We start from the raw sequence: 40,521 nt of genomic DNA, 5'->3' as shown, positions 1-40,521 counted from the left end.
GTGGTCCAGATGAAGAAGGTCGACGGCAAGTTCCGGATGACGGAGATCTACTACGATCCGGCAGGGCGTCATGCAGCCTAACCGGCGCGCACTCTTCGCCTTCGGCATTCCGGTTGCGCTCGTCGTCGCGTTCCTGATGGCCTCTGTCATCGCCTGGATATATCTCGGGCTTCCCAGCGCCAAGTTCGACCCGCTCAAGATGCCGGCGTTTTTCTGGTACTACCGGCACGATCCAGTCGTGCTGAAGGCTTTCGGCGCCGGTATGGGGATCGGGCTCTTCCTGGCGGCGATCACGATCTGGTGGTTCGCCAAACTCAAACCGCCCCTGCATGGCGCGGCGCGCTTCGCTCGGGAGAGCGAGATCCGTCGCGCCGGCTTCCGTGCCGCGAACGGCATCGTCTTGGGTAAGAAAGGCGGCAAATTCCTCACGTTCGGGGGGAGCGAACATTGCATCGTCGAGGCCCCTACCCGTTCCGGCAAGGGCGTCGGCATCGTCATTCCCAACCTGCTGTCATGGCAGGAATCCGTCGTCGTCCTCGACGTAAAGCGCGAAAATTGGGATGCAACGGCCGGCTTTCGCGAGAAGCACGGCCAAGCCGTCTACCTGTTCAATCCGACCGAGCCGGACGGCCGAACCGCCCGCTACAATCCGCTCGGCTACATCGACCGCATCGATCCCGACGAGGTAATCATCGAGCTGCAGAAGATCGCGACGATGCTGTTCGTCGCGCCCGAACGCGGCGAGCCGTTCTGGACGGACTCGGCACGGACCGCCTTTGTCGGGGTGGGTGCCTATCTCGCGGTTTCCGATCGGCCGTTCACCATCGGCTCGATCTACCGCTTGATGACGACGGGCGACACGCGCGGGTTCTTCCGCAGCGTTCTCGAGGAGCGGCACGATTTGTCGCAAGGCTGCCGCAACGCCCTCGCCGACTTCACGTCCGGCGCCGACAATACCTTCGCAGGCATCGTGCAGACCGTCACCTCCAAGCTGAGCCTATGGCTCAATCCACGGGTCGACGCGGCGACGGAGACGAGCGATTTCGATCTACGCGAGCTGCGCACCACTCCTATGTCGGTCTATCTTGGTGTATCGCCCGACGAGTTGGATCGCGTCGCGCCGCTCTACAATTTGCTGTTTCAACAGTTGATCGACCTCAACGTGCGCGAGCTGCCGGGTACACAAACGCCGCTACAGGTTCTCGTCATCCTCGACGAGTTTGCACGCATCGGCCGCGCGCAGACGATCGCCAGCGCCTTCTCCTACGTTGCTGGCTACGGCATCCGCCTTTTGCCGGTGATCCAGTCCAGATCGCAGCTCCGCGCGGTTTATGGCGAGCATGTCGCCAACGAGATCGTCGCCAATTGCGGCATAGAAGTCGCCTTCACGCCCAAGGAGCTGCGGGTTGCAAATGAGCTATCCGAGCGGATCGGATATGTCGGTCAGGAATCCGTCACGAAGTCGCTGACCATTCACGGCATCCTCGCCAACCGCTCCAAGTCCATGTCCGATCAGCGCCGCGCTCTCCTGCTGCCGCAAGAGCTGATGCAATTCCCCGATACCGAACTGCTTCTGCTGAGGGGCGGCATCCCCCCCATTCATGGCGACAAGATTCGGTATTTCGAAGATGCCCTATTCCGTAGCCGGCTGGCGCAGGCACCGGTGGTGGCCCCGATCCCGCAGCGGATCGATGACTTTGAGGAGCTGCCGGCTTGCGTTGAGCCGACGTTCGACCAGCTCACTGACCCCGATCCGATGTCATTCGCGATGGATAGCGTCGTCATTCAGGATTTCCCCGACATGCTCATTGACGTGTCGACCGAGCAACGGGGCGACGAACTTGTAGGTATGATCGAACAGGAGCGGTGACATGGATCAAAAGACCGACACTGCCGGCGTTGAGGCCGATCGGCGCCGTCGAACGATGGAGGTGCCGTCCGATCTGGAATCGCGGTTCCTGCGGGTCGGCGACAAGCTCTACCGGAGCCCACACGACAAAGAGCCGATGGCGACGATCACTCCCGATCGCATAAAGGCCAAGGATAGGGAGTCGCTGCCCGATCTGATCCGTCTCGCCAAAGAGAATGGGTGGACGTCGCTTCGGATCGATGGCGACGAAGAATTTAAGCGGGCAGCGTATCTCGCGGCTACGGCGCAGGGGCTCAAGATCGACGGGTATCAGCCGGACGCCAAGACGAAGGCTGCTGCCGAACGTGAACAGGCTCGCCAACCTGGCGCGATGCCGACGAAGGCGCAGGCCGCTCGCACTGCGAACCAGGTTCGCGACGCTAAGGAGCAGCCCGACCCCGGACACGATCTAGCCGAGCGATTTCGTCGACAGACGGATGTGCAAAATGCCAAAGACCCCGAGTTGCGTAAGGCGCAAAGCCACGTTGCACTGGCGATGGTGGTGGCGGCCGATCGCTTCCCGGGTGAGCATACCAAGCAGCGTGAGTTCGTCGCAGAGCGCAAAGAGGAGGTCGCCGCCCGGATCGATCGGGGCGAGCGGATCGCCGGCGTAGAGGTCAAGCAGAAGCAGGATCAGCAGGTCCGCGATATGACCCAGGAAGTGATTTACGAGAAGTCGCGCTCGATCGGGGGCCGGTGATAGCGGGTGTGCCACGTGGCACACATTCCCGTTTACCCGGCTCTAAATGGCAGTTTTAAGAAAGCGAAATCAGAAACAGGGTTTGGAAAGCCGAACCTGCGGGCGACCGCCAGTGCGATCGGAAGGGGCAGCCGCCGGCTACAGGTTCGTTTTGGGGAAGGCAGGAGTAACCGCTTGCGACCAACTCACGCCATACACCAGCAAAGGCGTGAAGGGCGGCTTTCTGCGTAACCTGCCACTCACGCCGCGCAGAGCCAACGCTTGGCGTTGCGACCCATCCCGGCCAACCCCCTGCTGAGTCAAAGGGGGCGGGACCTGCCGTGGCGGAAAACACCCGTTTGTCGCGCATCTGCGATGGCGATAGGGTTTTCCGTCATCCCTGGTGCCTAGCGACGACTTTTGGGACAAAGCCGTCGTAGCAAGCTCAGCCACATTGAGTCGATCTACGGGAAAGGCTGTCTTGCACTCGGCGCCTCTTGCGCGACGGCATGGCGATCGCTCCCCCCGTCTAGAAAGGGATAGGCTATCGAAAGAGTCTGGGTGACATCGTCCAGCCAAACGATCAATTTCGCTATTGATTTCATCATGGTAGGCCGCTTGCATGACCGCATCCGATCGCGCCGAACAGAATCTAATCCTCCGCTGTCCGGAGCCGCTCAATGCGGAAACGCCTCCGGATAAACTGATCACGTCCTTCCTGACGCCGCAGGCGAATTTCTACATCCGCAGTCACGGACCTACGCCGGAGCTGGCCGACGATCATCGTATAGCGCTGGACGGCTTGGTCGACCGCCCGCGCTCCTACACGGTCGCCGAACTTCAAACGGCATTTGCGACCCGGACAGTGACCGCGACCATGCAGTGCGCCGGCAATCGTCGGGCACATCTTCAAGACGTGGAAAAGACTTCGGGCGATCCCTGGGACGTGGGCGCGATCGGCAATGCGGCTTGGACCGGCGTCGCACTGTGCGACGTACTCGCCGCGGCCGGCATCCAAGATGGCGCGTCGTTCGTCGGCACTACGGGGGCCGACGACGTGGATGTCGATGGTGAGACGGCGCCGTTCGGTGCCTCGATCTCGATCGCCAAGGCGCTAGAGCCGGACGTGCTCATCGCCTGGGGCATGAACGGCGAGGTGCTGGCCCCCGAACATGGCGCACCGCTGCGGCTCGTCGTGCCGGGCTATGCGGGCGTTCGTAGCGCCAAGTGGCTGACGCGCATCGAGGTGCGCGATCGCCCGTCCGATGCGCCGATCCAGGCCAAGGACTACAAGCTCTTTCCGGCGTCGGTAGCGAAGGAGGACGCGGATTGGGACCGGGGCCTGACGATCGAGGAGATGCCGCTCAACGCTGCGATCTGCGCCCCCGTGGACGGCGCGCATATCGGCGCCGGCGCATGCGAAATCGCGGGCTATGCGGTCGCCTTCGGCCGAGCGGTCTCGCGCGTCGAGGTCTCCGTCAATGACGGCACCGACTGGCTGCAGGCGGAACTGACCAGCCAACCGGATTCACCCTGGAGCTGGACGCAGTGGCACGTCACGGTCGATCTCTCGCCCGGGCTCCACGTCCTGGTCGTGCGCGCCGTCGACGGTGCCGGGCAGATGCAGCCCGAACGGCCCGAAGCGATCTGGAACTTCGCCGGCTATCTCTCGACGGCTTGGCATCGCATCACCGTCACCGCCGGCTGATGGACGCGCCGCACGACGCCGATCGGGCCCATGCGAAGCTGGCGGAGAGCGCGAGCACGCTGAAGGACAGCGCAGTCCAGCAGGTGGACAGCGCTGATCGTCGCACGGAGCTTGCCGCAGACCGCACAATCCTCGCCGGTGAACGCACCTATGCCGCCTGGGTGCGTACCGGACTGGCGGCGCTCGCTTCCGGGATCGGCGCGCGCGCGCTGCTCAAGGACGTCGTGTTCCCGTGGCTGGCGACGGCGACCGGGACCATGCTGATCCTGTTCAGCGCCTTTTGCTTTGTCGCCGCGGTGTGGCGCGAGATGGGTGCCGGCGCCCCGCCGCCACGACCCGACATCAAGCGCCTGCCAGCGGCGTGGCTCCTGGTAATGAACGGGTTTCTTATGCTCGTGTCGCTGGCCGCGCTCGTCGGCATCTGGACGGCGCGCTCGTAGCGCAGCAGCGCTAACCACGCTACGGGCCGATCAGACCCGGCAGCGCATCGGCGGCTTTCGTGCGGTATCGCCCCTTGTGACGCAGCCCGAAAACGACGCGCGGGTCGAAACCGATCGGTCCCGCATGTAGCGTACCCGGGTCGGTCCATATAACGGGCTCAGATAGACCCTGGCGACTGACAGGTCCGAGCATTTGCCCGACCAACATGCCCATTGACGGTTGGGGCCAACGTCTCATACATCGACCTCGGCAATGGATTTCTGCCGGGCAATTTGGCCGAACCGCTCTGACATGAGCTGATGATTCCTACTTGGCGCCGTCAGGCAGCAAGGAGGAATTGTGCGCGCTACCTTTCGCAATCTGGTCGACACGCTGAACGTTGCGGCATTTGTGCGCGATCGTCACGACCATGCGATCTCTGTCCTGCGCTGGGCGCTGATCCTGCTGCCCATGGCGGCACTCGTCGGGACGCTATGTGCGGCGTTCCTGTTGAGCCTCGATACCGTTACGCGACTGCGGTTCGCATCGCCCTGGCTGCTCTATCTGCTGCCGGTGGGCGGGTTCGTGGTCGGATTGCTCTACCATCTCACCGGGCGCTCGGTGGAGGGCGGCAACAACCTGATCGTCGAGCAGATCCACGAGCCGGGCGGCGGTGTGCCGCTGCGGATGGCGCCGCTCATCTTCTTCGGCACAGTGGTGACGCATCTTTTCGGTGGCTCGGCCGGACGTGAAGGCACCGCCGTCCAATTAGGCGGAAGCCTTGCCAGCGGTTTCGGCCGCGCGCTCCACCTCGATGCGGGCGGCACGCGCATCCTGTTGAAGACGGGGATCGCAGCCGGGTTCGGCGCGGTCTTCGGCACGCCGATCGCAGGAGCGGTCTTCGCGCTCGAAGTGCTGGCGATCGGCCGCGTTGAATATTCCGCGCTGGTGCCTTGCCTTGTTGCAGCGCTGGTCGGCGATTGGACGTGCCTCGCCTGGGGTATCCATCACGGTGTCTACCCGATCGGTGCGTTGATACCCGTCGATGCGCTGCTCGTGACGAAGGCAGGTGTTGCGGGGATCATATTCGGACTGGTCGGTCTGGCCTTCGCCGAAGCCAACCACGTGGTCGGGGGATGGCTCAAGCGGATCGTTCCCTATGGTCCACTACGTCCAGTGATCGGCGGGGCCGTCGTTATCGCGCTCGTCTTCCTGTTCGGCACGCGCGACTATCTGGGCCTGGGTGTCCTGGCAGCGGGGCCCGACAGCCTTACCATCGCCAGCTTCTTCGGACCGGACACGCATCCGTGGAGTTGGGCGATCAAGCTGCTGTTTACCGTCGTCACGCTCGGCGCGGGTTTCAAAGGCGGTGAAGTCACGCCGTTGTTCTTCATCGGCGCAGCGCTCGGTAACGCGCTGGCGCCTTTCTTGGGCGTGCCGACGGGCCTGTTCGCCGCGATCGGCTTTGTCGCGGTGTTTGCCGGGGCCGCCAATACCCCGCTCGCCTGCACCTTCATGGGAATCGAACTGTTCGGCGCCGCCTATGCGGTGCCGATCGCCGTCGCCTGTTTCGTGGCCTATCTCTGCTCGGGCCACAACGGCATCTACCTGTCGCAGCGCGTTGCGATACCCAAGGTGCCGGCAGACGGTCTGGCGCCCGATGCGACACTGCGCGAGACACGTACACGCCGCACAGCACTTCGCGCGCAAAACCGCGTGTCGTGAGTTGATGGCTTAACCTGATCCTCCCGATACGTCGGGCGCAGCCTTCGGATCGGGGTCCTGTGCCTTGCCCTTCGCGGCGCCCGGCTGCTTCGTGCTCATGGCAGTCAGATAGGCGACGATCGCCGGTACGTCGGCTGCGGCGACGGGTGCCTTGTAGACCTCGCGCATCTTGGTGACCTCCGCGGTCCACTGGTCGCCAGAGAGTGGTGGCTGGTTCAGCGCCATGCTCGCCGAATGACACGACGTGCAGTTGGCATTGATGACATCGGCATGCGGGCCGGCGGGATATTGACCTTCGTCGGTCGGAAGATCGACCGAGGTGGACGCCAGCGAAAAGCCGCGCGCCGAGACGCTTGGCGGCGGTGGTGCAGTCGGGGCCGCAGGCGGCGGGGCGACGCGGCTGTTCGGGGCACCGATCGCGAGCAGAAGAACGACGGTCGCGCCGACGAACCCGAACGACAGCGTGCCGATGGAAGGCGTTTTCATGCGGTGCGCTCCTCAGCCGACGACGATGTTGGTGGTTTCGATGTTGCCGCGCATGAACCCGCCCGGATTCCAGATCGGCGTCATCGGCTGCGCGATGCCGGCGGTGTTCCAGCAGCGCGACATCAGCTTTGTTGGGCCCGCATGCGTGAGCGGAACCTGCGCATCCCAGCGGCGGAAACTGTATTTGCCGTGATCGGGGCCGAGCGTCGTCTTGTACCAGGTCTTGCCGTTGTCGGTCGACACATCGACCTTGGCGACGCCGCAATCGCCCCCCATCGCAATACCGCCCAGCGGGATCGAGCGATCGAACGCGATCACCTGCCCCTCGTCGAGGCTCGTGACCCAGCTGCGCGGGATCATCTTGTTGATGGGGACGGTCGGAAAATCCTTCTGGCCAGGCCGCACGTTCGCGCCGGGCGTGGCGGGCACCTTGTACGCCTTGGCCATCCAGTAACCGTCGTCGGGCGCGGCAAGCACCTCGATGTCGTTCAGCATCTTGACCCAGTAGGTCGAATACCAGCCGGGTACGATCAGCCGGACCGGGAAGCCGTTGAGGAGCGGCATCTGTTTGCCGTTCATCCCGAAGGCGAGCATCACCTCGCCGTCGCGCGCATGGTCGATCGACAGCGACTTGGCGAAATCCGGTCCGCCCGCGACCACCGGCTGGTCGAGCGCACCGAACCGCACCGCGACCGCGCCCGGCTTCACGCCGGCGATATCGAGCACATCCCGCAGCCGCACGCCGAGCCATTTGGCGTTGCCCATCGCCCCGTGACGCCACTGCGCACCCGCCACCGGAGGCTGGAACAACGCCCGCGAATTGCCCGAGCATTGGTTGATTGCCGCCAACTCGACGCGCGGCAGCTTCAGCAGTTGCGCGAGCGAGATCGACAGCGGACGCGTGACCGCGCCGTACACCTTGATCCGGAACGCCTCGACATCGATCGCGGTCGGAATGTCGGCCCAGTGCCAGCGGACGAAGAACTGGTCGTTCGGCGTGAAGACGTCGCCATTGAACACGCTCATCGGCGTTTCCAGCAACGGCGGGTGGATACGCTGGAGGATCATGTTGCCCTTGCCGGGGAACGCGTTGGTCATGGGCCGTTCCGATGGGCCACCTGGCAGATGCAGATCGACCATGCTCTGCGCCAGCGCGGGTGCGGCGATCAGCGCGCCGCTACCGATCGCGGCTTCTGAGAGAAAGCGACGGCGGTTCGTCGCCTGCGCCAATTTCATATCCAGGCTGTCCACCAGCATTCTCCCTTCGATGTCATGCTTTTATGCGCGACCCGTCCGCCGGTCTGCCCGGTACGGGTCGATCGGATGCGACGGTTCGATCCGACAGGACGATCAGTTCGGCCCATCAATTGGCTTGGGCGATGCAGGGCGACACGAACAGGTTCCCGCGCCAGCCGCCCGCGACCGTCTTGGCGCCGACCAGCAGCCACATTGCTGCGAGCGCCACTGTGAGGACAGTGCCGACGATCCCGAAAAAGCCGAGCTGAAGCGTCGTGCCGAGCTTGAAGGTGGCGACCGTGTAGACGCCAAGCGGGAAGGTATAGCCCCACCAGCCGAGGTTGAACGGAATGCCCGCGCGCCAGTAGCGGATCGTGATCAGCGTCGCGAGCGCCAGCCACCACAGACCGAAACCCCAGAGCAGCAGCCCGGCAATCGTGCCAATCCCCTGCGCTACCGCGCCGATCTGCCCCAGGCCGTTGGCGGCGAGGATCGCGGGCGCGTTGCTGCCGAGCACCAGCATCCCAAGCGCGCCGGTGCCAATCGGACCGAGCGCGAGCCAGCTCGAGGCGGCCATGCTCTCGTGCGGCAGCTTGTGCAGTGCCATCCGCAGGATCAGGATCGCGAGGATGCCGAACGCGACCGGCACTGAATAAGCCCAGAGCACATACGACGTTGCGAGCACGACGAACTGGTGATGCGCGTCCGCCAGATGCGGGGCGAGCAGGCCGCCGCTCGCACCTGCGACCTCCGCCGCGACCACCGGCAGCAGCCACACCGCGGTCATGCCGTCGAGCGAATGTTCGTGCCGCGTGAACATGAGGTAGGGGATCGCCACACCGCAGGCGAGCGACATCGCGACGTCGATCCACCACAATGTCTCGGCGATCGGGATCACGCCCGCGCCGAACTGCGGCAGGCCGAATGCAAGACATCCGTTGATGATCGTCGCCAGCCCCATCGGGATCGTGCCGATGAACATCGACACGGTGTTGTGCCCGAAGATCCGCCGCGCCTCGTGTCCGAACATCGTCCAGCGCGCGGTGTAGAGCCCGGCGAACAGCGTGAAGAGCGCGATGTTGAAGTACCACAGCGCCTCGCCGACCGGGTGCAGCGATGCGCCGACGCCCGGCACCTGCGGCAAGGCGAGCGCGAGAATGCCGGTGCCCATCGTAGCGGCGAACCAGTTGGGGGTGAACTGCCGGATCATCTCGCGCGGGGAGTCGAGCCGGCTGAGGGGCTTCAGGCCATCGAGAACGGGTTTCAGATCGGCGGTCACTTGCCAGTCTCCTTGATGAGATCGGTCAGCGCATCGGCCGCCCGCGTTCGATACCGCTCTTTATGGCGCAGCGCGTAGAACGGACGCCGCGGCAGACCGAGCGGTAGATCGTGCAACGTGCCGGCCGCGATTGCAGGTGCGACGACATGCTGCGACAGCACCGCGACGCCCGCCCCGGCCTCGACCGCGCTACGTACCGCCTCGTTCGATGGTAGCATCAGCGCCACGGTGAGGTCCGACGGATCGACGCCGCGCTGGCGCAGCACCTCCTCGAACGACGAGCGCGTGCCCGATCCCTGCTCGCGGACGATCCAGCGTGCGGCGCGGATCCAGTCCTCGTCGATCGTGTCGGCTGCGCGGTCGCTTACCAGCACCATGCGGTCGTTCGCGACCGTCCAATGCGCGAGCGCGGGCTCGTCGATCACACCCTCGACGAAGCCGAGCTCGACCGCACCGTCGAGCACGCGCGCCGCGGCCCCCTCGGTGTTGTCGATCGCCAGTTCGATTGAGATCGCGGGGTAGCGCGCATGGAACGCGGCCAGCTGGCGGGGCAGCCAATAGCCCGCGATCGTCTGGCTTGCGACTAGCCGCAGAGTGCCGCGCTCCAGTCCTGCATATTCGGCCAGTGCAAGTTCCGCGCTGGCGGCACGGCCAAGCACTGCGCGTGCGTCGACCAGAAACATGCGGCCCGCTTCGGACAGTTCGATCCCACGGCCGACCCGGTGGAACAGCGGCACGCCGTGCCGGGCTTCCAGCGCGGCGATGGCAGCGCTTGCAGCTGACTGCGTCACATTGAGCGCTTCGGCCGCGCGCGTCATGTGCTCGCGCTCAGCGACACCGACGAAAATCCTGAGTTGTTCCAGGGTCATGCCCGATCTCCTTGCCCCAATGATAGGGAAAGGAGATCAATCGCACCAACCAAAGATTACGGTCATTCCAATCAGATATACCGATCGGTCAGTTCAGAATGTCGATAACCGCCTCACGTTCATCGACCAGTTCGGCAATCGTGCGATCAAGCATCGTTCGCTGGAATGGATCGAGGATCAGTCCTTCGATACGCGCATACCCACCGCTTTTGCAGTGCACCGGCACGCCGCACACCAGCCCTTGCGGGATACCGTAGGAGCCATCTGACACCACGCCCATCGACACCCAATTGTCGCCTGCGCCGTGCACCCAATCGCGCAGATGGTCGATCGCCGCATTTGCTGCCGACGCTGCCGAGGACGCACCCCGTGCTTCGATGATCGCGGTTCCGCGCTGCGCAACGGTGGGGATCAGGGTCTCGCGGTACCAGGCCTCGTTTCCGATACGGTCGGCAAGCTTTTGGCCATCGAGTTCGGCATTCCCCCAGTCGGCAAACATCGTCGGCGAATGGTTTCCCCAGACGACGAGCTTTGTAATCGCATCGACACCGACACCCGCCTTGGCCGCAAGCTGTCCCTGCGCGCGGTTGTGATCGAGGCGGATCATCGACGTGATGTTTTCGGCAGGGAAACCCGGTGCGCTTTGCGCAATGATCCAGGCATTTGTGTTGGCGGGATTACCGACGACCAGGATCTTGGCGTCGCGTTTGGCCACTGCGTCCAGCGCTGCGCCCTGCGTCTTGAAGATCGCTGCGTTGGCAGCGAGCAAATCACGGCGCTCCATGCCCTTCGAGCGGGGACGAGACCCGACCAGCATGGCCGCATCGATGTCCTTGAAAGCCACCATCGGATCATCAGTAATGATCACATCTGCCAGCAGCGGGAACGCGCAATCCTCCAGTTCCATGACCACGCCGCGTACTGCGTCCAGCGCCTGCGGCACGTCGAGCAGTTGAAGGATAACGGGCTGGTCCGGTCCGAACACGTCACCCTGCGCGACCCGGAAGAGCAGCGAATAGCAAATTTGTCCTGCGGCACCGCTGATCGCGATCCTGACGGGGGGCTTGGTCATTTTGGAAAGGGCTTTCGTTGGGAGATTACAGACGGTGTGAGACCGATCAACGCGCCGCCAGGGCAAGCGCCGCATCGCGCCCGGATGGCACCAGATTGGCGAGACCTTTTCCTGATCTTACGGCACCAGGAACGTAGATCAGGCTCTGCGCATCCGTACTGATCGGGATCGTCGACACGGTGGTGTACGTCAGCGTGTCGATCCCAGCGACCTTGTTGGTTCCGGCCAGGCTGGCATAGATCCTCGTACCATCGCCCGACGGCCAAACCGCACTCGGAGCCGCTTGTAGCGGGACGGTTGCCACAGCCTCCAGGCTGTCGGTTCTATAGACCTTGATTGCAGGTTGATCGCCGCCAACGCTGACATAGGCAAAGGAATCGTCTGCGCGCTGGGCGAAGTTGACCGCGCCCGTTGCTGGACCAGTGTTTATCACTTCGCGTACCGCAAACGGCGGTTTGGCAGCAAAGACCGTGGTCGTGCCGCTCTCGCGGCGTGTTGCCCAGATCTGTTTGCCATCTGGCGAGACCGCGATTGCTCCCGCACCTGCACCGTTGCTGGCAACGTGTCCGACGACGCGCCGATGCTCGACGTCGACAACCAGGATGGACGGCCTTTCAGTAAGCGATACAAAGGCATAGCGTCCGTTTGGCGACAGGATGGTCGCGCCCGCTCCGCCACTTGCTGGTACGCGGGTGATCTCCCGCGCTGTCTTAGGATCCACGACCGCGATGGCATGTTCATCGCCGAGCGAAACCCAGAGTTCGTGCCCATTGGGCGTAAACGCGACGGCGGTAGGCGACGTCTGGAACACGGTCCGGCCTCGTTCCGTGTTCGTGGCCAGATCTACGAGCGTCACACTGTGCTGCGCTAATGCCGATACCGCCAGGGTCCGCCCGTCACGCGTTGCAGCCAGGTGCTGGACTTTGGGGCTGGAAAAGCTGGGCTCAGCTATCGCGCTTTTGGCGAGGTCGATCCGTCCCAGTTCGTTGCCCGCTGCAGGATCGATGACAACGATCTTCGTCGATGTAGGGTCAGACACATAGATCCGGTCATGATGGCTGAGGTCGATATCAGCCTTCGACCACGGTGCCTGAACCGCCTTGATATCGTAGGGAAAGTCGTCCGCCGCAGGTGCAGCCCAATAGGCCTGAGCGATCGCCGGGACTGGCGCTACGGAGGCCAACATCGCGGCAACCAGAACGATCGCAGCTTTCATCGTTTGATCCTTATCACGGACCCGGCGGGTGATCGTGCCGGTCCGATGCCGCTAGATCGACCGATATGTCCCTCGCGTCCAACGCATGGTCGCGATGATTTCAATACGAAAACGCGATTATAGATCGCCGACCGTTCCTGTTAAATGATTGGAATGACCGTGGTTATGCGTTGGACCGACCGCCCCGCCGCAATCATCTATCCTGTCACGCTCGGCATTCATCGAGACGCGCGGAGACTTCCTCATGGCAACACAGCCGATCTACGATCTCGCTACCGAGACACTCGTTGCTCCTAAGCCTGTGCGTCGACATCTCGCAATCGTGCCGGATGCAGGCAATTATGACGAGCTGGAAAGAACGGCTCCAGGCATCGCATCGCGCGGCGTCCATCCTGCCACGTTGGGCTTGCTCGTCGGCGTGTATGCAGCAATGTTGCTGACTTTCTGGACCTTCTTCGCACGTGATGCAGCTACGGCGCTCGTCCTGACGGTCGTGTCGGTCTTCATGATCCTGTATTTCGGTCTGATTGCTGGCGGCATCGTACTCAGCGATACTCCCGCCCCCGGCGAACCCCTCCGTTCGTTCTCGGAGTTCATCAAGGGCCCGGTCGATATCTTGACGGGCACGATCACAGGGCGCGAAGCGGCTATACAGATGCTCTTTCTCCCGGCCTGCATGGCCGTGCTAGCAACGATTATCGGCATCATCGCTCGCGTGTCGTAAACAGGAAAACTAGGGACAGGACGATGAGATCACGCATGACCTTGCTGATGGCGATAGGCTTGTCCGTATCGACCGCTGCTATCGCGCAAACGGACGGCTTCGCGTCCGCGATGGATGCGGCGATGACGCGGATGCACGGCGCGATGATGACCGGCTATTCAAACGATCCCGATCGCGACTTCGCAAGGATGATGATCCCGCATCATCAAGGTGCGATCGACATGGCTGAGATCGAGCTGCGTTACGGCAAGGACGAACGCCTGCGCCGGCTTGCGCAAGGGATCATCGTCGAACAGCGTCAGGAAATCGCGGTGATGCAGGGCATCCTATCCGAAGGCGGCGCGTTGCCACGTCACACCGGACCGACCGCGACTGGTCACCCCCATCACGGAGACCGTCCATGAAGCGTTTCACCCTAACCGCCTGCACCGCCTTGTGCTTTTCAGGCCCTGCGTTTGCCCAGCAAGTGCCCAATGCGACCCCCGACATCCCTGTCAGCGCGCAGGACCGGTTCTACACGTCGGACCAGTTCTCCAACACCGTGTCGGTGATCGACCCATCAACCAACACGCTGCTCGGCGTCATCAAGCTCGGCGACCAGACCCCCGCCAACCTCAGCCCGCTCTACAAGGGGCAGCTGCTTGTCCACGGCATGGGCTTCTCGCCCGATCGTAAGACGCTGGCGGCGATCTCGATCGGTTCGAACTCGGTGACGTTCATCGATACCGCGACCAATGCCGTGAAGCACACGACCTATGTCGGGCGCTCGCCGCATGAGGCGTTTTTCCGCCCCGACGGTCGCGAAGTCTGGGTCGCGGTGCGCGGCGAGGATTATATCCAGGTGCTCGACGGCAAGACCTTCGCGCCGACCACGCGCATCCCCGTCCCCAACGGCCCCGGCATGACGATTTTCTCGCCGAACGGGAAATACGGCTATGTCTGTTCGAGCTTCTCACCCGAGACCGTGGTGATCGACACCGCCTCGAAGAAGATCGTCGGTCGCGTCAAGCAGGCAAGCCCGTTCTGCCCCGACATCGCCGCGACGCCCGACGGCAAGCAGGTCTGGCTGACGCTGAAGGACGTCGGCAAGGTCATGGTGTTCGACGCCAAGCCACCCTTCGCAGTGCTGAAGACGTTCGACACCGGCGCGATCACCAACCACGTCAACATCGCCCGCACCAAGGCCGGCCAGTTCGCCTATGTGACGGTCGGCACCGAGAATGTCGTGAAGGTGTTCCGCACCACCGACTTCGTGCAGGTCGCGAGCATCCCGGTCGGCGCGCTGCCGCACGGTCTGTGGCCGTCGGGCGACGGCTCGCGGATCTATGTCGGGCTGGAGAACGCCGACGCTGTTGCAGCGATCGACACCGCCAGCAACACCGTCATCGCGACGATTCCGATCGGTCAGGGGCCGCAAGGCGTGGCCTATGTTCCCGGCGCGGTGCCGGTAGGCGAAGGCCGTGCAAACCTGATACCGCTCGCACAGGCCGGCATGAAGATCCAGCTGACCCTCGCCGGGACTGGCCGCAGCCAGGTCACGCTGTTCGATCAAGGCCAAGTCCAGATCCTGCAGGCGGCGGTTGCGGGCCTCAGCCCAAAGATGCCCTATGTCCTTGGGCTATCCTCCCGCGCTGATGGTGGCGGCGTGATCCAGCCTCTGGCAAAGTTCATGACCAATCCCGCGGGCGGCGCGATCGTCAACACGCTCGGACCGCTCCGCCAGATCGTCAGCGACGCGAAGGGCGACATGCGCCGGTACCTCGTCATTGCGTCAGGCGACCCGATGATGCCGAGCGCTGTCGTTCAGGTGCAGAAATGAGGGTTCAGGTGAACCCTGCGATCTCCTGTCCGTATCCAGTATCTTGGTCATGACGCCGGTATAGGTTGCCGCAGCGTCTTGAGACTGTCGGAAAACACATGTTTGTCGACCCAGCGCACTGCAAATTCTGGAGAATGGCGGCGCGGGCGGTGGCGTAGGTGCTCCATGTTCGCACCATTGTGCGAGATACCCTGTCGGATTGAGAAAGTGCGCGACAACCTCGGAGGTGAGGTTTTTCGTCAGGGGAGCAGCGGCTGCTAATTTGGCGTGAGATCCAATCCCGGTGAAGTCGCTTCCGTGCAGGCTGGCTCGTTGCCGAGCCGATCTCGGAAGCTCCGCGAATGGCCAGTTCATCCGAAACCCGACATTCACCACCGATTGCCCGAACGACGGCTTTGTCCCACTTGTTGTCATCCGAGAGCCAAGTCGGGCAATTCTGTGCCTAGCGCCGCCTGGGTGGTGGTGGAGGTGTGCCACGTGGCACATCCCGATCCGGTTGCGCCTCGTTTCGCGCACGATCCCGTGCGTCTCGGACCCGTTTCTCGGCATCGCGAAGCATCATGTCCGGCACCGTTTCAATACCAGCACGCTCTTGGACGAACTTCCGGACGTCGCCGGCGAGCTGGCGGTCTTCACGGTTGCCGGTGCGATCTAGGCGATCGGCCGCGGCCTCGTAGCGCCGTTTGGTGTCCTGCCAGCGTGCCCGCGTCTTGGTCGCCAGCGCTGGCTGCTGGGCCTTGCCGAGAGCGATTTGCATCGCCTCGCGCGCTTGCCGCAGATCGGCATCGGTAGGTTGGCGGGACGCACCGTTGCGTATGCGCGCGCGTAACTGCGTCAGGGCCATGCTGGTGCCCGCCCTTCCCTGTCCGCGCGTATAGCGCGGCGTCGCCTCTGCCTCGACACCGCGGCTGCGCAGCGCTTCGGCAAACGCCTCGCGAAATCGAAACAGATCCTCGCGCCTAGGATCGAAGCGCTTCCGGTCCATTCCTTCGGCTTGAACCGTCAGATGAACATGCGGCCTAGGTGTGTCGGTGTGAAGCGCAAGGACGTAGTCGTGATTGTCACCAATCAATCGTTCGGCCGCTTCCCTGACGGACTCCCTTACCTTGTCGGGGTTCGTGCCTGCTGGCATTGAGAACACCATCGCAACGGCCGAAACCGATGTTCCCTGCCGCCAATAGAGTGGGTCGGACCATTCGTCCGCGATCTGATGCGCATCATTTTTCGACGTGATCCGCTCGCCATCCCGTGTCTCGATCGCGATGTCGCCGTGGCGGCCGATATAATCGAGATGCGCGGCTAGGTGCTTCGCGCCCTTCTTCCGCCCTGTCACCTTGACCAGTACCTCCGGCGTGCGGTGAACAACCCGCGCAAGAGTGGCCCGAACGGCCGAAGCTGTCGGCGCGACGTTGTGTCGGGGCGTGAATGCCCCTGTGCCGTTAACGATGCTCTTGGCGTAACGCGCGTTCGGATCGCCCACGATGCGCGGCTTGAACCGCGGTTTCATCGCCTCCCACAGCTCATCTTCGCGCTCGCCGAAGGGCATCAGTCCGCGACCTCCCAATAAGCGGCGTCGCCACGAAGCGCGCCGCCTAGCGCGTCGACCTGTTCCGTGATGTCCTCGCGCATGTCCGCAATGCGACGCAGCTCCCGCTCGATCTGCAGGCCGCTATCCGCCATTAGCGAGGCGTTTCCGGCCTTCATCGCCTGGTTGAGGTTTCGCCCGATGCGTTGAAGCTGCATCCGGATCGGCGCGAGCGCATCGCGCAAACCGTCGTCGACGTTGCCCTTTAATCCTAGATGACGTCGCACCAGTGCTTTGATCCAACGCGAACGGTCGACGCCGCGATCGGCCGCTCGCCGATCGAGCAGCGCCAGCTCGGCATCGGTGAAGCTGAGCGTCACGCGGTTACCGGCACCATCGGCGCGTGGCGCGATCCGAGGTGCGTCGATCACCCGCTTCAATGACTGCTGAAGCACAGTCCGCAGGAGCGCGCTGCGCCCTCCCCTACCCTCTGCGACAGCATCGAACGCGTTCAACAGGTCGCGATCAATACGCGCCGTCAGCATCGCGGTCGGCCTGGTTGGGGATGCAGGTTGCGAGGCTGCGGTCATGTCCTGAAGGGATAATGTAATACAGCAACGACAACAACACCTATCCTGCCATAAAACATCTCTAACCAAAATCCTTCTCGCAAGTGTGCCACGTGGCACACATCGTCAGTCTTGAATGAAGCGGTTTCGCGGAAGGAAAGAAGGTGTGCGGATGCGAGCGAAGACCACCCCGGTGCTCTCCATTCAACGGCCGGCGGTCAGCGCCAGCTCACGATCCGGGGCGTGTCTTCGCCATCGAAGTGGAGCAGCGCTTCCACGACGATCGCACGCTGACCATCCACCTCGATCGTCGGCCGTTCGATCTTCTGCTTGCCACCCTTTGCCTTTGCGGACCGGGGGGCAGGGGCACTCGCGCTCGAGACTGCCGTCAACGAGACAGGTGTCGCGTCCTGAGCGCGCTCGGCAAGCTCGTCCCTAATTTTGTCCGTTGTCGGAGCGGGAGGATCGACCGGGGTCTCGTCGCTGGCTTTCTCGGGTTCGCCATCCGCGCCCGGTTGCATGACAGGCGGCGGGGCAGCAGACTCGGTCGGCGCGCTGGTCTTCTTCGCTCCCACGTCGCGTGCCAACCGTTCGCACGCCAATACCGTCATATCCTCGGTCGCCGTATTCGCGATAAACGTCCGGGTCGCTGCATCGTCCACCTTGGCTGCCTGGGTAAGGGCAACGGCACTCCGCATCGAGATATCGGCAAGTAGCGCGGAAATGTAGTCGGGAGCACTTGCGAGGCCATGATACCGGGTCAGGAGCGTGCGGTTCCGGCCTGTCTGCCGCGCTAGATCTGCGAGCGTGCGGCCGGACGCAACCTCCTTGGCGACGAAGGCCACCACGTCGGCGGTCGACAGGTTTTCGCGCTGATCGTTCTCGATGAATTGGTCGATGCGGACCTGCGCGGGATCATCCGCCTTGGCGACGATCGCTCGAACCTTGATGCCGAGTTGCTTGCACGCGCGCCAGCGACGTTCGCCGAACTGGATGCGATAGCGCCCTTCCTCGTCCTTCGGGGCGACCGTCACCGGTTGGAGCTGACCTCGCGCTTCGATCGTCCCGGCCATCTCGTTGATCGTTGCCGGATCGATGTCGCGCCGGACGTTCTCGGGATCGGGATAGAGCTGATCCGGATCGAGGAGCAGAACGCGATCCGCGTCTGCGACCTCGGCCTTGTCACTGAAGACGTCGAAATTGTCGAAGTCCATTATCCGTTGCTCCCGATCCGGGTCATGGCTTCCTCGAGAAAAGCGCGCATCGCCGGCAGCGATCCTCGCACGTCCTTGTTCAAGCGCCACACCGGCACGCGCTCTTGAAGCGCCTGGCTGTAGTGCGCGCGATCGGGGAGGTAGCTGGTGAACAGGTTTTTCCCGACCTTCTCCCGGATCGCAGCGAGCATTTCCATTTGCGCGCGATCGTTGGCCTTCACGCGGTTGGCGACCAGGCCGGCGACATGGATCGGTTTCGTTCGGCCGCGCTGGTTTACCGTGGCGATCGAGTCCGACACCTGCTTGGTCGATGCCGGACCAAACGGCCCCAGTTCGACAGGAATTATCAGCGAGTCCGCTACCATCAGCGCCGCGAAGTTGATCCAGGACCAAGAGGGAGGCGTGTCGATGACGCAGAAATCGAACGCAGGACCAAGCTGCGGGAAGTTGGTCCGGATGTTTCCGAGCGCCTTCGTGTAATCCGCGTCATACTCGCCGCCCATGCGGTTCGAGTAGATCGACAGGCGAGGCGCGGAAGCGGGCGGCGAGTAGCGGGGCTCGAACAGAGGCTTGCACGTTCCAAGGCTCTCGAACTCTGCCAGCGCCGCGGTCGCGTTGCACTGGCGATCGAGATCGAGAAACAGAACGCGATGGCCGGCGTCGGCTAGAATCCATGCCAGATGGCAGGCGATCGTCGTCTTGCCCGCGCCGCCCTTTTCTACGTTGATGGCGATAGTCTTCACGTCCTACCAGCCACGATCCGACGAGTTGTTCCAATGGTCGTAGCCGCGGTAGTTGGAATCGGTGCGCGTGTTGCGCCGCGCCTCCTCGTCAGGCGTGTCGCCGCTCCAGACGCGCGGGTTCTCGCTGCGGCTCATGCCCGACAGCAGACCCCAGCCGAGGAATACGAGAAACCCGATCGTTAGTAGGTGGTCCAACATGGCCTCAGCCTCCGTCGCCTTGATGAAAGGCCGATCCTGTAATAAGTGGTATCTAAATCCTCGTCAATATGAGATACCAACAATTCTATGACGACGAATGACTTTAGCAAGCTCGGCTCGGTCGGTCGCCCGCGGATTAACGCAGAGCAGACGATGGCCCGATTTCCGCCGGGGACATTGGCCCGGATCAAGGCATTGCTGCGCCCGGGAGAAACGGTTGCTGATTTCATGCGCGAGTCCGTCGAGATGGAAATGCGGAGGCGGGAAGGGCCGCCGGTAGGCGGCCCCGACCGTACCTAGTCGCGGTCCTCCAACCCCTTGACGAGGATCGCGAAGCCGTCGGCGATCAGCTCGACCGTATAGCGCTTGCCATCGGCCACGTCGTAGGAGTTCTGCCGAACCCGGCCGGTGATATGGACGAGATCGCCCTTCTGCGATTTGGCGGCTCGCTCGATTAGCTTGCCGAACACCGTCACCTCGTTCCAGTGCGTGTCCGTCACCCACTCGCTGTTCTCCTGCCGGTTGTAGTTGGCGGCGACGCTGACCTTCGTCACCTTGTCATGCTCGGTGATCTTGCCAACCCGCCCGATGATCCGAAACTCCGCGATGTTCTGCATGGTCCTGTCCTTCGATCGATCAGGCTAATTCCTGATGGGAATTGAAGGGGCGCGCGGGCGCCGCGATCAAGCGAAAAAACGGAGGGTCCGCGGAGCGGAAACCGTAGGCTAAGCCGGTTATTCGCTTGATCGTAGAAGGCGGCGAGCGCCCATTTTCCCATCACCCAGGAATAGCCGAGCAAAGGGCTCGGCCTGGGCCATCGCGATCGGTGTGGGGTTTGGCTAGTGCTAGGATCTCGGTATGTGACGACCATGGGCGCAGCTCGGTTCGGCCTGCGGGGAAACCGAGTATCGACAACGTGGAAAGGGGATGATGCCGGTGACTACCGCGGCGCCCTTGCTGGGAACTTGGCGCTACGGCCGCGATCATGCCCGAAAAACGGCTCGACCAAGCACCAGCTCAACCGTTTGGGTGCAACAGAAGACGCATGCTCCCGTCGGGGGCACCGCGCCGTAGGCGCGTCCGTCGGTTGGGCTTGGTGAAGGTGGTTCTGTTGAGTGTCTCAGTGGGGTTTAGCGTTCTTTTGCCGTCAGGCGTTAGAGCGTTGGCCGGCTAGGCCAACTCCATTCGAACACGGGAAAGATGAATCTAGGAGCGGTTGACCATTTTTTTGAGACTCTCGTTCCTCGATGCTGATGGCGAGGCGCATCATGATGCTGCGGAGGCCGGCGTCGTTGATATCCTCAGCCACAACCTGGCGGGGCGAGCGCCATAGACGCATCGCTTCAATCTCTTCGATACGATCGGCATCCCGCTGCACCACGTCGTCGGGCAGCGGAGAAGGGCGAAAGCATCGCGGAAGGAAGCCGACCAGGCGGTTCGGAAAACGCATCCGATAGACGTTGGACGTCTGCTCAAAGCGTGCTTTCGGGCGATCGGGTGTCGGTTCAATCGGGACGCATCGTCTCTGCTTGTCGAGCAACCCCATTTTAACAAGGATCGACAGGCCGCGCCCAACGCTCGCACGCGACAATCCAGTGTGCGTCTCGATCCACTCCCATGTTGGGAAAACCTTGCCGGCGCAGGTGCGAGCGAGCTGCGTTAGCTGCTCGAACACCCGCACTGCTGCAGGCGTAATCAGCGTAACGAGGCGTTCGGCCTCAGTGAGCTGGCGGCCCTCGGTGCGGGCAAGGCGCCTGATGGCGTTCTTGCGTTTCAGCAGTTCCACGGCGTTGCGATAGAGCCGATCCGTCTCGCCCTTGGCGTAGCTGTAGAAAAAGTCGTCCTCGAACGTGCCGGCCTTACGGCTGTGAGGATGCACGTGGGCGCGCGTCGGGTTCGGTGCCCCCGATCGCGACCTGGCGCGCTCGTTTGTCGCTCGTTCGAGCGCCATGAAGCTCGCGCGCGCAATCGTAATAGCTCCCATCGTCCGTCCCCTCTTCGGAGGCCGGGACCAGGCAAAACAAGAGCGTGGCGCGAAGCGCGCTCCCTTGAACCGAGGCTCGAGAACGGATATGAGAAGGGTGCGTATTGTCCCCAATGGGGTCCCGATCGATGCCGCCAAGCATCGCTCATCACGTTCCAGGGTGCCCGGCCTTCGTGCCGGGCATTCGTTTATGTGGTCACAGCCGATCCCTTTGATGCCCGTCGAATAATGCCGACAGCGCAACGGGATTTTGGCGCAAGCTGCGCTTGAACGAAATAGAAACAGTTCGTGCTTTCGCGGACTTATACCAACAAAAGTTCGTGCTTTCGCGGACCTAGGCTAGTCCTTTTCGTGCTTTCGCGGACCGGAGTTCGTGCTTTCGCGGACGCTGCTTCGTGTTTTCTCGGACCGTTGTCGTCTCGAGATCGAATCAGTTGAAGGCCATTCGTTACGCGGAAAGTAGGCTCGCCTTCGGTGTGATAGTCACAGTCGTCGAAGCTGTTGTTCGGCGTTTACCCGCTGCTGTCTCAACCGATGCTCCGTCATCCATGACGATGTGATAATCGGGCACGGTGTCCGCATCCGATATTCCCTTCATCACATGCCGGAAGTGCTTCAGCGAGTTTTGGTAGCCGAGCTGCAGCCGCAAGTCGTCGAGGCCGACTTGGACCGATCCGTCTTTGCAGGTCGATCGAGCGACTTCGTAGAGTCGACGCTCGACCGGGCCGAGCTGGAAATAAAGCGGTGAGTAGTCCAGCACACGCCGATCGCGCAGGATGGCGCGGTATAACCAATCGCACAGCCGTACCTTCACGCCCTTCAACCGCTTATCGCCACTTTTGGTCTTCGTATAATGAAGCTGCGCCTCCGACAGCCAGGAGAAGAAGCCCGACTGCCCCTCTCCACCAGCCTCGATGTTTGTCTTGATCTGCGTGCCCTGCAGCCGCTCCAGAGCATCGGACAACCGCGTATAGGATCGCGCCGATCCACTTACCCCAGTGACGCGAAAAAGATCGTGGGCTGTAAAGTAGAAGTCCTGGGCCACTGCCTCACCGGCGTCGAGCTTTGCAACCAGCAAGCTGGCGATATAGAGTAAGACTTCCTTGTCGTAGATCGTGGCAACGCCGCGCGGTCCAGGACCGATCTCGATCGATACCGTGTCAGTCTTGTAGATCAGCGACCGCTTCCAAGCCGTCTTGGTCAGCGCGAAGAACGGGTAAGCCATCAAAGACTGCTCGCCGCGGACCTCGGTCAGCAGCGGGCTATCAAGGACGAACAGGTTGCCTTGTGAAGATGCTCCCTCCGTCATGCCGCAACCTGTAGGGGCACCGCAAAAGACGGGGTCCGCGAAAGCACGAACGCTCGATCGCCCGGGTCCGCGAAAACACGAATGGCAGCATAGTTTCCCTCGTGAAAGGGGCCGTTGCCGACCCGATCGCCGTCAATCTTCGTGTTTTCGCGGACCAACCGGTGCGCGGTATCGCCGGCGTCGCCTCGTCTCACAAACGATCCTTTTTGATTGGCGCCCATGTGAGACACGATAGCAGGAGCACAGCGAGTCTCAAAACCCTTTCGCGAAAGCTCTTCGTCGTGGTAGGCATTCGCTATGAGTTTTGAGAACGTCATATGCTGATCGGCTACGCAAGGGTCTCTACGCCCGAGCAAGACCTAACCCTACAGCTTGACGCCTTACGAGAGGCGGGATGCGAGCGTCTCTTTTCTGACAAGGCCAGTGGCGCGAGGGCTGACCGCGCTGGCTTAGCAGAAGCGCTCTCCCACGCGCGGATTGGCGACATCCTAGTCGTATGGAAACTCGACAGGTTAGGTCGTACCATGAAAGGGCTTGTCGACCTCGCGGCAACGCTAGTTGATCGCGGCGTCGGTTTGCGTTCCATCACCGACGGTATCGATACCGCAGGCACCGCTGGCAAACTCGTCTTTCATATCATGGCCGCTATGGCGGAGATGGAACGCGACCTGGTACGGGAGCGGACTACGGCTGCCCTAATAGTGGCACGTCGCGAGGGTAGGATAGGCGGACGGAAAACTGTGATGACGCCGCGCCGGATTCAAGCAGCCCGCAATTTGCTAGCCTCAGGAATGTCGGCGCGAGAAATCGCCCCCACAATCGGTGTCTCCATAGCAACGCTCTACCGGCACTTGCCCGCGGCCGCCCAAGAAACCATTAGCGCCGAGGCCCAAGAGAGCCCGCACATGCCAACGGTGTGATTGGTAATATGAAGGGCACAGCGCATACCTGCCGGTTTTGTATAAGTTATAGCTCGTTCGAGCTTAGGAGTTGTAAGTGGCCGTTCAGGAAAACATAGTTCAACGGATTTGGAGTCTTTGCCACATCCTCCGCGGCGATGGTGTTAGCTATCACCAGTATATTTCTGAGCTGACATATCTTTTATTTTTAAGAATCGCTGCAACAAACGATAGCGAGCGGTTGATCCCAGTTGGTTATCGATGGAAGGATTTAGTTGAGTATGATGGAGACGATCTACTTACTCACTATAGAGACGTGCTTACATTTCTTGGCGGTCATGCACCCGACGAACGGGTAAGAAAGATTTACGCATTTCCGACCACTGTTTTCTCCCACAGTGAGAACGTGCGCGCGGTGATCGACGGTATCGACAAATTAGATTTGTCGGCGATCTCAACCGACGCCATGGGCGATATCTACGAAGGTCTGATCGCGAGGAACTCCCAAGACTCACGGTCCGGAGCTGGGCAGTACTTCACACCACGAGCGCTTATAGACTCCATTGTACGGCTTGTATCACCTAGCCACGGCGAGCTTATTCAGGATCCGGCTGTGGGTAGCGGCGGTTTTTTAATTGCGGCGCAGGAATATGTCACGCGACAGGGTTCTAAGCCACCCGCCGTAGATAAGGCGATCCGCTTCGAGGGGATGGAAATAGAAAAGGGTACATTCCGTATTTGCCTAATGAACGCCTTTCTTCATGGCCTTAATATCAAAATGGTCCTGGGTGACGCACTGACAACTGACGCTGCTGCTCTTTCCCCTCCCGATGTTATTTTAGCCAATCCGCCGTTCGGCGGTCGATCTGGTACCGCGCGCAAACAGCGAACAGACTTCCGTTTTCCAACGGCGAATAAGCAACTGGCCTTCCTTCAACATATCTATCTCGGACTCAAGGCTGGGGGGCGAGCGGCAGTTGTCCTTCCAGACAACGTTCTTTTTGAGGAAGGGGTAGGGCGTAAGGTCCGGGAAGATATCCTCGACCGATGCAACCTTCATACGATCGTCCGCCTTCCCGTCGGTATATTCTATGCCCAGAGCGTCATGACCAACGTTTTGTTTTTCTCGAAGGGTGATACTGAAACGGGCAATACGAAGGGCACCTGGATCTACGACCTTCGGTCGAACATGCCTGCCTTAGGTCGCAAACAGCCGCTCAGAGCCGATCATCTAGCGGATTTCGAGCGATGCTTTGGTGGTGACCCACTAGGTGCGTCCCCACGGGAGGATCTGGGTGAAGATGGACGGTTCCGCTATTTTTCACGCGCGGACATCGAGGCACGGAACAATAATCTCGATATTAGCTGGCTTCGAGACGCCTCATCACCGACCGTTGTGCATGAACCAGAAGAGCTGATCGTAATCATAAACCAGTTGCTTGTTGATGCGATGGGCCAGCTTGAGTCTTTAGCCGACGATCTGGATGCGAAAGTGCCTGCTCAATGACCGCGACCGATCACTGGGCGGAGACGAGTCTGGGAAGCATTTGCGAGTTCATTAACGGCCGCGCTTTCAAACCAAGCGAGTGGGGCAAAGATGGCAAGCCTATAATTAGGATTCAAAACCTTAATAACGTCAGCGCCTCCTATAATCACTTTGATGGTTTTGTAGACCCTCGGCATCAAGTAGCCGACGGCGACCTATTGTTTGCTTGGTCCGGAACGCCGGGCACGTCGTTTGGCGCACATATTTGGACCGGTGCCCCGGCCGTACTGAACCAACACATTTTCCGTGTGGTGTTTGATCAGTCAAAGCTGGATCCTCGCTTTCTAAAATTAGCGATCAATCAGACATTGGAAGAGTTGATAGGACAAGCGCACGGTGGCGTCGGCCTCCGACACATAACAAAGTCCGTTCTGTTGAAGACGAAAGTGCGCATCGCTCCGCTAGACGAGCAAGTTCGCATCGCTGAGGTAGTAGCCAATGCCGAGACTAAGATTGCTGCGACCGCAGTAAGTCTCGATAGTGCGCTTCGTGCGGTTGAGCAGTACAGAGGTGCATGCCTTGACATAGCGTTTGGAGACGGAGACGGGACGGCAGCCAACAAACGAGCATACCGCCTTTTGGGGGACCTCGTCGACGAAGGGCCGGTCAACGGCTGGTCTCCAAAAACCGGTCCAGACGCAACAGGAGCCCTCACACTTAAGCTAAGCGCGACAACCTCCGGCTCCCTTCGCCTTGACGATGCAACTGTCAAAAGAGTTTATGAGATACCTCCCGAGAACTCACGTTTTTGGCTGAGATCCGGCGACCTTCTGGTTCAGCGTGCAAACAGTCTGGAATATCTTGGTGCCGCGGCGATTTTTGACGGACCAACGAGCACGTACATATACCCGGATCTCATGATGCGCTTGCGTATTGCTGACCCGGTTCTTCGTGAATATTTATGGCGGTACCTCAATAGTCCGTCGGCGCGCCGTTACATACGGTCTAACGCAACCGGAACGTCTGGAAGCATGCCCAAAATAAGCGGTAGCACGCTCAGAGCTCTCCCGGTTCCCCTGCCTCACAAGGCCGATTACAAATCGGTAGTCGAGTTCGTTGATAAAACGATGACAGTCGTCGAGGCCGTGAAGCGGCAGATTGGGGTCGCAGCAACGACACTAGGAGGTATCCGACCGTCTATTATCGATCGGGCTTTTAAGGGAACGCTTTTCCCGAGCGATGCCCAGCGGAGCACGCCCGTCGATTTGCGGGAACTCCTGACGACCGCGAAAAAGGAAAAGCACCGGCCCATCAAGTCGGCGGCGGCTGCACCACGCCCCTCCGCTCCACGATCATCAAAAGGTCCAAGGAACGAACAAATGGCAGAACAGAGGCGCGTCGACGTGTCATCAAATCACCTCCAAACCACCATTTTGACACTCGGCGGGACGCCCACCGCAAAAGAGGTTTGGCGCGAAAGCGGCCTCATGATCGACGAGTTCTATAAGCAGTTGCGCCAGGAGATATCGTTGGGACAGGTGGCGGTCGGCAAGTCACCCGAGCTACTGGTAGCAAACCATGCGCATTGATTGGCTTGAAGTATATGGCTTCAAAAACCTCGTTGATGTGCGGATCGACTTTGACGAGAAAGAGCTCTCAACTGTCCTTGTCGGCGAGAACGGTACAGGTAAGTCGAATGTTATCGAGGCCTTAGCCACAATATTCCGAGATCTAGACCTCGGTGTAACTTCATCGTTCGGGTATTCCATCGCTTACCGCTGCCACTCGTTTGACGTCGTAGTTGATGCGAAGGGCGTGGGCAAAGCGCCGAAAATCAGTATAGATGGCGCCAATATATCGCGCGCTGCCTTTAGAGAGGGAAAGTCTTTCTACTTACCAGCGAACGTATTCGGATATTACTCCGGATCTAGCCGGAGGTTAGAGCAAATTTTTGATAAGCATCAGCTTCGTTACTACAAGAAGGTTATATCGACGCAGTCGACGTCCGCGGACATTCATGATGTTAATCTACGCAGGTTGTTCTATTGTCGCCCCTCCTATGGTCAGCTCGCCCTTCTCAGTTACTTTGCATTTGGTTCGGACTCAGCCACTACCTTCCTCCGGAAGAATATGGGAATTGTGGGCTTCGATAGCGCTTTAATAATTCTTCGTCGCCCGCGGTGGGCGGAGAAGGCGGGAAAAGCTCGAGCGCGTTCCGGTCAGCAGACATTCTGGAATTCGTCTGGCTTGGTAAGAACGCTTTTAGACAAGCTATGGGTTCACGCACTCTCTCCTATTGAAGACTCTAGTCCAGAGCAGGACGATTACCGCGCCAAGCCGAGTAACGAAGAGCAGATATACATCTACATCAAGGACCTTGCTACGCTTAACGAGGTCGCTAAGTCGTTCGGCGATGAACGGACATTCTTTGCTCTTCTTGAAACCCTCGATATCTCCGATCTCGTTCGGGAGGTTCGAATTTGGGTCAATAAGGAGAAGGTCGAAGGGGAAATCCCATTTCATGAAATAAGCGACGGTGAAAAGCAGCTATTAAGTGTTTTAGGCCTGATGCGCTTTACTAGCCAGGATGAGAGCCTTTTCCTTCTTGACGAGCCAGACACCCACCTTAATCCCAACTGGAAATGGGGATACTTGCAGCTGGTCGATGAGGTCGCCCGGCGTGGCGAAAGCCACATCATACTTACAACGCATGACCCCCTGACAATTGGCAGTTTACAAGCTTCACAAGTACAGGTCTTTTCTCGGATTGATGATGGTAGCGTCAATATTCGGCCTCCGGAGGTTGATCCACGCGGCCTAGGGTTTACGAGTATCTTAACTCAGATATTCGGACTTCCAACGACGCTAGATCCCGCTACACAATCTGATCTTGATGAACGAAACGCTCTGCTACGGTTAGAGAGCCGCTCAAAAAAGCAGGAGTTCAGACTTTTAGATCTGAGTGAGCGGCTCAAGCGACTCGGATTTGTTATTGAAGACCGTGAGCCAGAGTACGAACTTTTCTTAAAGGCGTTTACCGCTCTTAAGGTTGAGGGTCGTGTAGCTTTGTCGCCTGAAGCAATTGATCAGCGAAATCAGGTCGCCCGGAAGATCCTCTCGCGTCTGCTCGATAGACGGGGAGCTCATCAGTGATCTATATCTATCAGGATGTTGCAAAGATACCTGTCGATTGGCTCGATACGGTAGCCGCATATCAGGCCGAATTAGAAGGTATATCGACCAAGACAGAGCGGGTCAGTTACATAGGTAAAAAGCAGGGTGTTTGGGGTATCATCAAAGATCAGCTACTTGCCATGTCCCATAACAAGTGCTGGTATTCCGAGGCACCCGATGCAGTCTCCGACTGGCACGTGGACCACTTTCGTCCCAAATCGCGAGCACTTGATGCGGATAGGACACCACACGACGGTTATATGTGGCTGGCCTTCGACTGGAAAAATTATCGTATTGCTGGAAGCTACCCGAACTCGCCTCACAAGGACGGGAAAGGCGTCACACGCGGCAAATGGGATTACTTTCCGTTGTCCGCGGGATCAGTTCGAGCCACGTGGGCTCAGCGGAGCACAGCTGGTGAGATTGTCTTGTTGCTAGATCCAACCAATAAGAACGACCCCAAGCTAATGACGTTTGATGAAGAAGGAATACCAGCGCCTGCGGACCCTAGGAATGCTATCATCAAAAAGCGGGTGGAGACCACCGTCCATTATTTATATTTAGATAGTCCTCGGTTAATCGCCGCCCGAAAGAAGAAGTGGCGTGAGGTTTCAGCACTGATCGAGGAATATCACTTAGCTTGTCCTGAAGATTATGACTCCTGCACCGACTTGGATCACCTGAGGGTAGAACGCCTTGCAGGAAAGCTTAGTTTGCTGGCTAGTCCACACTCGGCTTACGCCGCCACTGCACGGGCCTGCTTACGAGCGAACGCGCTGGATTGGATGATTGAGCGGGTAGAAGAGGCAGCAGCTGCTTAGGGCGTCATGACAGGGAAGTGAGTTTTGCGATGCCAGGAGGGCGCATTCGTTCGCCTTACGCTTGCGCGGTGCTAAGCCGCGATCGGTTTCGTGCAGCCGTAAAACTCTCGTAGGCGCCGCTATGCGATGATTTCGAAGGCAGACACGCTCGGCACCTTCCAGATCGAAAGCCGCGCGCAGATGTCGATGCTCCCGCGCATGAAGCCGCGGAGATTCTACGACCTCGTCATCCAGGTCGCGATCGTGCGGCCGGGACCGATCCAGGGCGACATGGTCCATCCCTATCTGCGCCGGCGCGAAGGCTTGGAGAAGCCGGAATACCCAAGGCCCGAGCTACGCGCGGTGCTGGAGAAGACGCTCGGCGTGCCGCTGTTCCAGGAGCAGGCGATGAAGGTCGCGATCGTCGGCGCCGGGTTCACGCCGGCCGAAGCCGATCAGCTGCGCCGCGCCATGGCGACGTTCAAATTTACAGGCGGCGTGTCGCACTTCAGCGAAAAGCTCATCGGGGGCATGGTCGAGCGCGGCTATCCACGTGAGTTTGCCGAGCGCACCTTTCGCCAGCTCGAGGGTTTCGGCTCCTACGGCTTCCCCGAGAGCCACGCCGCCTCGTTCGCCAAGATCTCCTACGCCTCGTCGTGGGTGAAGCATCATCACCCGGACGTGTTCTGCGCGAGCCTTATGAACGCGCAGCCGATGGGCTTCTACGCGCCCGCCCAGATCGTGCGCGATGCGCGCGAGCACGGCGTCGTGGTTCGCCCCCCTTGCGTCAACGCCAGCCGCTGGGACTGCACGCTGGAGCAATATGGCGGGCGGTACCTCGCCGTACGGCTGGGGCTCCGGCAGATCCGCGGCCTGTCCAACGCGGACGGCGCCAAGATCGTCGGTGCGCGCGAGCTGACCGCGTTCGAGAGCGTCGAAGACGTATGGCGGCGATCGGGCGTGCAGCGCGCGGTGATCGAGAAGCTAGCCGACGGCGACGCCTTTCATAGCTTCGGCGCCGATCGTCGGCAGGGCTTGTGGAAGGTGAGGGGGCTCGGCGAAGCGCCGTTGCCGCTGTTTGCTGCGGCCGATCGCGCGGATCAGGCAGTCAGCGCGGAAGGGATCGAGCCCGAGGTCGCGCTGCGCCCACTGACCGACGGTCGTGAAGTCATCGAGGACTACCGTGCGCTGCAGCTTTCGCTTCGCGCGCATCCGCTGGCTTTCGTGCGCGATGAGCTGGCCAGGCGGGGCGTGACCAAATGCGCGGACCTGGCGACCATTCGCGACGGACGGCATGTCGAGGTGGCCGGCATCATACTCGTTCGCCAAAAACCGGGGTCTGCCAAGGGCGTGCTGTTCATCACGATCGAAGACGAGACCGGGATCGCCAACGGCATCCTGTGGCCCGATCGGTTCGAGCGCCAGCGCCGCACCGTGATGTCCGCCTCGATGATCGGCATGAAGGGCAGAGTGCAGAAGGAGGGCGAGGTCATCCACGTCATCTGCGATCGGATCATCGACCACGGCGATCTGCTGCACCGGGTCGGCGAGATGTCGTTCCCGCACCGGACCGGCCGCGGTGACGGTGCGAAACATGCTGGCTCCCCCGACCGCGGCGACAAAGGCTGGAGCCCGGGTCCGCGCAACTGTTACTGGCCGCCCCATGCGGACGGCATGGATGCGGAAGCCGTCGTGAAGTTCAAATCTCACGATTTTCACTGATGGCAAAGCTCGTCCGCCATCAACGCGTTATCATCGCGCTGTCGGTGCATATCTTGCGTGGCGGGGTCGCACGCTGCTCGGAAGCACGCGTCGACGTCGTCGAGATCCGGTTGGCGCTGCGCTGTCTGCTGCCGCACTGCCCGGAACGCTGGCCGCTCGAACTCTACTGGGATGCCGCCCGGCAGGAAAACGAGATCGGCAGGGCGCAGGGCGTGACCGCTGCGTTCAACGGGATCGTCCGCCAGTTGCGCCGTGCAGGCTGTTATGAGGACACCACGCCAACTTGACGCGTGATCAGCTATTTGCCTGTTCAGGCGTAGCCACGCGTCATAGCAGTCGACAGAATATCCGTTAGCTGGAGCCTCCATGGCCTGCCTGATTTGCGGCGACCCGCACACCGTTGAATCCCACATCGTTCCCCGGGCTTTCTACCGAGACATCGCGGGAGATGGGCAACATGGATACGAAGCCAGCGCTTACGCGCCTGGTGTCAAGTACCAAGCCAAGGGCCTATTTGATAAGACGATCCTGTGCCGGCTGCATGAAGACAGGCTCAATGCTTGCGACGCCTATGGCATCGAGTTCGTCAGAACATTTCACAGCAACGGTAGGGCCATATTTCAGGGTAACATGTGGGAGGTCCCGAACCCGCGGCCTGACCTCCTCGTCAGGTTCATTGCCGCCTGCATATGGCGTCGTGGGGTTTCACAAGTGAAGCGGGACCACGGAAATCTTGCCCTTGGTTTGGCGGAACCGCGTCTGCGCAGTTTCTTATTTGAAGATTCCCATAGCTACGATCCACCTTTGATCGTTGCTCGAAAGATCATCGTCAGCCAAGGGGAGCCGCTTCACGAATTGATGTTTGAACCCGCCAAAGGATACGGATTTGGCGACAACACATGGTCGTTTCACCTTTTTGGGGTGGAGTTCACCATGAAGCTGAACCCTCATTCCGTTCCCGCTTTTCCTGCAGTCGCGATTGCGAACAAGGCCAACCCGCTCTGGGCCTGGAATTTCGAGCCGATCGAAATCTCAAAAATCGAAAACGCGATGAGCATTGCGGTGAACATGTTCTTGGACCGCGAAACGGGTAAACCACGCAATAATCCGAGAAAGCGGCAACGTAACACGTAGTCGCTCGATGGCGACGCAAGCGGCTTATTGCCGATCAGCGGCTGGTCAGGCATCGTAACCGGATGGCTAATCAGAACGGCAATTTCGAGCAGGCGGCGCAGATCGTCGAGGCTTTTTCAGAAGGTGAGACCGACGAGCACGTTCTTGATCTCTTGGCTCGGCTTGCTGCTGCACTCCGGGACCAGGCGATCGACAACTAGGGCTGCCGCCATGTGTAACCGTGCTCGGATGCTGAGTGAACCAGAAACCCACTGGGAATCGGCCGCGAAGCTGTTCAGCGAGCGGCCACGCGACAATCGTTTCGATCCTCGCGAACTACGTCCCAAGAGCAGGAACTACATCGTCCGCGAACAGGACGGAGAGCGTGCCTGGGACGTGATGTCCTGGGACGTTCTCGGTGGACAGGCGGCTTGGCCGATGACCAACGTGCGCAAACTCGGACTGCCTCAGTGGCGCAAACTGGCGGAGAAGCCCGAAAACCGTTGCCTTGTCCCGCTAACGGAGTTCTGTGAGTTCACACCGGAAAAGCACGACCTGGGCGACGGGAAGCCACCCCTGAAAGGGGAGATGTGGTTCAGCGTCACCGACGAGCCGGTGTTTGCTGTTGCTGGTTTCTGGCAACGGACCACGGAAGGCAACGGCTTCACGATGGTGACGTGTGATCCCAACACGCTCGTCGCCCAGATCCATCCTAAAGCCATGATTACGATCCTAGCGCCCGAAGATGTCGATACCTGGCTTCGCGGTAGCTACGACGAGATTGTTGCGCTGCAGAAGCCCTATGATCCCAACAAGATGACAGTACGCGGGCCGGTATTTCCGACACGTCGCAAGGAGCGCTGACAATCGGCCGCGTTCGTTAGCGGGTGCGATCCCTACTCGGCGGTGCCGACGTCTTGCTTGCGTCCCCAGAGCGTCCGAGGTCGGCGTCCAGCGCATCGCCCGCCTTGATCCGATCGGCGACGAGCTGCCGCGTCGACTCCCCGATCGTGCCGATCATGCGACTGCTATCGCCTCGCTCCCGCGCCGTCTGCATGGCGGCGTCGACGATCGCCTGCGCGGGCGCGAGGCGCGGATCAGCGTGGTTCTTCTCGGGCGTGTTCTTGACGAACTGCTCGGCAAGCCGCTCCTGACCCGGCGAATGCCCGGTCGGCAGGACGGGGCGCTCCAGCGCACGGACCGCGCGCTGGACGTGCGTCGGCTGGTGGGCATTGATCTGTACGCCGAGCGCTGCGCCGATCTCGCGAACGCGCTCGAGCGGGGTCTGCTGGGGGCCGACGACGGCATCGACCTGTCGGATGCCGAGATAGGTGAGAAGGTGCGTCTGGTAGACCGGCCCCTTAGCATGGCGGACATAGGCCAGCTCGGTGCGGGCGTTCGCGATAGCAGCGGACGGCGCGCCCTCCTTAATCATCCCGCGCAGCCGGTCGGCCGCCTGCTGGCGCGCAGCGGGCAGGTACCGCTCCAGCTCTTCGCGCGCCCTGGCGAGCGTCACCCTGTACCGCTGCCCTTCGGGCGGCTCACGTTGCGGAAGCATGGCGATCCCGGCGGGACCGATCCGCGCCTCGGGCGCGGGATCTCGCCGGATCGCCGCGCCGGCAAGGACCGCGGTCATGCCGCGGTGATCGCCGGTCAGGAAGCCGTGACGCGACGCCTCCATCCACGCGGTCTTGTCGATCGAGGCGATACGGATCGGATGACCGGCGTCGCGCGCGAGCTGCGCCACGTGATGACGCATCGTGCGCCCATTCCCTTCGCGGAAGGGATGGATGGCGTTGATCTCGTTGATGTGGTTGCCGAGCCGGTCGAAAAACTCGTCGCGTGGGAGGCCACGAAAGCCTTCCTTCGCGCGCGCATCGGCAAACAGCTTGTCCAGCTCGCGCGCGAGATAAGGGACGGCGGCGAAGCTCGATCCACCCTTGGCGATGTTGACGGTGCGGTCCTGGCCCGCCCAATCGTAGAGGTCCTGGAACAGGTGCCGGTGGAGTGAGCGATAGCCGTCTGCGGTCGCGGGAAAGGTCAGGCGCGCGGCCTCGGCGCCGCGCGCCTGAGTGAGGCGCCGCTCAGCTTCGGTGAGCGTCTTTTCCTCGGTGATGCCGAGCCGGTTTCGAAGGGTGTCCGTACCCGGATAGGTATAGGGATCGCTCACCGACGTCAGGCGGCGATCTGGCGCGATCCGGGCTTATAGAGACCGAGGATGATGGACGGCATCACCGCTGGCGGGACGCCCTCGTCGAGCATCATCGCAAACATCGCGTCCTCATCGGGCGTCGGCGTCATGTCCTCGATGTCGAGATTGGCCCGTGCCTCCGCCACATCCTCGCGCCACAAGGCAACTTGCTCGGGTGTCCCGCGCTTGAAGTCCATCAGCCGGATGCGCTCGCGCAGCGTTTCGATATCGATCTGGGCCATCGCATCATCCTTTCTCGTTCGTACACTACGCCCAACGGCGTGATTTCTCAATGAATCACTGCTGGTTTCCAACAGTGCGCCGTGCCGTTCCGGGCGCGGCGCACGGCGGGGGCGATCAGTATTCGCTTGCCAGCATGATCGTCAGCACCCGCTTTGTCCGCTGCTCGTCCCAAGGTGCGTCGCTGCCATAGGTGAGCGTGGCGTCGTAATAATCGACCTTCCAGAAAACGGACTCGGCGATCTGTGCGGCATCATCCGGTCGCTCCTGCGTCCACTGCCCAGAAGCGAGGCGATAGACCACGCCGAAATCATGCTCGCCATAAGGGTCGTTGCCCTCCCCGAACGCGGAAAAGCCGATGATCGCGGCCAGCGCAGCGAAGCGATCGGTGTCGGCGAGGGCATGAAAGCCGCTCGTCACGTTGGCGATCGAGGTGTGTCCGGGGCGCTCGCGCGCGGCGTCGTTGAGGCGACGGATAGTGTCGATCTGCTCGGGGGTCGGCATGGTTGTCCTCCTTCTGGCATGGGCCGCAAGGCCACTCGGCCTCACGGCCCTGCCTGTCCGGCGAGGACGGGATGGGGAGGGGGAGCGAGAATCTACCGCTGGTGCGGGCGAGCCGCCCTAGCGCGGCCGATGCCCTCCAGGGCGTCGGGTGCCACGCTCGGCGGATTACACGGGCGGTCGATTGTCGTTCGGGAACGAAAGGGCAGCGCCCTTGGTGTTCCCAACGGACGCTCCCGGCAACGGGAGCGTAGCGAGGATTATCGCGACGTGGGCGCGGCAATTTTGGCGGCGACGAGCTGGAGGACATCGACCGGCATCCCCTCGGCGATAAGCATCCCGCCGATTGTTTGCAGCTGAGAGGCGTGGAGCTTGTCGCTCGTTTTGACCTCGCGCAGCAATATCATCCCGTCACGTACTGCGGTGACGTCCGGCCAACCCGCGCGGAAGGCATACGGATCGGTGGCGAAGCGCGCCGCGATACGCGGCAGCAGCGGGCCTAGTGCGCCGTGAAGTTGTCGGATCAGATCGACGGAGACACCGGGATAATACTCGTCGACCCCTGCCGCATAGATCGCTTCGAAATTCGCGCAGACCTGGTCAATGCTGGTGGTCGCGATGGCGGCGATGATGGTGTCGATGTTCTGTGCATTGATAACGAATTGCGCCTCGAGAAAACGGCGCAGGCTGTCAGTGGCCCCCAGCTTATTTAATTCCATAAGCCGCTGAAGGCAGGCCGCTTTCATAAGCAGCAGCATGGGCCCCCCCTCACAGGTAGCGCACGTCCATCCGTCGGCGCGCATCAGGGCCGCAACAGCGTGTTCCGGTCGTAAGTAGGGTTTGCCCGAAACCTCCCACCCAGCGTGGTCACGGGGCAGCTCGATCCGGCTAAACGGTACGCCGATCTCCGCACATTGGTCGGCCAGGGAACGTCGCATCTTCGGGACAAGGCTCTTCGGCATTTACGCTAGTCCGCCTTTCTTCTTCATGACGGCTACATCACACGTCTTTTCGATCATGCGACGGTGATAACACCGACAGCGTCGTGCGAACTCCGCAAGTCCGCACCACCGCGCGACAAGCCGTCCTTTGGGGGTGTGCCACGTGGCACACCTACCTTGATTGCGCGGATCTCCGACCTACATACGTAATGGTCTTTTAGGCTTCGGGGTGCTGGGGGGTTCAATCCCCGCAGGCTGGCTGATTATCGGTGTCCTTTTTTTGGCTCTGATGCTGCGTTTCGCAAGCGTCAAACTGATGGAGGAAAAGCCTATGATTACACGTTCAAAGTCTCGCGTTGTGAAGACGCACAAGAACAAGAACACCAACCTGAACCCAGCAACTAACGTGATGAAGTTCTGCGCCGTTTCACTAGAAACCGTATGGGCACTGATCGTTGGCTGGTCTGCTGGTGCGGCCGGCCCGGCACCATCGGCGCAATTGCGCCAGCGTCACCAGTAAAAGGCGGAGGAGAAATCCCCCGCCTTCTGCTTTTCTTGCCTAGACGTACGGCAACTTTCCCCTTTCGTTCTGCATCACGATGATTCAGAATCGGTGCGTGCCCATCATGCCCGAACATCGCTGGCTTTATCCGATCGACTGGCCCGAGCTGTCGAAGGTCATCCGGTTCGGCCGTGCTAAGGGCCGCTGCGAGCATTGCCGGCGTCCGCATGGGCAGTGGGTAGTGCATCTTGGCGACGGTCGATGGTGGGATAGCGATCATCATCATTGGCGCGATGGGCGGGGGCGGCGCGCACGTCCGCGCGAGCCGAATTTGATCGCGCTCGCCCGCACGACCCGCGTCTACATTGCGTGCGCGCATCTCAATCATAATCCCGGTGACAACGTGCCGCGCAACTTGGCGGCGTTATGCCAGCGCTGCCACATGATCCACGATGCGGCCGAGCATCGGCGACGGCGCTGGTTCAACGCCTACCGGCGTCGCGCGCTGGGCGACCTGCTGAAGGAGCTAGAAGCTGCCTGAAGGCGACGTTGGTTCGCCAAAGCACGTTCCCACTATGCGTGCTGCGTCCGCATACCGTAGAAACGGTTATTACGATCAACATCAGCCGTAGGAGATTGAGCTGTGCAAAGCCGCTGGCAATGGGAGGAGTCCTACGATCCGCTGGTCAGCCAATTCATCGCCAAGCATTTCGGCACCTCGAAAGGGATTGTCGATCTGTTCCCTTACATGAAGGACAGCTTTAAGTGGAAAGACAAAGCGGTTGTCCCGCCAGATGCTCGGGTGGTGCGGAAGAATAACAATGAATATCATGGGCTAGAGAGACACGCTAAACAGTATCATCTTTCGGCCATGTACCAGGATTCCTATGAGTTCTGGCTGATCGCTGCGGCTTGGCGGCACCAAAACATGAACGCGAACGGTTTCACGGACGACCGGCATCGGGACGCGCTTGCGTATACGATCCGTAATGCCTGCTTCAACCGCGATTTGGCTGGATGGCAGCAGAACGGAGGCCGGCTGCCGATACCGGAGGAATACGATCTCACCGAGGAGATGATTTCCGCCCAGGACGCTATGGCCGAGCGCCAGATCAACGAGGAAATGGCAGCGCACGGTATGCCTGAGCCCTATCCAGAGGCGTAGGCCGACAGCTATTAGCCGCCGGGCCTTATCGGTCATGACCCGCCGGCCTTCTCGAAGTCGCCACGGCGCCGCCCGGCCTTGGTCGGGCGGCGCCGCGGGCCTGAAAGGGCCGCGGGCGCGACGGCCATGCGGGGCATGGCTGTCGCGCCGGCGACGGGACCGCTCATGGGCGCAACGCTGGCAGAGTGGGGGCCGATCTGCACCGGCCCCCGATGACGCCTCACGCCATCTCGTCGTCCGCCATCTGATCGTCCTCCGCTCCCTCGATATCATCGCCGTCGATATCGGTGTCGAAGTCGACCGGGTCTTGCTCGGGCTGATCGAAGGCACCGATCTTCATCGGGGCGGGAAGCCAGTTCGCGGGCAACCGGCCCGACACGTTGACGGCAAGGTCGGCCTTCTTCTTGATGCTCGCGCAATTCTCGGCGCTGGGGGCACCGACTTCCTGACGCAACAGGTCAATCATCGCGGCGCGGCGCATCTTGTCGAACAGGCCGATGGGGGCACTCCAACGTGCGGCGACGTCCACCCCGCTCGCCCGTGCGATCTGCTCGAACCGATGGTGCCGCTGCCCGGGGGAACCGCCCGCGAACAGGGTGCCGTCCACGGTCATCGCGACCAACCCGGCGAGCAACGCCATCTTGTCGTCTGCCTCCATCGCGCGGATCGCCTCGAACCGGCCTTCGGCGGGGATGGACGCAAAGCGGGTCGCCATCGTGTCCTCGACCGGACGAACGTCGCTGGTCGCCATCAACTCCTGCGCCACGTTGATCGCGACCATCTTGGCCTGAACGTCGATCGCCATCTGGTAGCTGTGCGCGCCGTGGAGCAATTGCCCCGCAAGGCTGTCGAGCACGATGTCGAGCGCGAGCGCCGGGTCGGCGGCGACCGCTTCCTGTACGATCTGCGTCTTGATGCGCGACAGGTCCGCGATCAGGCTGTTGCTGTAGAGCGGCGTCGGGCCGTCGTGGGTCGCCTTGGGCTTGGGTTCGGCCTTTGCCCGATAGAAGCTCTTGCCGATCGATCCGTCCTGCGAAACCCACAGTGCCACGCCCCCGACCGCCACCTGCTCGCGGTTGAAAGCGCGCAAGGCCTCGGTGATCGCATCGCGCTCGTCGGACAACGGCTCGATCCTCTCGCTGTCTTCGCCCTCGGCCTGTGCGATCTGCTCGATCTCGGCGTCGATGGCGTCCATCCGTGCCGCCTCGGCCTCGGTCGGCTCGCGCGTGGCCGGATACATGCTGCCCTTCATGTAGAGGTCGTAGGGACGGTCGAGTTGGGCGCGGACCTCATGCCAACCGATGCTGCGATATTCGTCGGCGATGCCGTCCAGCTTTTCTTCGGCGAGTTCCTGCACGAGTTCGGGCTGGTCGGCGAAGCCTTCCGCGCCTTGGCTGAACAGGTCGACGGTGATGGTGCCGCCCTTCTCGACATAGGCATCGCGACCGACGAACAGGAATGCGCCGTGGGTCGTGTCGACTTTCTCGGTGGTGAGCATCCGGCGGATGGTGTGGGCGTGGCCGTTCGCCGCCTTGGCGAACTTCATCTGCTGGTCGTGGTCGTCGGTGAGGGTGAGCGCGCGCGCGGCCTCGAGCGATAACTGGTCCTTGGCGATCAGGTCGATCAGGGACGGGGCGAGCGCGGAAAGGCGCAGCATCTTGTAGACGAAGCTGACTGCCTGACCGAACCGGGCGGCGATTGCAACGCGGCCAGGGTCGGCTCTTCGCGATGTGGACACGCGCGGTCACGCCGCGCGGTGTCGCGATCGATATAGGCTCCCCAGCGTCCGACTCCCTCGGCCGCGCAGGCGTCACCGGCAAAATCGATCGGTTCTTCTGGCAGCGGTTCGGGGCCGCCCTTCTGTTCAGCGTCCTCGATACGGGTGGACAGATCGCCGGCCAGGCCGTCAGCCCGGCCGGGTCGACCGTCTTCCGCACCCCCGGCGACACCACCTCGTCGGTCCTACAGGATACGCAGACGATCCGCCCCGTCGTGCGGGTCAACCAAGGATCCGAGCTGGCGATCACCGTCGCCAAGGATTTCGATTTTTCCCAGGTTTACGGGCTGGGTCTGAAGTGACCGCACCGGGCTTCCGCAACACGGCGATTCTCGATCATGCCGTGCGCCCGCTTCGCCGCTATCTCGACGAAGACGACGTGACGGAAGTTGTCATCAACGAACCTTCGATCATCGGCGTAGAGCGGCATGGCGGGTGGACTTGGGAAAATGAGCCCGACCTTACCCTCGAGGCTCTCAACGGGCTGGCCCGCGCTGCGGCCGCGTTCACGTCGCAGGACGTGACGCGCGAGACGCCGATCTGCTCGACAGTCTTCCCGACCGGCGAACGGGTCCAGCTCGTCCTTCCCCCCGTAGTCCCCGACGGCACCGTATCGATCACGGTGCGCAAACCGTCGACGAAGACGATGACGATGGCGGATTTCGAGGCGAGCGGCCTATTCGCGGAAACCAAGGTCGCCACCAAACGGGTCAGTCCGGTCGAGGAACGGCTACTGGGCCTGCTCAACACCGGAAAGCACGTCGAGTTCTTCGACCTAGCCGTGCGAAGCCGGCTCAACATCCTGATCTCGGGCGCGACCGGCTCGGGGAAGACGACGTTTTCCAAGGGGCTCATCAAGCTCATTCCAGAGAATGAGCGGCTGCTGACGATCGAGGACACGCGCGAGCTTGTCGTGCCGCACAGGAACGTCGTCCACATGATCTATAGCAAGGATGGCACCGGCACCGCCAAGGTGACGGCCAAAGAGCTGCTGGAAAGCGCACTGCGCATGAGGCCCGATCGCATCCTGCTTCAGGAGCTGCGCGACGGGACCGCCTTTTTCTACCTGCGCAACGTAAACAGCGGTCATCCGGGCTCGATAACCACAATACACGCGGACTCGGCCGAGCTGGCGTTCGAGCAACTGACGCTGCTGGTGAAAGAGAGCGAAGGCGGTGCGGACCTGGCCCGCGACGACATCCGCTCGCTCCTGAAAATCCTCGTCGACGTCGTGGTCCAGATGAAGAAGGTCGACGGCAAGTTCCGGATGACGGAGATCTACTACGATCCGGCAGGGCGTCATGCAGCCTAACCGGCGCGCACTCT

43 protein-coding genes, 1 pseudogene and 1 riboswitch are annotated in these 40,521 nt (G+C 61.3%); of the genes and pseudogenes, 24 read left to right on the top strand and 20 right to left on the bottom strand.

Annotated features, from left to right (window positions below):
* Window positions 1-70 precede the first annotated feature (70 nt).
* The 5 genes from C8J25_RS19005 to C8J25_RS18980 all read left to right on the top strand — a co-directional run bounded on the left by C8J25_RS19005 (window position 71) and on the right by C8J25_RS18980 (window position 6,441).
* Window positions 71-1,870 (top strand): type IV secretory system conjugative DNA transfer family protein, encoded by a 1,800-nt coding sequence (locus C8J25_RS19005; protein ID WP_107955920.1) that lies wholly within the window; start codon window positions 71-73, stop codon window positions 1,868-1,870.
* Window positions 1,871-1,925: 55 nt separating this feature from the next.
* Window positions 1,926-2,609, top strand: a complete 684-nt coding sequence (locus tag C8J25_RS19000) for an LPD7 domain-containing protein (RefSeq protein WP_244187223.1) — start codon at window positions 1,926-1,928, stop codon at window positions 2,607-2,609.
* 601 nt (window positions 2,610-3,210) lie between these two features.
* On the top strand, window positions 3,211-4,296 hold the full coding sequence (locus tag C8J25_RS18995) for a sulfite oxidase (protein ID WP_043150693.1): 1,086 nt from the start codon (window positions 3,211-3,213) through the stop codon (window positions 4,294-4,296).
* Window positions 4,266-4,736 (top strand): YidH family protein, encoded by a 471-nt coding sequence (locus C8J25_RS18990; RefSeq protein WP_208622645.1) that lies wholly within the window; start codon window positions 4,266-4,268, stop codon window positions 4,734-4,736. Before C8J25_RS18995 ends, C8J25_RS18990 begins: the two co-directional genes overlap by 31 nt.
* A 240-nt stretch (window positions 4,737-4,976) precedes the next feature.
* Window positions 4,977-5,053, top strand: a riboswitch (Fluoride riboswitch).
* A gap of 23 nt (window positions 5,054-5,076) precedes the next feature.
* Window positions 5,077-6,441, top strand: a complete 1,365-nt coding sequence (locus C8J25_RS18980) for a voltage-gated chloride channel family protein (RefSeq protein ID WP_043150688.1) — start codon at window positions 5,077-5,079, stop codon at window positions 6,439-6,441.
* 9 nt (window positions 6,442-6,450) lie between these two features.
* Here the strand turns inward: C8J25_RS18980 and C8J25_RS18975 are convergent, their stop codons facing one another.
* The 6 genes from C8J25_RS18975 to C8J25_RS18950 form a co-directional block, all read right to left on the bottom strand.
* Window positions 6,451-6,927: a hypothetical protein gene (locus tag C8J25_RS18975; protein ID WP_107955917.1), complete on the bottom strand. Its 477-nt coding sequence runs from the start codon at window positions 6,925-6,927 to the stop codon at window positions 6,451-6,453.
* 12 nt (window positions 6,928-6,939) lie between these two features.
* On the bottom strand, window positions 6,940-8,184 hold the full coding sequence (locus C8J25_RS18970) for a molybdopterin-dependent oxidoreductase (protein WP_199860755.1): 1,245 nt from the start codon (window positions 8,182-8,184) through the stop codon (window positions 6,940-6,942).
* A gap of 106 nt (window positions 8,185-8,290) precedes the next feature.
* Complete coding sequence (locus C8J25_RS18965; RefSeq protein WP_107955916.1) at window positions 8,291-9,442, bottom strand: TDT family transporter; 1,152 nt, start codon at window positions 9,440-9,442, stop codon at window positions 8,291-8,293.
* The gene (locus C8J25_RS18960; RefSeq protein ID WP_019054677.1) at window positions 9,439-10,311 is read right to left on the bottom strand and encodes a LysR family transcriptional regulator; all 873 of its coding nucleotides are present in this window, start codon (window positions 10,309-10,311) and stop codon (window positions 9,439-9,441) included. The genes C8J25_RS18965 and C8J25_RS18960 overlap by 4 nt, the downstream gene beginning before the upstream one ends.
* A gap of 88 nt (window positions 10,312-10,399) precedes the next feature.
* Window positions 10,400-11,458 carry a malate dehydrogenase gene (locus C8J25_RS18955; protein WP_244187222.1) on the bottom strand — a complete coding sequence of 353 codons (1,059 nt, stop codon included), beginning with the start codon at window positions 11,456-11,458 and terminating at the stop codon, window positions 10,400-10,402.
* On the bottom strand, window positions 11,430-12,599 hold the full coding sequence (locus C8J25_RS18950) for a YncE family protein (RefSeq protein WP_051583499.1): 1,170 nt from the start codon (window positions 12,597-12,599) through the stop codon (window positions 11,430-11,432). The genes C8J25_RS18955 and C8J25_RS18950 overlap by 29 nt, the downstream gene beginning before the upstream one ends.
* A gap of 244 nt (window positions 12,600-12,843) precedes the next feature.
* Here C8J25_RS18950 and C8J25_RS18945 point away from each other — a divergent pair, with 244 nt between their 5' ends.
* The 3 genes from C8J25_RS18945 to C8J25_RS18935 are packed head-to-tail and all read left to right on the top strand — an operon-like array spanning window position 12,844 to window position 15,142.
* On the top strand, window positions 12,844-13,323 hold the full coding sequence (locus tag C8J25_RS18945) for a hypothetical protein (RefSeq protein WP_043150680.1): 480 nt from the start codon (window positions 12,844-12,846) through the stop codon (window positions 13,321-13,323).
* Window positions 13,324-13,358: 35 nt separating this feature from the next.
* The gene (gene copM, locus C8J25_RS18940) at window positions 13,359-13,727 is read left to right on the top strand and encodes a CopM family metallochaperone (protein ID WP_008828623.1); all 369 of its coding nucleotides are present in this window, start codon (window positions 13,359-13,361) and stop codon (window positions 13,725-13,727) included.
* A complete protein-coding gene (locus C8J25_RS18935; protein WP_037535052.1) occupies window positions 13,724-15,142 on the top strand; it encodes a YncE family protein in 1,419 nt (472 codons plus the stop codon). The genes copM and C8J25_RS18935 overlap by 4 nt, the downstream gene beginning before the upstream one ends.
* 442 nt (window positions 15,143-15,584) lie before the next feature.
* Here C8J25_RS18935 and C8J25_RS18930 read toward each other — a convergent pair whose 3' ends face one another.
* From C8J25_RS18930 to C8J25_RS18910, 5 genes are all read right to left on the bottom strand, one after another.
* Window positions 15,585-16,688 (bottom strand): relaxase/mobilization nuclease domain-containing protein, encoded by a 1,104-nt coding sequence (locus tag C8J25_RS18930; RefSeq protein ID WP_107955914.1) that lies wholly within the window; start codon window positions 16,686-16,688, stop codon window positions 15,585-15,587.
* Window positions 16,688-17,257, bottom strand: a complete 570-nt coding sequence (locus tag C8J25_RS18925; protein ID WP_244187221.1) for a hypothetical protein — start codon at window positions 17,255-17,257, stop codon at window positions 16,688-16,690. Before C8J25_RS18925 ends, C8J25_RS18930 begins: the two co-directional genes overlap by 1 nt.
* 197 nt (window positions 17,258-17,454) lie before the next feature.
* Window positions 17,455-18,450: a ParB/RepB/Spo0J family partition protein gene (locus C8J25_RS18920; protein ID WP_107955912.1), complete on the bottom strand. Its 996-nt coding sequence runs from the start codon at window positions 18,448-18,450 to the stop codon at window positions 17,455-17,457.
* On the bottom strand, window positions 18,450-19,193 hold the full coding sequence (locus tag C8J25_RS18915) for a ParA family protein (protein ID WP_107955911.1): 744 nt from the start codon (window positions 19,191-19,193) through the stop codon (window positions 18,450-18,452). The genes C8J25_RS18920 and C8J25_RS18915 overlap by 1 nt, the downstream gene beginning before the upstream one ends.
* 3 nt (window positions 19,194-19,196) lie before the next feature.
* Complete coding sequence (locus C8J25_RS18910) at window positions 19,197-19,391, bottom strand: hypothetical protein (protein WP_107955910.1); 195 nt, start codon at window positions 19,389-19,391, stop codon at window positions 19,197-19,199.
* A gap of 87 nt (window positions 19,392-19,478) precedes the next feature.
* Between C8J25_RS18910 and C8J25_RS18905 the strand changes: the two genes are divergently transcribed.
* Window positions 19,479-19,691 (top strand): YlcI/YnfO family protein, encoded by a 213-nt coding sequence (locus C8J25_RS18905; protein WP_107955909.1) that lies wholly within the window; start codon window positions 19,479-19,481, stop codon window positions 19,689-19,691.
* On the opposite strand, the gene C8J25_RS18900 is transcribed toward C8J25_RS18905, so the two are convergent.
* The 4 genes from C8J25_RS18900 to C8J25_RS18885 all read right to left on the bottom strand — a co-directional run bounded on the left by C8J25_RS18900 (window position 19,688) and on the right by C8J25_RS18885 (window position 22,905).
* Window positions 19,688-20,008 carry a single-stranded DNA-binding protein gene (locus C8J25_RS18900; protein WP_107955908.1) on the bottom strand — a complete coding sequence of 107 codons (321 nt, stop codon included), beginning with the start codon at window positions 20,006-20,008 and terminating at the stop codon, window positions 19,688-19,690. The genes C8J25_RS18905 and C8J25_RS18900 overlap by 4 nt on opposite strands.
* Before the next feature lie 530 nt (window positions 20,009-20,538).
* Entirely contained in the window at window positions 20,539-21,375 is an 837-nt protein-coding gene (locus tag C8J25_RS18895) for a helix-turn-helix domain-containing protein (protein ID WP_107955907.1), read from the bottom strand.
* A gap of 448 nt (window positions 21,376-21,823) precedes the next feature.
* Window positions 21,824-22,684, bottom strand: a complete 861-nt coding sequence (locus C8J25_RS18890; protein ID WP_107955906.1) for a replication initiator protein A — start codon at window positions 22,682-22,684, stop codon at window positions 21,824-21,826.
* A complete protein-coding gene (locus C8J25_RS18885; RefSeq protein ID WP_107955905.1) occupies window positions 22,681-22,905 on the bottom strand; it encodes a hypothetical protein in 225 nt (74 codons plus the stop codon). The genes C8J25_RS18890 and C8J25_RS18885 overlap by 4 nt, the downstream gene beginning before the upstream one ends.
* Window positions 22,906-23,001: 96 nt before the next feature.
* Between C8J25_RS18885 and C8J25_RS18880 the strand changes: the two genes are divergently transcribed.
* From C8J25_RS18880 to C8J25_RS18845, 10 genes and pseudogenes are all read left to right on the top strand, one after another.
* A complete protein-coding gene (locus tag C8J25_RS18880; protein WP_107955904.1) occupies window positions 23,002-23,604 on the top strand; it encodes a recombinase family protein in 603 nt (200 codons plus the stop codon).
* 76 nt (window positions 23,605-23,680) lie between these two features.
* Window positions 23,681-25,090, top strand: a complete 1,410-nt coding sequence (locus tag C8J25_RS18875) for a class I SAM-dependent DNA methyltransferase (RefSeq protein WP_107955903.1) — start codon at window positions 23,681-23,683, stop codon at window positions 25,088-25,090.
* On the top strand, window positions 25,087-26,658 hold the full coding sequence (locus tag C8J25_RS18870) for a restriction endonuclease subunit S (RefSeq protein ID WP_107955902.1): 1,572 nt from the start codon (window positions 25,087-25,089) through the stop codon (window positions 26,656-26,658). The genes C8J25_RS18875 and C8J25_RS18870 overlap by 4 nt, the downstream gene beginning before the upstream one ends.
* The gene (locus tag C8J25_RS18865; protein ID WP_107955901.1) at window positions 26,648-28,222 is read left to right on the top strand and encodes an AAA family ATPase; all 1,575 of its coding nucleotides are present in this window, start codon (window positions 26,648-26,650) and stop codon (window positions 28,220-28,222) included. Before C8J25_RS18870 ends, C8J25_RS18865 begins: the two co-directional genes overlap by 11 nt.
* Window positions 28,219-29,064: an HNH endonuclease family protein gene (locus C8J25_RS20460; RefSeq protein WP_146173410.1), complete on the top strand. Its 846-nt coding sequence runs from the start codon at window positions 28,219-28,221 to the stop codon at window positions 29,062-29,064. The genes C8J25_RS18865 and C8J25_RS20460 overlap by 4 nt, the downstream gene beginning before the upstream one ends.
* A gap of 120 nt (window positions 29,065-29,184) precedes the next feature.
* Window positions 29,185-30,765: pseudogene (locus C8J25_RS18860) on the top strand (helix-hairpin-helix domain-containing protein); the annotation flags it as partial.
* Window positions 30,765-31,052 (top strand): hypothetical protein, encoded by a 288-nt coding sequence (locus C8J25_RS18855; RefSeq protein ID WP_107955900.1) that lies wholly within the window; start codon window positions 30,765-30,767, stop codon window positions 31,050-31,052. The pseudogene C8J25_RS18860 and the gene C8J25_RS18855, both read left to right, overlap by 1 nt.
* Window positions 31,053-31,131: 79 nt before the next feature.
* Window positions 31,132-31,899 carry a hypothetical protein gene (locus C8J25_RS18850; RefSeq protein ID WP_107955899.1) on the top strand — a complete coding sequence of 256 codons (768 nt, stop codon included), beginning with the start codon at window positions 31,132-31,134 and terminating at the stop codon, window positions 31,897-31,899.
* Between the two features lie 62 nt (window positions 31,900-31,961).
* The gene (locus tag C8J25_RS20855) at window positions 31,962-32,099 is read left to right on the top strand and encodes a hypothetical protein (protein ID WP_167397773.1); all 138 of its coding nucleotides are present in this window, start codon (window positions 31,962-31,964) and stop codon (window positions 32,097-32,099) included.
* Between the two features lie 10 nt (window positions 32,100-32,109).
* On the top strand, window positions 32,110-32,742 hold the full coding sequence (locus tag C8J25_RS18845; protein ID WP_107955898.1) for an SOS response-associated peptidase family protein: 633 nt from the start codon (window positions 32,110-32,112) through the stop codon (window positions 32,740-32,742).
* Between the two features lie 16 nt (window positions 32,743-32,758).
* Here C8J25_RS18845 and C8J25_RS18840 read toward each other — a convergent pair whose 3' ends face one another.
* The 4 genes from C8J25_RS18840 to C8J25_RS18825 all read right to left on the bottom strand — a co-directional run bounded on the left by C8J25_RS18840 (window position 32,759) and on the right by C8J25_RS18825 (window position 35,568).
* Window positions 32,759-34,048: a Fic/DOC family protein gene (locus C8J25_RS18840; RefSeq protein WP_107955897.1), complete on the bottom strand. Its 1,290-nt coding sequence runs from the start codon at window positions 34,046-34,048 to the stop codon at window positions 32,759-32,761.
* 5 nt (window positions 34,049-34,053) lie between these two features.
* Window positions 34,054-34,311 carry a hypothetical protein gene (locus C8J25_RS18835; RefSeq protein ID WP_107955896.1) on the bottom strand — a complete coding sequence of 86 codons (258 nt, stop codon included), beginning with the start codon at window positions 34,309-34,311 and terminating at the stop codon, window positions 34,054-34,056.
* A 115-nt stretch (window positions 34,312-34,426) separates the two neighbouring features.
* Entirely contained in the window at window positions 34,427-34,813 is a 387-nt protein-coding gene (locus C8J25_RS18830; protein WP_107955895.1) for a DUF3768 domain-containing protein, read from the bottom strand.
* A 257-nt stretch (window positions 34,814-35,070) separates the two neighbouring features.
* Window positions 35,071-35,568 carry a VRR-NUC domain-containing protein gene (locus C8J25_RS18825; protein WP_146173409.1) on the bottom strand — a complete coding sequence of 166 codons (498 nt, stop codon included), beginning with the start codon at window positions 35,566-35,568 and terminating at the stop codon, window positions 35,071-35,073.
* A gap of 472 nt (window positions 35,569-36,040) precedes the next feature.
* Between C8J25_RS18825 and C8J25_RS20455 the strand changes: the two genes are divergently transcribed.
* The 3 genes from C8J25_RS20455 to C8J25_RS18815 all read left to right on the top strand — a co-directional run bounded on the left by C8J25_RS20455 (window position 36,041) and on the right by C8J25_RS18815 (window position 37,418).
* Window positions 36,041-36,271, top strand: a complete 231-nt coding sequence (locus C8J25_RS20455; protein ID WP_146173408.1) for a hypothetical protein — start codon at window positions 36,041-36,043, stop codon at window positions 36,269-36,271.
* Window positions 36,272-36,350: 79 nt separating this feature from the next.
* On the top strand, window positions 36,351-36,794 hold the full coding sequence (locus C8J25_RS18820) for a hypothetical protein (RefSeq protein WP_244187220.1): 444 nt from the start codon (window positions 36,351-36,353) through the stop codon (window positions 36,792-36,794).
* A 102-nt stretch (window positions 36,795-36,896) separates the two neighbouring features.
* A complete protein-coding gene (locus tag C8J25_RS18815; RefSeq protein WP_107955893.1) occupies window positions 36,897-37,418 on the top strand; it encodes a hypothetical protein in 522 nt (173 codons plus the stop codon).
* Between the two features lie 220 nt (window positions 37,419-37,638).
* Here C8J25_RS18815 and C8J25_RS18810 read toward each other — a convergent pair whose 3' ends face one another.
* Window positions 37,639-39,075 (bottom strand): chromosome partitioning protein ParB, encoded by a 1,437-nt coding sequence (locus C8J25_RS18810; RefSeq protein WP_107955892.1) that lies wholly within the window; start codon window positions 39,073-39,075, stop codon window positions 37,639-37,641.
* A 71-nt stretch (window positions 39,076-39,146) separates the two neighbouring features.
* On the opposite strand from C8J25_RS18810, the gene C8J25_RS18805 reads away from it, so the two are divergent.
* Both C8J25_RS18805 and virB11 read left to right on the top strand, forming a co-directional pair.
* Window positions 39,147-39,497, top strand: a complete 351-nt coding sequence (locus tag C8J25_RS18805) for a TrbI/VirB10 family protein (protein WP_244187219.1) — start codon at window positions 39,147-39,149, stop codon at window positions 39,495-39,497.
* Window positions 39,494-40,507 carry a P-type DNA transfer ATPase VirB11 gene (gene virB11, locus C8J25_RS18800; RefSeq protein WP_107955891.1) on the top strand — a complete coding sequence of 338 codons (1,014 nt, stop codon included), beginning with the start codon at window positions 39,494-39,496 and terminating at the stop codon, window positions 40,505-40,507. The genes C8J25_RS18805 and virB11 overlap by 4 nt, the downstream gene beginning before the upstream one ends.
* Window positions 40,508-40,521 lie beyond the last annotated feature (14 nt).

It is taken from the genome of Sphingomonas faeni, from assembly GCF_003053745.1.
Taxonomy (GTDB): Bacteria; Pseudomonadota; Alphaproteobacteria; order Sphingomonadales; family Sphingomonadaceae; genus Sphingomonas; species Sphingomonas faeni.
Note: the sequence above shows the minus strand (reverse complement) of the source record. Positions and strands in the feature narration are given on the sequence as shown.

Excerpts from the sequence above, each read along its gene's own strand:
- C8J25_RS18845 (WP_107955898.1), top strand. The coding sequence starts at position 32,110 with ATGTGTAACCGTGCTCGGATGCTGAGTGAACCAGAAACCCACTGGGAA.
- C8J25_RS20855 (WP_167397773.1), top strand. The coding sequence starts at position 31,962 with ATGGCTAATCAGAACGGCAATTTCGAGCAGGCGGCGCAGATCGTCGAG.
- C8J25_RS18900 (WP_107955908.1), bottom strand. The coding sequence starts at position 20,008 with ATGCAGAACATCGCGGAGTTTCGGATCATCGGGCGGGTTGGCAAGATC.
- C8J25_RS18950 (WP_051583499.1), bottom strand. The coding sequence starts at position 12,599 with ATGAAAGCTGCGATCGTTCTGGTTGCCGCGATGTTGGCCTCCGTAGCG.
- C8J25_RS18975 (WP_107955917.1), bottom strand. The coding sequence starts at position 6,927 with ATGAAAACGCCTTCCATCGGCACGCTGTCGTTCGGGTTCGTCGGCGCG.
- C8J25_RS18885 (WP_107955905.1), bottom strand. The coding sequence starts at position 22,905 with ATGGGCGCCAATCAAAAAGGATCGTTTGTGAGACGAGGCGACGCCGGC.
- C8J25_RS19005 (WP_107955920.1), top strand. The coding sequence starts at position 71 with ATGCAGCCTAACCGGCGCGCACTCTTCGCCTTCGGCATTCCGGTTGCG.
- C8J25_RS18865 (WP_107955901.1), top strand. The coding sequence starts at position 26,648 with ATGCGCATTGATTGGCTTGAAGTATATGGCTTCAAAAACCTCGTTGAT.
- C8J25_RS18835 (WP_107955896.1), bottom strand. The coding sequence starts at position 34,311 with ATGGCCCAGATCGATATCGAAACGCTGCGCGAGCGCATCCGGCTGATG.
- C8J25_RS18920 (WP_107955912.1), bottom strand. The coding sequence starts at position 18,450 with ATGGACTTCGACAATTTCGACGTCTTCAGTGACAAGGCCGAGGTCGCA.
- C8J25_RS18830 (WP_107955895.1), bottom strand. The coding sequence starts at position 34,813 with ATGCCGACCCCCGAGCAGATCGACACTATCCGTCGCCTCAACGACGCC.
- C8J25_RS18995 (WP_043150693.1), top strand. The coding sequence starts at position 3,211 with ATGACCGCATCCGATCGCGCCGAACAGAATCTAATCCTCCGCTGTCCG.
- C8J25_RS18810 (WP_107955892.1), bottom strand. The coding sequence starts at position 39,075 with ATGCTGCGCCTTTCCGCGCTCGCCCCGTCCCTGATCGACCTGATCGCC.
- C8J25_RS18910 (WP_107955910.1), bottom strand. The coding sequence starts at position 19,391 with ATGTTGGACCACCTACTAACGATCGGGTTTCTCGTATTCCTCGGCTGG.
- C8J25_RS18890 (WP_107955906.1), bottom strand. The coding sequence starts at position 22,684 with ATGACGGAGGGAGCATCTTCACAAGGCAACCTGTTCGTCCTTGATAGC.
- C8J25_RS18880 (WP_107955904.1), top strand. The coding sequence starts at position 23,002 with ATGCTGATCGGCTACGCAAGGGTCTCTACGCCCGAGCAAGACCTAACC.
- C8J25_RS18960 (WP_019054677.1), bottom strand. The coding sequence starts at position 10,311 with ATGACCCTGGAACAACTCAGGATTTTCGTCGGTGTCGCTGAGCGCGAG.
- C8J25_RS18850 (WP_107955899.1), top strand. The coding sequence starts at position 31,132 with ATGGCCTGCCTGATTTGCGGCGACCCGCACACCGTTGAATCCCACATC.
- C8J25_RS18855 (WP_107955900.1), top strand. The coding sequence starts at position 30,765 with ATGGCAAAGCTCGTCCGCCATCAACGCGTTATCATCGCGCTGTCGGTG.
- C8J25_RS20455 (WP_146173408.1), top strand. The coding sequence starts at position 36,041 with ATGCTGCGTTTCGCAAGCGTCAAACTGATGGAGGAAAAGCCTATGATT.
- C8J25_RS18925 (WP_244187221.1), bottom strand. The coding sequence starts at position 17,257 with ATGACCGCAGCCTCGCAACCTGCATCCCCAACCAGGCCGACCGCGATG.
- C8J25_RS18955 (WP_244187222.1), bottom strand. The coding sequence starts at position 11,458 with ATGCGGCGCTTGCCCTGGCGGCGCGTTGATCGGTCTCACACCGTCTGT.
- C8J25_RS18905 (WP_107955909.1), top strand. The coding sequence starts at position 19,479 with ATGACGACGAATGACTTTAGCAAGCTCGGCTCGGTCGGTCGCCCGCGG.
- C8J25_RS18825 (WP_146173409.1), bottom strand. The coding sequence starts at position 35,568 with ATGCTGCTGCTTATGAAAGCGGCCTGCCTTCAGCGGCTTATGGAATTA.
- C8J25_RS18935 (WP_037535052.1), top strand. The coding sequence starts at position 13,724 with ATGAAGCGTTTCACCCTAACCGCCTGCACCGCCTTGTGCTTTTCAGGC.
- C8J25_RS18895 (WP_107955907.1), bottom strand. The coding sequence starts at position 21,375 with ATGGGAGCTATTACGATTGCGCGCGCGAGCTTCATGGCGCTCGAACGA.
- C8J25_RS18805 (WP_244187219.1), top strand. The coding sequence starts at position 39,147 with ATGTGGACACGCGCGGTCACGCCGCGCGGTGTCGCGATCGATATAGGC.
- C8J25_RS18970 (WP_199860755.1), bottom strand. The coding sequence starts at position 8,184 with ATGCTGGTGGACAGCCTGGATATGAAATTGGCGCAGGCGACGAACCGC.
- C8J25_RS19000 (WP_244187223.1), top strand. The coding sequence starts at position 1,926 with ATGGAGGTGCCGTCCGATCTGGAATCGCGGTTCCTGCGGGTCGGCGAC.
- C8J25_RS18870 (WP_107955902.1), top strand. The coding sequence starts at position 25,087 with ATGACCGCGACCGATCACTGGGCGGAGACGAGTCTGGGAAGCATTTGC.
- copM (WP_008828623.1), top strand. The coding sequence starts at position 13,359 with ATGACCTTGCTGATGGCGATAGGCTTGTCCGTATCGACCGCTGCTATC.
- C8J25_RS18930 (WP_107955914.1), bottom strand. The coding sequence starts at position 16,688 with ATGCCCTTCGGCGAGCGCGAAGATGAGCTGTGGGAGGCGATGAAACCG.
- C8J25_RS18945 (WP_043150680.1), top strand. The coding sequence starts at position 12,844 with ATGGCAACACAGCCGATCTACGATCTCGCTACCGAGACACTCGTTGCT.
- C8J25_RS18820 (WP_244187220.1), top strand. The coding sequence starts at position 36,351 with ATGATTCAGAATCGGTGCGTGCCCATCATGCCCGAACATCGCTGGCTT.